Raw genomic sequence first — 56,059 nt, 5'->3', positions numbered from 1 at the left:
CAGCATTTCGCTGCAGCCATAAAGCCCGGTGGCGAAGGGCATCACACCGCCTTGGGCCTCGATCAACGGCTTCCAGGTTGAGATGCCGTCCAGCTCGGCCAGGCACGCGCGGTAGGTTTCGTTATCGGCCTGGCGCGCAAGCAAGGCGGCGGTCAGGGCGTCACCCATCGAACCGATGCCGATCTGCAATGTGCCGCCGTCGCGCACCAGCGTGCTCGCGTACAAGCCGATGAAATGATCCTGGATACCGACCGGCATGTTCGGTGTCGAGAACAGCGTGCTGCGCTCTTCGTGCTCGATCAGCAGGTCGAAGGTGTCGGCGCTGACCTCGGCATCGCCCTGCATGTAGGGCAGGTCCGAGTGGACGTGGCCCAGCATCAGAATCCGCTCGCCCAACCCACGGCGTTTTTCCACCAAGGGCAGCAGGTCGAGGGTGATGTCGGGGTTGCAGCTCAGGCTGAGCTGATCGGGCCGTTGCGGGTCACGGGCGATCAGTTGCGCGATCAGGTTCAGGCCGTTGGCATTGATGTCCCGCGCCGCGTGGCTGTAATTGCTGCTGACGTAATCCTGCTGCGCTTCGACGCTGCCGAGCAGGCTGCCGGGCTGCATGAAAAACTGCTGGACGTGAACATTGGGCGCAAGGTCGTCCCGGCGCAGGTCGGTGAGAAAATCCAGTTCAGGGTAATCGTCGAAGACGCGCTCCAGAAACGGCTCGAGAAAACGTCCCTGCAAACCGTCGCCGCCATCCGGTCGCCCGAGGCACAGCGCGGTGTAGATAGTCAGATGCCGATCGGGCAGCGATTTTATTCGGGCGTACAACGCATTGGCGAAGCGATTGGGCTTGCCCAACCCCAGCGGCATACCCATATGGATGTGTGCCGGCAATTCAGCCAACACGTGATCGACAGCTTGCTCGATCGAGCAGGAATGCGGCATCCGGCCTCTCCTGGTTTTGTTATTGGATAGCGGTTGGACCGAGCCTTCAGGGAATTTGCTGCATTGCGCCGTTTGCGCCCTCATAAAACGACTGCCAGTCGGCGACTCAATCCCGCTTCGTCTCGATCTCTACCAGCTTGTCCTCGATAAACCGCAGGTGTTGTTTTGCACCATTACGAGGACCGTACACCCACAGACTAACCTTCGCAAAACCGAGCCTGGGTACGCCGTTGCTTCGCAGGGCAGGCATTTGATCAACACTGCTGTCTGGCGCGCCGCACTTCTGGCGGACCACATCGGCGGTGTCACCCAGACTGATAAGCGCCGTGCCGCAGCGCATGGTCGCGTCAGCCGCATTGGCGAACAGCAAGCCGGCCAGCCCTAGGAAGATCAGTGTTCGGTTAATCATGGCGCTGATCAGAAATTCGCCGGCGTGGCAGCGCTGATGAGCCGCGCAGGAACGTCGTAGGGGTTGCGAAAGCGATGGGGTCGGGAGCTCTCGAAGTAGTAACTGTCGCCCTCTTCCAGCACGTAGGTATCAAGACCGACCACCAGTTCAAGACGGCCCTCAACCAGAATCCCGGTCTCCTCGCCCTCGTGCACGAGCATCTCGATGCCCGTGTCGGCACCCGGCGGGTAGACCTCGGAAAGGAACGCAATGGCGCGACTCGGATGGGATTTGCCGACCAGTTTCATGGTCACGGCACCGTCCGAGATATCGATCAGTTCGCTGGCTTTATAGACCACTTGGGTCGGGTTTTCGGGTTCGAGCTCTTCGGAAAAGAACTCCACCATGGACATCGGTATGCCGCCCAGCACCTTCCGTAGCGAACTGATCGAGGGGCTGACGCTGTTCTTCTCGATCATGGAGATGGTGCTGTTGGTCACGCCCGCTCGTTTGGCGAGTTCACGCTGGGACAGGCCTTTGAGTTTACGAATGGATTGCAGTCGTTCACCGACGTCCAATGCGGGAGTCCTCCTGATGATCAAGTTAGGTCAAGTGGTCGCCATCATGGCAACAGCGTTCAGTATTTACAACACTTGAGCCCAAGGCCGAATCAGCAAAGGGACTGGCGGCCATAACGTGCCGCGAAGGGGTGATTTGCAGGGGATCGGCGAGCGGCGATCAGGCCTCGGAATAGAGCCTTGGCACGCGCTTGAGATTGCAGAGAATCTGATAGGGAATCATGTCCGCGCTCGACGCAACATCACTGATCAGGATGTGCTTGCCCCACAGCTCGACGCGGCTGCCCACCCCTGTGCCCGGCACGTCGGTGAGGTCGACGCAGAGCATGTCCATCGACACACGCCCGAGCAACTGACTGCGATGACCGTCGACCATCACGGGGGTACCGGTGGGCGCCTGCCGCGGATAGCCGTCGGCATAGCCCATCGCGACCACACCGATGCGCATATTGCGCTCGGCGACGAATGTACCGCCGTAGCCCACTGGCTCACCGAAGGGCAGGTCACGCACGCAGATCACCCGGGACTCCAGGGTCATGACCGGCTGCAAACGATCGGCGACCGATTGCGACTGATCAAACGGCGTCGCGCCGTAGAGCATGATCCCCGGACGCACCCAGTCACTTGGCACGCTGGGCCAGCCCATGACGGCGGGGGAATTGCGCAGGCTGACTTCAGCGGCCAACCCGGCACGCGCCGATTGAAAAATCGCCACTTGCTCGTCGGTACGGACGCTGTCGAGTTCGTCGGCGCGAGCGAAGTGGGTCATCAGGACAATCTTGGCGGCCTTGCCGCTGTTCAGCAGCCGTTGGTGCGCCGCCTGAAAATCCGCGGGATGGATGCCAACGCGGTGCATGCCCGAATCCATCTTCAGCCATACATTCAGCGGCTTGCCGAGGGCGGTTTGTTCGATGGCATCGAGTTGCCAGAGGGAATGCACCACGCACCAGAAATCATGCTCGACGATCAGCGCCAGTTCGTCGGCCTCGAAAAAGCCTTCCAGCAGCAGAATCGGAGCCTTGATCCCGGCCTGACGCAGCTCCAGCGCTTCTTCAATGCACGCCACGGCAAAACCATCGGCCTCGGATTCCAGTGCCTGCGCAACCCGCACCGCGCCGTGCCCATAGGCATCCGCCTTGATGACAGCGAGCGCCTTGGCGCCAGCGGTGTCGCGCGCCAGCTGGTAGTTGTGGCGCAAGGCCTGAAGGTCGATAAGGGCGCGGGCTGGACGCATGGTGAGGCTTCTTGTGGGTCAATAGATGGATATAGGTGTATGAGCTACGGCAGCGCCGCAATCACCGACAGTTCAACCAGAATCTCCGGCTCGCACAGCTTGGCTTCAACCGTTGCACGCGCAGGGGCCAGGCCTTTCGGCAGCCAGGTGTCCCAGACGCTGTTCATGCCGGCAAAGTGCGCGTCGATGTCTTTCAGGTAGATCGTCACTGACAGAATCCGGGTCTTGTCGGTACCGGCCAGGTCCAGCAGTCGCTCAATGTTGTGAAGCGTTTCGCGGGTCTGTTGCTCGATCCCCGCCGCCATATCGTCGGCCACTTGCCCGGCAAGGTAAACGGTGCCGTTATGGACGACCAACTGGCTCATACGCTCATTGGTGAGCTGGCGCTGAATGGACATGTTTTGCGATCTCCCTGGAACTGCCATAACGAGAAATATCGAGGCCTTCAGCACTGATTTGTGGCGTCTTGCGAGCGATAAGGTCAGCCAGCAATCTGCCTGAACCGCAGGCCATCGTCCAACCCAATGTGCCGTGACCGGTGTTCAGGAACAGATTGCGGTACGGCGTTGCGCCGACGATCGGCGTGCCGTCCGGCGTGGTCGGGCGCAGACCGGTCCAGAAGCTGGCCTGCTGCAGGTCGCCGCCGTGAGGATAGAGGTCGTTGACGATCATCTCCAGCGTCTCGCGGCGACGGGGATTGAGCGACAGGTCGAAGCCAGCGATCTCGGCCATGCCGCCCACACGAATACGGTTGTCGAAGCGGGTAATCGCCACCTTGTATGTCTCGTCAAGGATGGTCGACGTCGGCGCCATCGCCGGGTTGGTGATCGGCACCGTCAGCGAGTAGCCCTTGAGCGGATAAACCGGCGCCTTGATGCCAAGGGGCTTGAGCAGTTGCGGCGAGTAGCTGCCGAGCGCCAGTACGTAGCGGTCAGCCGTTTCGAGTTTTCCGTTGATGCGCACGCCGTTGATGGTGTCGCCCGCGAAATCAATGGATTCGATGGACTGGCTGAAGCGGAACTCAACGCCCAGCTTCACACACATCTCAGCCAGACGCGTGGTGAACAGTTGGCAGTCGCCGGTCTGATCGTTCGGAAGGCGCAGTGCGCCGCTGAGGATGTTGCTGACGCTGGCCAACGCCGGCTCGACCCGGGCGATGCCTTCACGGTCGAGCACTTCATACGGCACGCCAGCCTGTTCGAGCACGGCGATGTCCTTGGCGGCGTTATCCAGTTGCTCCTGAGTGCGGAACAGCTGAGTCGTGCCCAGGCTGCGGCCTTCGTAGGCAATGCCGGTCTCGGCACGTAACTCATCGAGGCAGTCGCGGCTGTATTCGGAGAGGCGAACCATGCGCTCTTTGTTCACGGCGTAGCGGTTCTGGGTGCAGTTGCGCAGCATCTGCGCCATCCACAGGTACTGATCGATATCGGCTGTTGCCTTGATGGCCAGCGGCGCGTGGCGCTGCAGCAACCACTTGAGGGCCTTGAGCGGCACACCCGGCGCGGCCCATGGCGAAGCGTAGCCCGGCGAGACCTGCCCGGCGTTGGCGAAACTGGTTTCCATGGCAGCGGCCGGTTGACGGTCAACGACAGTCACCTCGAAGCCCGCACGCGCCAGGTAATACGCACTGGTGGTACCGATTACGCCACTTCCAAGGACCAGAACGCGCATGTTGATTCCCTCATCGCGGATATCCGCTGACGTTTTCAAGTTTAAGCAAGGATGTGCGCAGTATAAAAAGGCCCGAGCAGTGCTTTTGACTATATAAAGGCCTATATTCGGCGTTTCTTCTCGGCAACCGACGCTTTGGCAGAGGGCTTATCGATGCGCACCCAGCACCAGTCCAAACGCGAGCTGGACAAGATCGACCGCAACATCCTGCGCATCCTGCAAAACGACGGCCGGATCTCCTTCACTGAACTGGGCGAACGGGTCGGGCTGTCTACCACGCCATGCACAGAACGGGTTCGGCGCCTGGAGCGTGAAGGCATCATCATGGGCTACAACGCCCGCCTTAATCCGCAGAACCTCAAGGCCAGCTTGTTGGTGTTTGTCGAGATCAGCCTGGACTATAAGTCTGGCGACACCTTTGAGGAATTTCGCCGCGCGGTGCTCAAACTGCCCCATGTGCTGGAATGCCATCTGGTGTCAGGGGATTTCGACTATCTGGTGAAAGCGCGGATTTCCGAGATGGCGTCGTACCGCAAGCTGCTGGGCGACATACTCCTCAAGCTGCCCCATGTGCGGGAGTCCAAAAGCTACATCGTGATGGAAGAGGTGAAGGAGAGTTTGTGCCTGCCCATTCCGGAATAAGCATCCGTAACGGGCTCACCCCAGCTGGCTTCGGCTAAACCAGCACCTGCCGCGTCGAGGCGATGAACTCATGCACCTGCTCCTCGGCGCGAGGGTGAATCAACACATCAGGGCGGCGGCCATTGGGGCATGGCAGGGTCTTGGTGGTGCCGAACAGGCGACAAATCAGCGGACGCTCGTCGTAGACGGTGCAGCCATTGGGTCCCAGGTGTACGCAATTCAGCTCGTTGAGGGCCGCTTCCTGCTCGGCCGGCGTCTTGCGCGGTAAACGCGACATTTCTTCGGACGACGTGGTCACCGGCCCGCAGCAATCGTGGCATCCCGGGACGCATTCGAACGACGGAATCTGCCGCCGCAGATCGCGGATTTTCTCGCTGTTGCAGGCCATCGCGGCAGTTTCTCCTGTGAAAGGTACTGATTGTGCCCCAGCGCCTCTGCGACTGACACCCGGATGATCATCCACCGGCATTTTCTTGCCCGGGCACCCTGACCCCGCTACCCTCCGTAAAATTTTCCAAACAGTGCTCTCGGGATATTCAACATGAATGCTCGGCCTCCCCAGCCCGGATTGTCTGATCACGCGGCGTCTTACTACGCCGCCACTCGCCATACCCAGCCTGATGCCCCTGCCCTGCACGGCGAGGTCAAAACCGACGTCTGCATCATCGGCGGCGGGTTTTCCGGGCTGAACACGGCGATCGAGCTGGCTGAACGCGGCTTGAAGGTGGTGCTGCTGGAGGCGCACAAGATCGGTTGGGGCGCGAGCGGGCGCAACGGCGGGCAACTGATCCGCGGCGTCGGCCATGATGTGGATCAGTTCAGCAATGTCATCGGCGAGGACGGCGTTCGTCAGCTTAAGCTGATGGGCCTGGAAGCGGTGGAAATCGTCCGCGAGCGTGTCAACAAATACCAGATCGACTGCGATCTGACCTGGGGCTATTGCGACCTGGCGAACAAGCCCAGGGAATTCGAAGGTTTTGCCAAAGACGCCGAAGAGCTGCGCAGCCTGGGTTACCGACATCCGCTTGAATTGATTGAAGCGCGCAACCTCAGCAGCATCATCGGGTCTCCCAACTATGCCGGCGCCCTGCTGGACATGGGCTCGGGCCATCTGCACCCGCTGAATCTCGCCCTTGGAGAAGCCGCGATCGCCCAGTCATTGGGCGTACAGGTGTTCGAACACTCGGCAGCGACGCGGCTGGAATACGGGGCAGAGGTCAACATTCATACAGCCCACGGACGGGTGCGCGCCAGTACGCTGGTGCTGGGCTGTAACGCCTATCTCAATGGGCTCGACGGGGAGTTGAGTGGCAAGGTTTTGCCCGCTGGCAGTTATGTCATTGCCACAGAGCCACTGAGCGAAGCACTCGCCAGCCAGCTGATTCCGCGCAATACCGCGATGTGCGATCAGCGTGTGGCGGTCGACTATTTTCGGCTGTCGGCTGATCGGCGCCTGCTGTTCGGCGGCGCTTGCCACTACTCAGGCCGGGACCCGAGCGACATCGCCGCGTACATGCAGCCGAAGATGCTCAAGGTGTTCCCTCAGCTCAAAGACGTGAAGATCGATTTTCAGTGGGGCGGAATGATCGGCATCGGTGCCAACCGCTTGCCGCAGATCGGGAGGCTGCACACGCATCCAAACGTGTTCTACGCCCAGGCGTATGCGGGGCACGGGCTGAACGCAACGCATCTGGCGGGCAAGTTACTGGCGGAGGCCATTAGCGGCCAACACAGTGGCGGGTTCGAGCTCTTTGCCAAAGTCCCTCACATCACCTTCCCCGGCGGCAAACATTTGCGCTCGCCGTTACTGGCACTGGGGATGTTGTGGCACCGGTTCAAAGAGCTGGTCTAACCGAACTCGCCGCTGCGAGGCCGACTGCATCACAGGCCTCATTCGCGCCAGAACGGCTTGAGTCCTTCATCCCTCGCCTGCTCGCAGCTCAAGCCAATATCCTTCAGCTGCTCGTTAGTCAGTTTCAACAACGCGCGCCGGGTGGCCCGACGATGCTGAAACAGCCCAAACACTCCCAGCCCGTCCGGCGCGTTGATGCGCGAGCTTGCTTCATGGTCACGAACCAGCTCACCGCCATACAGCATTAACCGAACATCACTTATTCCGCTCATTTCCAGACACCTCATGGTGGGTTTCGAGTGAATTCATGATGTGTCTGTATGGAAAACCATTACAGATCCAAAGAATTATTATTCTTTGCATACAGATCGGTTTAATCCCGCGCTGAATGCTGTATTTTCCCCAGATCTGTATCGGTCTGCCGATCGCATCGCCTGCGGGAGTACGCCATGACCCTGTACGTCAACCTCGCCGAACTACTCGGCACGCGCATCGAAAACGGCTTTTATCGCCCAGGCGACCGGCTCCCCTCGGTGCGTGCGTTGAGTCTTGAGCATGGCGTCAGCCTGAGTACGGTGCAGCAGGCGTATCGATTGCTGGAAGACAACGGCCTCGCACTTCCGCGCCCCAAGTCCGGGTATTTCGTACCGGCCGGCCGCAAGACGCCCGCCCTGCCTGCGATTGGCCGCCCCGCGCAGCGCCCGGTGGAAATCTCTCAGTGGGATCAAGTGCTGGAACTGGCGCGGGCCGCACCCAGCCCTGACGTCGTTCAGCTGGGGCGCGGTATGCCCGACGTCACCAGCCCCACCTTGCGCCCACTGACCCAGGCGCTGGGCAGGATCAGCCGTCGTTTGGACATGCCCGGGCTGTATTACGACAACATCCACGGTCGGCGCTGCCTGCGGGAACAAGTCGCCCGGCTGTTGCTGGATTCCGGCACCAACATCGATCCGGATGATCTGGTAATCACCACCGGCGCTCAGGAGGCACTGGCCATCTGCATCCGGTCGGTGTGCCAGCCGGGCGACATCGTCGCAGTCGACTCGCCCAGCTTTCACGGCGCCATGCAGGCGCTCAAGGGGCTGGGCATGAAAGCCCTGGAAATCCCCACCGACCCGCTCACCGGCATCAGCCTCGACGCGCTGGAGCTGGCGCTGGAACAGTGGCCGATCAAAGCCATACAGCTGACCCCGAGCTGCAACAACCCGCTGGGCTACATCATGCCGGAGGACCGCAAACGTGCGCTGTTGACCCTGGCGCAACGCTTCGATGTGGCGATCATCGAAGACGATGTGTATGGCGATCTGGCCTACACCTACCCTCGCCCGCGCACGATCAAATCCTTCGACGAAGACGGCCGCGTTCTGCTCTGCAGCTCGTTTTCCAAGACGCTGGCGCCGGGTTTGCGCGTCGGTTGGGTCGCGCCGGGTCGATACCTTGATCGCGCGCTGCACATGAAATACATCAGCACCGGTTCCACTGCGACCCAGCCACAACTGGCGATTTCCGATTTTCTCAAGGCCGGGCACTACGAGCCGCACATGCGCCGGATGCGCGGCCAGTACCAGCGCAGTCGCGACCTGATGACAGGCTGGGTCACGCGCTACTTCCCGGAAGGCACCCGCGTGAGTCGCCCTCAAGGCGGCTTCATGCTGTGGATCGAGCTGCCGGAAGATTTCGACTCCTTGCGCCTGAACCGAGCGTTGCAGGGACAAGGCGTACAGATTGCCGTTGGCAGCATATTTTCGGCGTCCGGCAAATACAGAAATTGCCTGCGCATGAACTTTGCTGCCAAGCCGACCGTGCAAATCGAGGACGCGGTGCGCAAGGTCGGCGCTGCCACGGCGTTGCTCATGCAGCGCGCTGACCCTGCATAACGTTGTGCAGCTTTTAACCTTTTGGAGAAAGCGCGGTCATATCGCCATGACTGATTTTCGAATGACCGCGTTGATGAACTTACGGGCGGTGCCCCTCCTCCTGGCTCTCGCCCTCGGCCTCAGCGGTTGCGCACACACGCCCGCCCCCGACGGTCCGAGTCAGGCACTCCCGGCGGCGCAGTCTTCTTTCGGGCGCTCGATCATGGCCCAGGCGGCGCCTCACGAGGGCCGCTCGGGCTTCCGCCTGCTGCCCAACAGCACCGAAGCCTTCATGGCCCGCGCCGAGCTGATTCGAAACGCCAAGACCAGCCTGGACCTGCAGTACTACATCGTTCACGACGGCCTGAGCACTCGGGCGCTGGTTGACGAACTGCTCAAAGCCGCCGATCGCGGCGTCCGCGTGCGCATCCTGCTGGACGACACTACCAGCGACGGGCTGGATGAAGTCATCGCCACACTTGCCGCGCACCCGAACATTCAGATCCGCCTGTTCAATCCGCTCAATCTGGGCCGCAGCATGGGCGCCACCCGTAATCTGGGTCGGCTCTTCAATCTGTCCCAGCAGCATCGACGCATGCACAACAAGCTGTGGCTGGCCGACGGCGCCGTGGCCATCGTCGGCGGGCGCAATCTGGGCGACGAGTATTTCGACGCCGAACCCAATCTGAATTTCACCGACATCGACATGCTCAGCGTGGGCCCGGTCGCCGAACAGCTGGGTCACAGTTTCGATCAGTACTGGAACAGCACGCTCAGCAAGCCGATCGATGACTTCCTCTACTGGCCGCCCGACCGCAAGGATCTGGCCACCGCGCGCGTGCGTCTGGCCGAGTCGCTGGATCAGGCACACGTGGACAAAAAGGCCTTGTATGAACGGCTGATGGACTATCGGCCTCACCCACGCATGAAGACCTGGCTCAATGAGCTGATATGGGCGCACAACCAGGCCTTGTGGGACGCGCCGACCAAGGTGCTGTCACGCGGCGAGCCTGACCCGCACCTGCTGCTGGCGACCCAACTGAGCCCTGATCTCGGCAACGTGCATAAGGAACTGATGCTGATCTCGGCCTACTTCGTGCCCGGGCAGGAAGGCCTGGTTTACCTGACCGGGCTCTCTGACAAGGGCGTGTCGGTGAGCCTGTTGACGAACTCGCTGGAGGCCACCGACGTGCCGGCGGTGCATGGCGGCTATGCGCCGTACCGCCGAGCGCTGCTGGAGCATGGCGTGAAGCTGTTCGAACTGCGCCGCCAGCCTGGCGACCCGAGCAACGCCAAGGGCAGCGGTCCTGCATTTCTGCACACAAACCTGATCAAGGGCGGCTCGGAATCAAGCCTGCACAGCAAGGCGATGATCTTTGATCGGCAGAAAATGTTCGTGGGTTCGTTCAATTTCGACCCACGGTCGGTGCTGTGGAACACCGAAGTCGGCGTGCTGGTCGACAGCCCCGAGCTGACCGAATACCTGCGCGAGCTGGCGCTTCAGGGCATGGCGCCGGCCATCAGTTATCAGGTCAAGTTGGAGAACGACCGACTGGTGTGGGTAACCGAGGACAACGGCAAAATCCATACCCTGTCCAAAGAGCCTGGCGACTGGTGGCGCCGGATGAACGCCTGGTTCAGCACGGCGGTCGGCCTGGAAAAGATGCTTTAAGCCGCCACCGCATGCACGCCAAATGCCTTGGGACGCTGGGACAGGATGACCAACCCCAGCGCGCCCGCCGCCATCAATAACGGCAGCGCCTGACCGCTGACCCATTGGCTGCCAGCGCCAGCCGCCAAAGGGCCGAGCAGGCAACCGATCCCCCACAGCTGAGCGACATGGGCATTGGCGCGCACCAGAGCGTCGTCGCGGTAACGCTCGCCAATCAGAATCAGCGACAGGGTGAACAGTCCGCCCGCACTGGCGCCGAACAGCACCCACAGCGGCCAGATGGCGATTGTGTTGACCAGCAGCGGAATCGCCAGGCTCGACACCGTCAGCACCAGCGCACACCCGGAGAACAGCCGCCGACGGGACACCCTGTCGGCCAGCGCGCCAATCGGCAGCTGCAGAAGCGCATCACCCACCACCACGGTACTGACCATCGCCAAGGCGATTTCAGGCGTGAAACCCTGCTGCAGGCAATACACCGGCAGCAAGGTCAGAATCATCGCTTCAAACCCGGCGAATAACGCGATGGCCCATGCAATCGCCGGCAAACTCCGACAGAAACCGCCGAGATCGCGCAGCGTGACATGGCTGGATTCCGCGCTCGGCGCGCCTGTTCTGCCCAGCAACAGAAACGGCGATACCGCCAGCAACAGGGTCCCGACCCAGAACCCGTAATCTGCTCCCGTGCCAATGAAGCCCAGCAACACCGGCCCGCCCAGCTGACTCAGTGCGTAGGAACTGCCGTACAGCGCCACCAGCTTGCCGCGCAGCCTTTCGATGACCAACTGGTTGATCCAGCTTTCGCCGAGCACGAACACAATGGTGAGGATTGTCCCGAGCATCAGGCGCAGGACCAACCAGATCCAGTAGTCAGGCAGTAACGCCAGCAAACCCACTGAAACCGACCCGGCCCACAGGCACAGCCGCATCAGGTTGGCGGTGCCGAGTCTTGAAGCGAGTCGGCTGGCAAGGCTGGCACCCAGCAACACGCCGATCGCAGGCATCGCAGCCATGACGCCGATGGCAAACGCGCCGTAACCCCAGGCTTCCAGACGCAGCGATACCAGCGGCATGCTCACGCCCAGCGCCAGGCCGACGCTCAATACCGACGCCAGCACGGCGAAATAAGTACCCCAACGCATCACCACGCTCCTGTGGCTCAAAAGGACGAAACAAAACAGCCGGGCTTTGAGTAAAGCCCGGCTGCGTTGGTTTTTTACAGCGACTGAGGGTTGATCGCGCGCGACTCTCTACAGCTTGATCCAGGTCGCCTTCAGCTCGGTGTATTTGTCGAATGCATGCAGTGACTTGTCGCGGCCGTTACCAGACTGTTTGAAGCCACCGAACGGCGCGGTCATGTCGCCGCCATCGTACTGATTGACCCACACGCTGCCCGCGCGCAACGCCTTCGCGGTCAAGTGCGCCTTGGACAAGTCAGCCGTCCACACCGCTGCAGCCAGGCCATAAGGCGTGTCGTTGGCAATCTGAATCGCTTCTTCGGCGGTATCGAAGGTCAGCACAGAAAGCACCGGTCCAAAGATCTCTTCCTGAGCGATCTTCATCGCGTTGGTGACGCCGTCGAAAATCGTCGGCTCGACGTAGGTGCCGCCGGTTTCCTGAAGGATGCGCTTGCCACCGACGACCAACTTGGCGCCGTCTGTGTGGCCAGCTTCGATGTACGACAACACTGTATTCATCTGCTGGGTATCGACCAGCGCGCCAACAGTTGTCGACGGATCGAGGGGATTGCCCGGCTTCCAGGCTTTCAACGCGTCGATCACCATCGGCAGGAATTTCTCCTTGATCGAGCGCTCGACCAACAGACGTGAGCCGGCCGTGCAGACCTCGCCCTGGTTGAAAGCAATGGCGCTGGCCGCAGATTCGGCCGCAGCCTGCAGATCCGGCGCATCGGCGAAGACGATGTTCGGGCTTTTGCCGCCGGCTTCCAGCCAGACGCGCTTCATGTTCGATTCGCCCGAGTAGATCAGCAACTGCTTGGCGATCTTCGTCGAACCGGTGAATACAGCGGTGTCGACGTCCATGTGCAACGCCAGCGCTTTACCCACCGTGTGGCCGTAACCCGGCAGCACGTTCAGCACGCCGGCCGGAATACCGGCCTCAATGGCGAGTTGAGCGACGCAGATGGCGGTCAGCGGGGATTTTTCCGATGGCTTGAGGATCACCGAATTGCCGCTCGACAGCGCAGGGCCGAGCTTCCAGGACGCCATCAGCAGCGGGAAATTCCACGGCACAATAGCCGCCACTACGCCAATCGGCTCGCGAGTCACCAGGCCCAGTTGATCGTGCGGGGTCGGCGCCACTTCGTCGTACAGCTTGTCGATGGCCTCGCCGCTCCAGCTCAATGCCTGGGCGGAGCCGGGAATGTCGATGCCGTAGGAATCGCTGATGGGCTTGCCCATGTCGAGGGTTTCAAGCAGCGCGAGTTCTTCAACGTTTTCGTTGATCAGCTCCGCCAGACGAAGCATGGCTGCCTTGCGCTTGGCCGGCGCCAATCGCGACCAGACGCCGGAATTGAACGTAGCCCGGGCGTTTTCGACGGCGCGCTGGGCGTCGGCGGCGTCACAACTGGCGACATGGGCGAGGAGGCGGCCATCGACCGGACTGATGCAGTCGAACGTCGAGCCGGATGCGGCGTCTGTGTATTCACCGTTGATGAAAGCACGGCCTTCGATTTTCAAATCCTGGGCGCGTTGTTCCCAGTTAGCATGAGTCAGGGTGGTCATGAAACGTCCTCCTCTTATGAAATAGGCGCGTCTTCGCACTCGAATCGGGCTTCAGGACAGTGCCTGACGCGTCATCGGATCGGCCGAAGGCATTCGCCACCCTAAACCAGCATTGGGCGGATTTCCAATATATTGGACATAAGCGGGCGAAATCTGGCCGGATCGTGCATTTTATTCAACAGTCCCCGCACTCGCTTGCGCTTTCCATCCGGCCCTCGGCAAGCAACAATCACGCAGCGCCCACTTTCAGGAATCAGATATGAGCATCGAAAGCATTGTCGACTTCAGCGAAGCCACTACTGCAGCGGAGCGTTTCACGCCTGCGGCTGAAAAGATCCTCAAGGGCGAGCCGAACCAGACGGTTTACAACCATTACAACAGTCCGTGCGGGCAGCTGAATGCAGGCGTCTGGGAAGGGGAAGTCGGTCAGTGGAAAGTGAATTACACCGAGCACGAGTACTGTGAAATCGTGCAGGGCGTCTCGGTCCTTCGTGACGAAGCAGGCAAGTCGAAAACCCTGCGCGCGGGTGACCGTTTTGTGATTCCTGCCGGGTTCAAGGGTACGTGGGAAGTGCTGGAAGCATGCCGCAAGATCTATGTGGTGTTCGAACAGAAGGCCTGAGCGTCAGGTGACCGACTTTATTTCACCCACAAAAAAGCCCGCATCGCTGCGGGCTTTTTTGTAAGACGCAAAAATCAATTACTTGATTTTGGCTTCTTTGTAGATCACGTGCTTACGAACAACCGGATCGAATTTTTTAATTTCGATTTTGTCCGGAGTCGTGCGCTTGTTCTTGTCGGTGGTGTAGAAGTGGCCGGTGTTAGCGGTCGACACCAAACGGATCAATTCACGCATGATTTTCTCCCTTAAACCTTAGCGCCAGCACGGCGGATTTCGGCCAGAACAACCGTGATACCACGCTTGTCGATGATGCGCATGCCTTTGGCAGATACGCGCAGACGTACGAAGCGTTTCTCTTCTTCAACCCAGAAGCGGTGATGCTGCAGGTTTGGCAGGAAACGACGACGGGTTTTGTTGTTTGCGTGGGAAATGTTATTCCCGGTTACCGGACCCTTACCGGTAACTTGACATACTCTCGACATGCCTCAGCCCTCTAAAACCACATGCCCAACCCGGCATGGGTTGGCCGCTTAATCTCTCAGTCATTTGGCGCCAGGCGCCGCGTTTCTTCAGGGGTCTTACCGGCCACACCTGCGGTGAAGGCAGCGGGCCCCTAGAAAAGAGCGCTGCTTTATACCAGAAACCCCCCGGTGCAACAACACAAACCACGAATTGCCTGCCAGATAACCCGACCTTATACCCGGCAAGGCCAGCGGCGTTAGGCGCGGCGGGAAATATACCACTCGTCGCGCCGTGGCGATTGTTCTGCGCCAATCGATGGTCTAGGGTTACTGACTCTCCAGACTGCGCCGGCAGATGGGCTCTCTCTGAAAGGAAAATCGCCATGCGCCTAGCCGTTCTACCCCTATTGCTCGCGTCCCTGTCTGCGCCATTGCTGGCTCAGGCGGCGGCGACGCTGAGCGTCTGCACGGAAGCCAGCCCTGAAGGCTTTGACGTGGTGCAGTACAACTCGCTGACCACCACCAATGCTTCGGCCGACGTGCTGATGAATCGCCTGGTGGATTATGACGCCAAGGACGCCAAGCTGGTTCCGAGCCTGGCGCAGAACTGGAGCGTGTCGCCTGACGGGCTGACCTATGACTTCAAACTGCGCGCCGGCGTGAAATTCCATCACACCGACTACTTCACCCCGACGCGCGAGCTCAACGCTGACGACGTGGTGTTCAGCTTCAAGCGCATGCTCGATCCGGCCAATCCATGGAATAAGGTCGCCGCGCAGGGCTTCCCCCACGCGCAGTCGATGCAATGGCCATCGCTCATCAAGAAAGTCGAGGCGACCGATGCCACCACAGTGCGCATCACCCTGGACCACCCGGATGCGACCTTTCTGGCGACGCTCAGCATGGGTTTCGCTTCTATCTATTCTGCCGAGTACACCGCGCAGCTATTGAAGGCCGGCACCCCGGAGAAGCTCAACAGTCAGCCGATCGGCACAGGGCCCTTTGTCTTCAAGCGCTTCCAGAAAGACTCGGTAGTACGTTACGAGGCCAATCCGGATTATTTCGCCGGCAAGCCGGCCGTTGATGCGCTGATCTACGCGATTACGCCGGACGCCAACGTTCGCCTGCAACGTATTCGCCGCAATGAGTGCCAGGTTGCCCTGTCGCCGAAGCCGATGGATGTTGCTGAAGCCGGCAAGGATTCGAACCTGAAGGTCGAAAAGACAGACGCCTTCATGACCGCTTTCCTGGCGATCAACAGTCAGCATCCCCCGCTCGATAAGCCGGAAGTGCGTCAGGCAATTAACCTGGCATTCGACAAAGACACGTACCTGAAAGCGGTATTCGAGGGCTCGGCGCGCCCGGCCAACGGTCCGTATCCGCCTAATACCTGGGGCTACGCCAGTGACCTGCCTGGCTACAAGCACGACGTGGCGAAAGCCAGGGATCTGCTGGCCAAGGCCGGTCTGAAAGACGGCTTCAAGACGACGATCTGGACTCGGCCGTCGGGTAGCTTGCTCAACCCCAACCCGAACGCAGGTGCGCAGTTGCTGCAGAACGACTTGGCCGCGGTAGGGATCAAGGCGGAAATCAAAGTTATCGAATGGGGCGAGCTGATTCGCCGCGCCAAGACCGGCGAGCACGACCTGCTCTTCATGGGCTGGTCGGGGGATAACGGCGATCCGGATAACTTCTTGACGCCGCAGTTCTCCTGCGCCGCGGTCAAATCCGGCACCAACTTCGCGCGCTACTGCGATGAAGGCCTGGACAAGTTGATCAGCCAGGGCAAGGCGGTGACCGATCAGGCACAGCGCAGCAAGTTGTATCACCAAGCTCAAGAGCAGATCCAGAAGCAGGCATTGTGGCTGCCGCTTGCGCATCCAACGGCTTATGCGCTGCTGCGCAAGAACGTCGAGGGCTACAGCGTGAGCCCGTTTGGTCGTCAGGATTTCTCCAAGGTGACCGTGAAGTAATTCGCGAGAAACTATTGAAGGTTGTATTGGAGGGGACTGATTTATTTACAGCGCTTCACCGTAAATTAATCTGTCCCCGCTTTAAGCATCAACGACATGCCGCCTTAGCCTTTGATCTTGATACGCAGATTCCTCACCCCGCTGAACTCGACTTCGGCGTGGGCACACTCCGCTCTCGGGGACAGATTCATTTACGGTGAAGCTTTGTAAATAAATCAGTCCCCTTTCAGTACTAGTCCCCTTTCAGTACTTCGTAGGACCGGCTTCAGCCGGGAAGAGGCCGGTTTGCACACCGCTAGTTTGCGGTGTGACTGCCGATGCCTTCCCGGCTAAAGCCGGTCCTACATTCGTTCGGCGGCCAGCCCCAGAATCTCGGTGATTAGCCAGTCCTGAAGCCACTACATCAACCCATACTCAACCATCGACAGCGGATCGCCGTCGCCGATGATCAAATGATCCAGCACCACCACGTCCACCAGCGCCAGCGCCTGTTTCAGGTGCCGCGTCAGATCGATATCGGCTTCGCTGGCGTCTTTTACGCCGGAGGGGTGATTGTGACAAAGGATCAATCCCGCCGAGTTGTGGGCCAATGCCCGCTTGACCACCTGCCGCGCGTGAACATGCGCCGTGTTGATCGAGCCGTGAAACAACACTTCGAAGGTCTGAACCCGGTTCTTGCTGTCCAGAAACAGGCAACCAAAGACTTCATGGGGCTCGTGCCTTAACAGCGCCTTGAGGTAACGACGCACCTGCGTCGGGTTTTCCAGCACAGAATCGCGCTTCAAATCCTCGCCCATGTTGCGCCGGGCCATTTCCATGACCGCCTGCAATTGCGCGAACTTGGCGGGTCCCAGACCCAGCTCGCTGCTGAACGCCGTCAGGTTGGCTTCGAGCAATGCACGCAGGCTGCCGAACTGATTCAAAAGGTGCCGGGCCAGGTCCACGGCACTTCTGCCCGAGACGCCCGTGCGCAAGAAAATCGCCAGCAATTCAGCGTCCGACAGACTCGACGCCCCCCGTTCCAGCAGCTTCTCCCGCGGACGCTCTGCCGCCGGCCAATCGCGAATACTCATAGCAGCTCCCTGTCTGTGGCGCCGCTGTTCCCGTGCGGTCGCTGTGCTATCTTAGCCGCTCTTTTTTGCGCGACAGTCAGGCCTGGGGAGGCTAATGATTGCCGCGTGTTAACCGACCTTAAGGCAGGCCTATGCAGCGGCTGTATCGAAAACGCATCGTTCTCGGCGTCGGCGGTGGCATCGCGGCCTACAAGAGCGCCGAACTGGTCCGCCGTTTGCGCGACCACGGTGCAGAAGTCCGTGTCGTCATGACCAAAGGCGGCGCCGAGTTTATTACCCCGCTGACCATGCAGGCCTTGTCCGGCCATCCGGTTCACCTTGATTTGCTCGACCCCGCAGCCGAAGCCGCCATGGGCCATATCGAGCTGGCCAAGTGGGCCGACATGATCCTCATCGCACCGGGCACCGCCGACCTCATGGCCCGCCTGGCCCAAGGCATTGCCAACGATCTGCTGACCACCGTGGTGCTGGCGACCGATGCCATCGTTGCCGTCGCACCCGCGATGAATCAGGCGATGTGGCGCGACCCCTCCGTGCAGGCCAATCTGCAACTGCTCGAACAGCGCGGTCTGCGCATGTTCGGTCCGGCCAGCGGCAGCCAGGCCTGTGGAGACGTCGGCTACGGGCGCATGCTCGAACCCAATGACCTGGCGCAATCGGCCGCCGATTGCTTTCAGCGCCTGACGCTGACCGGCAAGCACGTGTTGATCACCGCCGGCCCGACTCAGGAAAACATCGATCCGGTTCGCTACATCACCAACCACAGCTCCGGAAAAATGGGCTTCGCCCTGGCCGAAGCCGCTGCCGAAGCGGGCGCGCGGGTCACCCTGATCACTGGCCCGGTGAACCTGCAAACACCTGACCGAGTGTCGCGTGTCGACGTCGTCAGCGCCCGCGACATGCTCGCCGCCTGCGAAGACGCCATGCCTTGCGATCTCTTCATCGCCTCCGCAGCCGTCGCGGACTACCGGCCGGAAGTCGTCGCCACGCAGAAATTAAAGAAAGATCCCACCACCGGTGATGGTCTTCTGCTGCAGATGGTCCGCAACCCGGACATTCTCGCCACCCTCGCCCAGCGCCCGGATCGCCCGTTCAGCGTCGGCTTCGCGGCCGAAACCGAACACCTGCTCGATTACGCCGCACGCAAGCTCAAGGACAAGAACCTTGATCTGATCGTCGCCAATGACGTCGCCAATCCCAGCATTGGCTTCAACAGCGAAGAAAACGCCTGCAGCGTGATCGACCGAGCGTTGCAAGCGACGCTCTTCGCCCAGACCAGCAAAGCCAAGATCGCGCGGCAGCTGGTGACTTTTATCGCCGATCGCATGAACCAGGTTTAATCACGAATGCACGCTCTACAAGCCAAGATCCTCGACCCTCGCATTGGCAGCGAATTTCCGCTTCCCGCGTACGCCACTTCAGGCTCGGCCGGCCTGGACCTGCGCGCCATGCTGAAAGAAGACACGCTGCTCGAACCCGGCCAAACCCTCCTGATTCCTACCGGGCTGTCGATATACATCGCAGACCCTGGCCTGGCTGCACTGATCCTGCCGCGCTCGGGCCTGGGGCATAAACACGGCATCGTGCTGGGCAACCTGGTGGGCCTGATCGACTCCGATTATCAAGGCGAGCTGATGGTTTCCTGCTGGAACCGCGGCCAGACCGCTTTCAATATCTCCATCGGCGAGCGTCTGGCTCAGCTTGTACTGGTGCCGGTGGTGCAGGCGCAGTTTGAAATCGTCGAAGAGTTCGATGAAAGTCAGCGCGGCGCTGGCGGCTTCGGTCACTCCGGCAGCCACTGATCCCGCAAAAAACAACCACTTTGGCTAACGCATCGCTTGTGGCCTGACGTGCTTTAAGCGGTGCGAACACAACAAGAACGCGTCAGGACGACCCAGAAGGGAGAGTTAGTTTGAAAGGCATCAAACGCACAGCCAAAGTGACCCCCGCTCCGGAAACAACCGACGCGCTCAGTAAAGACGCCAATCTGAGTTTGGCGAGTCCCGGCCTCATTCCTGCACTCATCGGCCTGATCGCGGCAATGGTGCTGGTGTGGCTTGCCATTCAAAGCCAGCCGCAGCAACAGGAGCAGCTGGTTCAGGCTTGGGGCAGCGCGCAAGCCGGGGCCGTCAACAAGGCACTGCGTCAGATCAACGCTGACACCCAGGCCGCTGCAATGGACCCCACGCTGAACCAGGCCTTGTCGAGCAGCAATCCGTCGCTCATCGAAAGCGCGCAAAACCAACTGCGGTACCGCGACGGCGTGGTGGGCGCACGGCTCAACCCTATGGGGTTCAACAGCGTAGACACCCAAAGCGCTCTGCCGATCAGCTTCGCCACGCTGGACATGCTGACCAAGGCCGGCAAGGGTGAAATGCCGGCGCCCGAAGCGCGCAAGGTTAGCGACACATGGCTGATCTACAGCGCCGCGCCCCTGCGCATGGCGCCAAACGCGCCGATCACCGGCACGCTGCTGCTGGCGTTCAATCCGCAGCGCCTGATCGCCGCACTCCCCGAGACCCCCACCGATGTGGGTCAGGTGGTACTCGTTCAACAGTTCGGTACCGCCACTGCGCAGACTTTTCTCACCCGTGGCGAAGACGATGGCAGCCGTGCACAGGAATTCTCCACCGGCTACCCCAACTGGAAACTGACCTTTGCCGCCGGCTCCGCGCTGCAAGGCTCCACGCCCTGGCTGATGCTGCTGCTCGCCTTGCTGGTTGCCGCCGGTGCGATGCTGCTAGCGCTCTATCTGAACGAGAGTGCGCTCAAGCGCCGGGTCGCGGCTGACGCGCGGCAGCTTGAGCAACTGCTGCAAGAGCTCTCTGGGGGCAAGGCCGTCAAGGCCTTCAGCATGAGTCTGCCCGCGTTGAACGGGCTCGCCCAGAGCCTCGCGCGATTCTCGCTGCGCAATAGTCCGACGGGCGCGGCGTCGGATCAAGCATCGAAATCCGGCGCCCCCCTGCAGGGTCCTGCACCGGGCCTGCCTGTGGTGTCGGAGGAAGACCAGTTGACCGACCCGCTGTTCCAGGACACCGATATTCTTGACCTCGACTTGATCGATGACCCCCAGGATCTCACGCAGCCGGAGCCCTCCCGCGCCATGAGCAGCAGCGTCTCCAGCGCCCCGCCATTTCCCGAAACGATATTTCGCGCCTATGACATCCGCGGCATTGTTGGCGATACGCTGAACGCCGAAACCGCCTACTGGATCGGCCGAGCCGTCGGCGCAGAAAGCCTGGCGCAGGGCGAGCCGCATGTTTCGGTGGGCCGCGACGGGCGACTTTCAGGCCCTGAGCTGGTCGCGAACCTGATCAAGGGCCTGCACGACAGCGGCTGCCACGTCAGCGACATCGGCCTGGTGCCCACGCCGGCGCTGTACTACGCCACCCACGTGCTGGCGGGCAAAACAGGCGTCATGCTAACGGGCAGTCACAACCCGAAGGATTACAACGGCTTCAAGATCGTCATTGCCGGCGACACCCTGGCAGACGAGCAGATTCAGGCATTGCACGAACGCATCAAGGCCAATGACCTGCCGTCCGCCAAAGGCAGCATCATCAAGGTCAATATCCTCGACCGTTATGCCAGCCAGATCATTGGCGATGTCGTGCTCGCGCGGCGCATGAAAGTGGTGGTGGACTGCGGCAACGGCGTCGGCGGCGTCATCGCCCCGCAATTGATCGAAGCGCTGAATTGCGAAGTCATCCCGCTGCACTGCGAGGTCGACGGCAATTTCCCCAATCATCACCCTGATCCTGGCAAGCCGGAGAACCTTCAGGACCTGATCGCCAAGGTACGGGAAACCGGTGCCGATCTGGGCCTGGCGTTCGACGGTGATGCCGATCGTGTCGGTGTCGTGACCAACACCGGCACCATCATCTATCCTGACCGTCTGCTGATGCTGTTTGCCCGCGATGTGGTCAAGCGCAACCCCGGGGCCGACGTGATTTTCGACGTCAAATGCACACGCCGCCTGATACCGTTGATCCACGAATACGGCGGCCGCCCGGTTATGTGGAAGACTGGGCATTCGTTGATCAAGAAGAAGATGAAAGAAAACGGCGCGCTGCTGGCAGGCGAGATGAGCGGTCACATCTTCTTCAAGGAGCGTTGGTTCGGCTTCGACGACGGTATCTACAGCGCGGCGCGTCTGCTGGAGATCCTCAGTCAGGAAAAACTCAGCGCCGAGGAGCTTTTCCAGACCTTTCCAAACGATCTTTCAACGCCCGAGATCAACATCAAAGTCACCGAGACCCGCAAGTTCAGCATCATGGAAGCGCTGGAGCGCGACGCCCAGTGGGGCAATGCCAACCTCACCAGCATCGATGGTGTGCGGGTTGATTATCCGAAAGGCTGGGGCCTGGTTCGCGCGTCCAACACCACCCCGGTGCTGGTATTGCGCTTCGAGGCCGAAACCGAGCTCGAGCTGCAACGGATCAAGGACGTCTTCCACACCCAGTTGAAACACGTAGCACCGGATCTAGAACTTCCTTTTTGACCCTATTTTGAGTGGAGCCCAAATGACCCTCGAACGTGATGCCGCAGCCAATGCCGCCAAGGTCCTCTCCGAAGCGTTGCCCTACATCCGACGCTTTGTCGGCAAGACGCTTGTTATCAAATACGGCGGCAACGCCATGGAGAGTGACGAGCTGAAAACCGGCTTCGCCCGCGACATCGTGCTGATGAAGGCGGTGGGCATCAACCCGGTCGTGGTTCACGGCGGCGGCCCTCAGATCGGCGACCTGCTCAAGCGTCTGTCTATCGAAAGCCACTTCGTCGACGGCATGCGCGTGACCGATGCAGAAACCATGGACGTGGTGGAAATGGTGCTCGGCGGCCAGGTCAACAAGGACATCGTCAACCTGATCAACCGCCACGGCGGCAGCGCGATCGGCCTGACCGGTAAAGACGCGCAGCTGATTCGCGCGAAAAAAATGAACGTCACGCGCCAGACCCCGGACATGCTCAAGCCGGAAATCATTGACATCGGCCATGTGGGTGAAGTCGTCGGCATCAACACCGACCTGCTGAACATGCTGGTGAAAGGCGATTTCATTCCGGTGATTGCGCCGATTGGCGTGGGCGCGGATGGCGAGTCGTACAACATCAACGCCGATCTGGTGGCAGGCAAGGTCGCTGAAGCCTTGAAGGCTGAAAAGCTGATGCTGCTGACCAACATTGCCGGCTTGATGGACAAGGAAGGCAAAGTGCTGACCGGCCTGACCACCGAGCAGGTGAATAGCTTGATTGCCGACGGCACCATCTACGGCGGGATGCTGCCGAAGATCCGCTGCGCACTGGAGGCGGTTCAGGGCGGGGTCAACACTTCGCACATCATCGACGGCCGTGTGCCGAATGCCGTGCTGCTGGAGATCTTCACCGATACCGGCGTCGGCACGCTGATCAGCAATCGCAAGCGTCACTGATTGCGGCTGCAAAAAGCCCCACGCGGCTCACTGCCAGGTGGGGCTTTTTTACAGCCGCGTTTTAGCGGCGTCCAAGAGCGGTGATCACCGACCTAGCAACTTCTGCAGCCGCGCTCGATCTTGCGCAAACTCGGCCTCGGCCTGGGTTCGCGCCGTCTGATAGCGCAGGATGTCGACTTTCAGGTTCTGCTGCTGATCACGCAGATCATCCATCTGATCCAGCAGCGTCTTCGGCACCGGGTGCCCTGCCCGCTCTTGATCAGCTGCCTGTGTCTGCAGCGTGCCTTGCTGGGTAACGAGATTCTGGATATTGCCTTGCGCCACAACGATCAGGCCATCGAGTTCGGCGAGTCGACGACTCTTCGCCCGGTCGACGTCCTCAACGCTGCTGTACAGCCGCAGCAGATGCGCATCGGCATCGGATTGCAGCTTGGCGGCCTGGGCATCACGCAACTCATCGGCGGACGGTGCAGGCGGTATGGTCTGCACCACGCGGCCGCGCTGATTGAGCACTTCATAACCCTTGCCGACGTACTCCGGCGGCACGCCTTGACGATCGAGCACGGTTACGCCGCGGCTGTCGACGTAGCGATACAGCACGATGCCCGGCGCGTCGTCCGCATGAACGCTCGCGATGCAACCCAAACCCAGAGACAGACAAAAACCCAACGTGCCCAGCTTGAGCATAACCGCATCCTTTTGGAGGCTCAGATTCCGTATTGAGCCCGGTACGCTTCGACGGCAGGCAAATGCTGCTTGAGCTGCGGATCGTCGGCCAGAAACTCCAGCACTTGATTCAACGACACGATGCTCACCACCGGAATGCCGAAATCACGCTCGACTTCCTGAATGGCAGACAGTTCGCCATTGCCGCGCTCCTGGCGGTTCAACGCGATCAGCACGCCGGCAGCGTTCGCGCTCTGGGCCTGAATGATCTGCATGACTTCGCGAATGGCGGTGCCTGCGGTGATCACGTCGTCGATGATCAGCACATTGCCGGTCAACGGCGCACCTACCAGGCTGCCGCCTTCGCCATGGGCCTTGGCCTCTTTGCGGTTGAAGCACCAAGGGAGATCGAGGCTGTGATGCTCGGCAAGGGCCACGGCCGTCGCCGCTGCAAGGGGAATACCCTTATAGGCCGGGCCGAACAGAACATCGAAGGAGATACCGCTTTCAACGACAGCGGCGGCGTAGAACTTGCCCAGCTGAGCAAGAGCGGAACCGCTGTTGAAAAGACCGGCATTGAAGAAGTAAGGACTGGTGCGTCCAGACTTCAAGGTGAACTCACCGAAGCGCAAAACTCCGCGATCGATGGCAAAACGAATGAAATCGCGTTGATACGCCTGCATGAAAAAAGCCCCGAATACCACGGATTTAGCTAATTAGGTAGAGCTCGGGTATCATACACGCACGTGATTTTTGGGGCCATTTATGCGGATCATCAGTGTGAACGTTAATGGTATTCAGGCTGCAGTCGAGCGTGGTTTGCTCAGTTGGCTGCAAGCCCAGAATGCCGACGTCATCTGCCTTCAGGACACCCGCGCCTCCGCCTTTGAACTGGACGACCCAGCCTTCCAACTGGACGGCTACTTCCTATATGCCTGCGAAGCCGAAGTGCCAGCCCAGGGTGGCGTGGCGCTTTACTCGCGGCTGCAACCGAAGGCGGTCATCAACGGTCTTGGTTTCGAGACGGCTGACCGTTACGGGCGTTACCTGCAGGCAGATTTCGACAAAGTCAGTATCGCGACCTTGCTGCTCCCTTCCGGGATGAACGGCGATGAAGACTTGAATCAGAAATTCAAGCTCATGGACGATTTCGGCAAGTACCTCGACAAGCAGCGGCGCAAACGTCGCGAGTACATTTACTGTGGCTCGCTGTACGTGGCGCAACAGAAGCTGGACATCAAAAACTGGCGCGACAGCCAGCAATCTCCAGGCTTCCTGGCACCAGAGCGTGCGTGGATGGACGAGATCGTTGGCAACATGGGTTATGTCGATGCCCTGCGCGAAGTCAGCCGCGAAGGCGATCAGTACAGCTGGTGGCCCGATAACGAACAGGCCGAGATGCTCAATCTGGGCTGGCGCTTCGATTATCAGTTGCTGACCCCGGGCCTGCGCCGTTTCGTACGCAGTGCACGCCTTCCACGCCAGCCGCGCTTCTCGCAACATGCGCCACTGATCGTGGACTACGACTGGACGCTCACTATCTAACGTTCAGTTGCTCAAAAAAAAGCCGACGTGAAGTCGGCTTTTGTTTGTCCGCAGATCAGGCAAGCGCCCGATCCTTGATCCCGCTTACTTGATTAACCGCCAGGTGAACGGATAGCGGTAGGCGACGCCGTCATTGACCTTCACGCCCGCGATGATCGTCAGCACCAGCGCGCCGACGCCCACCAGCATCAACAGCGGAAAGCCGATGATCACCACCATCAGCAAAAAACAGATCATCGCGGCAATGGCGACGGTGATCTGAAAATTGAGGGCTTCCTTGCCTTGAGCATCGATGTACGGATCAACTTCTTTCTTGAGCTGCCAGACGATCAGCGGCCCCAGCAGATTGCCGAACGGAAAGATCAGGCCGAAAAACGCCGCGAAGTGGCACAGCATTGCCCACTGACGGACTTCTTTACTCGGCGTTGGCAACGGCGACTGACTCTCGATCATCATGCTTTCCCTGTTTTGATGTAGTGCTCTGACGCAATGGAAACCGATCAGTCGGCCAGTGCCGACTGCTGCAGTTCGAAAATTTCGTTCATGCCTTTTTGAGCCAGTGCCAGCATCGCGTTCAGGTCTTCAGGCTGAAACGGCGCCCCCTCGGCTGTGCCTTGCACTTCGATGAAACCGCCCGCGCTGGTCATGACCACGTTGAGGTCAGTCTCGGCCGCGGAGTCTTCAAGGTAATCCAGGTCCAGCACCGGCTCGCCCTGATACATGCCCACTGACACTGCCGCGATCATCTGTTTCAGCGGATCGCCGCCCTTGAGGCCGCCACGCTTTTTGATGGACTTCAGCGCGTCGATCAGCGCGACCATGGAGCCGGTGATCGACGCAGTGCGCGTCCCGCCGTCCGCCTGGATGACATCGCAGTCGACGTACAAGGTGATTTCACCCAGCTTGGACATGTCCAGTGCCGCGCGCAGCGAGCGACCGATCAGGCGCTGGATCTCGAGGGTACGGCCGCCTTGCTTGCCACGACTGGCTTCGCGCTGGTTACGCTCGCCGGTGGCGCGAGGCAGCATGCCGTATTCAGCTGTCAACCAGCCCTGGCCCTGCCCCTTGAGAAAGCGCGGAACGCCGTTTTCAACGCTGACGGTGCAGATCACCTTGGTATCACCGAACTCGACCAGCACAGAACCCTCGGCGTGCTTGGTGTAGTTGCGGGTGATGCGGATCGGGCGAAGCTGATCGGCAGCGCGACCACTTGGACGTTTCATCTGGGATACCTGTACTGGGAGACGGAAAACGGTCTGCATTATAGAGGTGCAGGCACGGCTTGGGACATCTAATGACGTATTGCTCACGACGGGCGCTGCAGGTTTGCGCTGCCAGGCAGCACGATTACAACGCCGCGCATCGCTTGCGACAATGCCACATTTGGGCGCACACCCTGCACTGAGCTACAATCCTGCGCCTTTATAGCCAGTCGTTTCCCGACGATACTCTGCCGGGGATTCATCCCGGACCGGCTGTCCGCAAACGCCTGAATTTATAGAGGTACTTCCCATGGTGCACAGCATGACGGCTTTTGCCCGCGCTGAACGAGCCGGCCCACAAGGCACGCTGAGCTGGGAAATGCGCTCGGTCAATCACCGTTACCTCGAACCTCACCTGCGCCTGCCGGAATCATTTCGTGACCTCGAAGGCGCTGTGCGCGAGGCGCTGCGCCAGGGCCTTTCCCGAGGCAAGGTCGAATGCACCCTGCGCTTCACCGAAGAGACCGCAGGCAAACCGCTGCAGGTTGACCGCGAACGCGCCGGGCAACTGGTCGCGGCAGCGGAGATCGTCGCCAGCCTGATCAGTCAGCCCGCCGCGCTGAATCCGCTCGAAGTGCTGGCCTGGCCCGGTGTTCTGGTGGCCGATGCTGCCGACCCTCAAGCGCTGAACAACGACGCCCTGGCCCTGTTTAACGAGGCGCTCGATGAGCTCAAGGCTGGTCGCGCCCGCGAAGGCGCCGATCTGGCCAGGCTTCTCGACGAACGGCTCACCGCGATCAAGACTGAAGTCGCGACCTTGCGTACGCTCGTGCCGCAAATGCTCGCCGCCCAGCGCCAAAAGGTGCTCGATCGCTTTGCCGACATGAAGGCCGAGCTCGATCCGCAGCGCCTGGAACAGGAAATGGTCCTGCTGGCGCAAAAAAGTGACGTCGCCGAAGAACTCGACCGCCTGAGCACGCACGTCACTGAAGTGCGCCGCGTACTCAAGGCCGGCGGGCAAGCCGGGCGCCGGCTGGATTTCCTGATGCAGGAGCTCAACCGCGAAGCCAACACACTGGGCTCCAAAGCCTTTGACCCTCGAAGCACGCAAGCCGCCGTCAACCTCAAAGTGTTGATCGAGCAGATGCGCGAACAAGTGCAGAACATTGAGTAAGGCCACCTCCGACATGACCCACAGCACCGGCACCCTGTACATCATTTCCGCCCCATCGGGCGCGGGCAAGACCAGTCTGGTCAACGCCCTGATCAACGCTCAGCCGCAGATCCGCGTGTCGGTGTCCCACACCACCCGGGCCATGCGTCCGGGCGAAGTGGACGGCGTGAACTACCACTTCGTCGATCGCGCCGAATTCGTGCGCATGATCGAGCACGGCGATTTTCTCGAACAGGCTGAAGTCTTCGGCAATATGTACGGGACCTCGCAGAGCCGTTTGCAGCAGACGCTGGACGAAGGTCATGACCTGATTCTGGAGATCGACTGGCAAGGCGCCGAGCAGGTTCGCAAACTGATGCCCCGCGCGCGCTCGATCTTCATTCTGCCGCCAACGCAGCAAGCGCTGCGCCAGCGCCTGACCAATCGGGGTCAGGACAGCGACGAGATTATCGAAGGCCGCATGCGCGAAGCCGTCAGCGAGATGAGTCACTACGCCGAATACGATTACATTGTGATCAACGACGATTTCGCCACGGCGCTCGAAGACCTGAAAGCGATCTTCCGCGCCAACTTGCTGAGCCAGGAACACCAACAGCAGCGCCACACCGAGCTGTTGGCTCAACTGCTGGCCTGACCGGTTCTTAGGCAGCAAAACCGATCCATTCAAAATCAGCGCTTCCCTAAACGCTGGTGATTTTTTAGACTGTCGAGTCCGCTCGCCCATTCGGGCACCGCGCATATCGCATTTGCTACGAGGAATACCCATGGCCCGCGTGACCGTTGAAGACTGCCTGGAACATGTAGATAACCGTTTTGAGCTGGTCATGCTCGCCACCAAGCGCTCGCGTCAACTGGCGACCGGTGGCAAAGAGCCAAAGCTGGCATGGGAAAACGACAAGCCTACTGTAGTGGCCCTGCGTGAAATCGCTGCAGGCCTGATGGATTACGCTGTTATCGCAGAAGCCGAAATCGTTGAAGATGAACCACTGTTCGCCGCATTCGAGGACGAGTCCAGCGAGGCCGTCTAAGTCTATGCCTGGTCGACGTAGCAAGGCGCAGGGTCACAGCCTTCGGCAAGGAGATTTATCTTGCCGAGCATAGACGCCCTCGCCGATCGCCTCTCGACCTACCTCGGCGCAGACCAGGTCAATCTGGTCCGCCGGGCGTACTTCTACGCCGAACAAGCCCACGACGGCCAACGCCGTCGCAGCGGCGAAGCCTACGTCACGCATCCGCTGGCGGTGGCCAATATTCTTGCCGACATGCACATGGACCATCAGAGCCTGATGGCCGCCATGCTGCATGACGTGATCGAAGACACCGGCATCGCCAAAGAAGCGCTTTGTGCACAGTTTGGCGAAACGGTGGCCGAACTGGTCGACGGGGTCAGCAAACTGACCCAGATGAACTTCGAGACCAAAGCCGAAGCTCAGGCCGAGAACTTCCAGAAAATGGCGATGGCCATGGCGCGGGACATTCGCGTCATTCTGGTCAAGCTTGCCGACCGCCTGCATAACATGCGCACGCTGGAAGTCCTCTCCGGAGAGAAGCGCCGTCGCATCGCCAAAGAAACCCTCGAAATCTACGCCCCTATCGCCAATCGCCTTGGCATGCACAGCGTGCGTATCGAATTCGAGGACCTGGGCTTCAAGGCGATGTACCCGATGCGCTCCTCGCGCATCGGCCAGGCGGTCAAGCGCGCGCGCGGCAACCGCAAGGAGCTGGTCAACAAGATCGAAGAGTCGTTGAGCCACTGCCTTGCCGTTGACGGTATTGAAGGCGAAGTCAGCGGCCGTCAGAAGCACCTGTATGGCATCTATAAGAAGATGCGCGGCAAGCGTCGCGCCTTCAACGAGATCATGGACGTCTACGCGTTCAGGATCATCGTCGACAAGGTCGACACCTGCTATCGCGTGCTCGGCGCTGTGCACAATTTGTACAAACCGCTGCCGGGCCGCTTCAAGGATTACATCGCGATTCCGAAAGCCAACGGCTATCAATCGCTGCACACCACCCTGTTCGGTATGCATGGCGTGCCCATCGAGATCCAGATTCGTACCCGCGAAATGGAAGAGATGGCCAACAACGGTATCGCCGCGCACTGGCTGTACAAGTCGTCTGGCGATGAACAGCCGAAGAGCACCCATGCGCGGGCCCGTCAGTGGGTCAAGGGCGTGCTGGAAATGCAGCAGCGTGCGGGCAATTCGCTGGAATTCATCGAGAGCGTAAAGATCGACCTGTTCCCGGACGAGGTCTACGTGTTCACGCCGAAGGGCCGGATCATGGAGCTGCCGAAAGGCTCCACGGCGGTCGATTTTGCTTATGCCGTGCACACTGACGTCGGCAACAGCTGCATTGCCTGTCGGATCAATCGTCGGCTGGCCCCGCTTTCCGAACCGCTGCAAAGCGGCTCGACCGTCGAGATCGTCAGTGCTCCCGGGGCGCGTCCGAATCCGGCCTGGCTCAACTTCGTCGTGACCGGCAAGGCCCGTACGCACATCCGCCATGCGCTCAAACTGCAGCGCCGGTCGGAATCGATCAATCTCGGCGAGCGCCTGCTGAACAAAGTGCTCAACGGCTTCGACAGCACGCTGGAAAAGATTCCGGCCGAGCGCGTGCGCCTGATTCTTGCCGAGTATCGGGTCGAGGTCATCGAAGACCTGCTTGAGGACATTGGCCTGGGCAACCGCATGGCTTATGTGGTCGCTCGCCGATTGCTGGCCAGTGAGGGCGACCAACTGCCGAACGCAGAAGGTCCTCTGGCTATTCGTGGCACCGAAGGCCTCGTCCTCAGCTACGCCAAGTGCTGCACGCCGATTCCAGGCGACCCGATTGTCGGGCATTTGTCTGCGGGCAAAGGCATGGTCGTGCACTTGGACAACTGCCGGAACATCACGGAAGTCCGCCACAACCCCGAGAAGTGCATTCAGCTGTCTTGGGCCAAAGACGTCACCGGCGAATTCAATGTCGAGCTGCGCGTCGAACTGGAACACCAGCGCGGCCTGATCGCCCTGCTCGCCAGCAGCGTGAATGCTGCGGACGGCAATATCGAAAAAATCAGTATGGATGAACGCGATGGTCGCATCAGCGTGGTCCAACTGGTGGTCAGCGTTCACGACCGAGTGCACCTGGCCCGCGTGATCAAGAAACTGCGCGCCCTGGCCGGCGTGATCCGCATCACCCGCATGCGCGCGTAGTCAAACCGCAAACAGGAGTTTTTCATGAGCAAGACCGTCATCTCCAGCGACAAAGCCCCTGCCGCCATCGGCACCTATTCCCAGGCAATCAAGGCGGGCAACACCGTCTACATGTCGGGACAGATTCCGCTGGACCCCAAGACCATGGAGCTGGTCGAAGGCTTTGAAGCTCAGACCGTTCAGGTCTTCGAAAACCTGAAGGCTGTGGCCGAAGCTGCAGGCGGTTCGTTCAAGGACATCGTCAAACTGAATATCTTCCTCACCGACCTGAGCCACTTCGCCAAGGTCAACGAGATCATGGGCAAGTATTTTGAGCAGCCGTACCCGGCGCGCGCCGCCATTGGCGTTGCGGCGCTGCCGCGTGGCGCGCAGGTCGAAATGGACGCCATTCTGGTCATCGAGTAAATCCCGGTGCGGAGCGCAAGCCCGTTCCGCCTCCTCAGAAAAGGAAGGACTCCACCCATGCGTGTTGCGTTTGCCCTCCCGCTGCTGGTCGCACTGCTCAGCGGCTGCGCCAGCCACTCCGACAAAAGCCCGGACGGTACCTGGATCAATCAGGCCGCCATCGACGCCGCAGCCCAAGGCGGCAACCTTCGGCAGGCCCTGCTGGCTCACGGCCCGAATCTGGAATGGAACATCAACACCAAGGCCGGACAGGCCACTGCTTCCAACGGCTTCGAGCTGAGTGAAGGCAAGATCGCCAGCAATGCCGACGGCAAGTTGCGTGTCGACTTTTACGGCAATGCGTCCGATGAGTTGACCATCAAGGGTGATGACCTGGTGCAGCGCGCCAGCGACACGGGCCCCGAGCAACATTTCCGCACGCCCAAGGAAGCACCGCCGGCCGGCGCCCAACCCGGCACCAGTTTCGAGCGTGCTCTTTACACCGCCTACCTCGGCGGCAAGTGGACCATCGTCAATGGCGAAGGCCAGGGCAGCACGGTTGAGTTCCTGCCAGACGGCAGCGTCAGCGGCCTGCCGGGCAATGATCGCTATGCACTGTGCCTCGCCGGCGACTGCGCAGCCATGAGCGGTGAGTACGACAGCATGTGGCTGGAGAAGAACGAGCGCGGCAATCCGTGGATCTTCGTGCGCAACGGCAAACAGCTGGAGTTGTTCCAGGCGGTAAATAACGCCCAGGCAACTGAAATGCCGGATCTTCGCCCGGGTGAGCAGCGCTGGGTGCTCGAGAAGAACTGACTATCGCGTACGGATGGTAGGACCGGCTTCAGCCGGGAAGAGGCCAGTACCTACGACCTCAATTTCCCGGTTGTTAAGCCTGACGCCTTCCCGGCTAAGGCCGGTCCTACGAATCGACGCCAACGCGAACTAGTTCGGCTGATCTACCAGCATCGCCTCATACCCTTCCTTATAAGTCGCATAACGCGGCGTCCAGCCCAGCGACTTGGCGCGGGCGTTGCTGCAGCGCTTGCTCCCGGTGCGGCGCACGCTGTTTTCATCCGACCACTCCGTGACACCCAGACGCTGACGCATCCAGTCGACCACTTCGGCCAGCGGCGCGGGTGCATCGTCGACGCCGATATAGCAGTCTTTCAGTGCCACCTCGTCCGATGCTGCTCGCAGCAAAAACGCCAACAGCCCGGCGGCGTCATCGGCATGAATGCGGTTGCCATACAGCGGCGGGTTGGTTGCAACGGTGTAGCCCTGACGTACCCGGTTCATCAGGTCACTGCGGCCCGGACCGTAAATTCCGGTCAACCTGACAATGGTCGCTGGCACCCCACTGTCCAAGGCCACTTGCTCTGCCTCGCGCATGACCTGGCCCGAGTAACCGGTGGCTTCAACGGGTGACGTTTCATCGACCCACTCGCCTTGCTGTTGACCATAAACGCTGCTGCTGGAGACGAAAAATATCCGCTTGGGCCTCTGGCCGCTGCGCTCGCTCCAGCCCAGTACGTGCCGGAGGCCTTCAACATAAGCCGCGCGGTAACCCGCTTCATCCCGGTCAGTCGGTGTGGCGCAGTAGACCAGGTAATCGAGCCGGCCTTCCGGCCAGTGCGCGGGAATGCGGGCATCGAACAGGTCGCCGCTGACGCCGAGCACGCCTGCAGGCAGTTTCTCAACGGAGCGGCGAAGGCCGTACACCGTCCAGTCATCAGGCAACAGCTGGGACGCCAATCGGCTCCCGATGTCGCCACATCCAGCAATCAAAACGGATGGCGCTGACATGTCCAATCTCCACATCACTTATTGAATTTCAGCCCGTAAAACGGGCTACAAAACCGACCATTGGGAAGCATTCTCAGGAAAAAAGAGACGCTCTTACTTTTGTTAACAAGAATTACTTGCAATAATAACGGCCCTTTGTTCTCCTCCGCTCGCCTAGCGCCAGCGTGACGCTCTCAGAACGAACAGCTATTTCATATCAGGTCGGGCCAGCATGACATCTATTCAAATCCCCGCTTCGTCAATTGCCACTCGAGGTCTGCCACGTGCTGGACGCGCCATTGCCGCGCTGCTGTTCAGCCTGATGTTGACGCCTGTAGCGCTCGCTGACGCCAACGCTCCTGCACAAAAACCCGCCGTACAAGCCGAGGCGCCAGCCGCTACACCGGTTGACCCCGCTACAGCGCCAGGCGTTCAAGAACTGACCCCGGCTTCTGCTCCGGCTGAGTCGCTCGACGCCGCGGCGGAAGATAACAGCCTGGGCATGTCCCACGATCTCTCGCCATGGGGCATGTACAAGAACGCGGACATCATCGTCAAAGCCGTGATGATCGGTCTGGCCATTGCATCAGTCATCACCTGGACCATCTGGATCGCCAAGGGCTTCGAACTGCTCGGCGCCAAACGTCGTCTGCGAAGCGAAATCGCTGCGCTGAAACGCGCGCGCAATCTGGACGAAGCCAGCGCAGGGGCCAAAAAAGAAGGCACCCTTTCCCACTTGCTGGTGCATGACGCACTCGAAGAGATGCGTCTGTCGGTCAACACCCGCGAGCGCGAAGGCATCAAGGAGCGCGTTGCTTTCCGCCTTGAACGCCTGGTCGCCGCCTGCGGCCGCAACATGAGCATGGGCACCGGTGTATTGGCGACCATCGGTTCGACTGCGCCGTTCGTGGGCCTGTTCGGTACCGTCTGGGGGATCATGAACAGCTTTATCGGCATCGCCAAAACCCAGACCACCAACCTGGCCGTTGTAGCGCCGGGCATCGCCGAGGCCTTGCTGGCCACCGCGCTGGGCCTGGTTGCCGCGATTCCTGCCGTGGTCATCTACAACGTCTTCGCCCGCTCCATTGCCGGTTACAAGGCGCAAGTGTCCGACGCTTCGGCGCAGGTTCTGTTGCTGGTTAGCCGCGATCTGGATCACCAGCCTGCGGCCGAGCGCAACCAACCGCCGCACATGGTAAAGATGGGGTAAACCATGGGCCTGCATTTGAAGGAAGGCGATGACGATCTCGCCGAGAACCACGAAATCAACGTGACGCCGTTCATCGACGTCATGCTGGTCCTGCTGATCATCTTCATGGTTGCCGCACCGCTGGCAACCGTGGACATCAAGGTCGACCTGCCCGCCTCTACCGCCAAACCGGCGCCTCGGCCCGAAAAACCGATTTTCCTGAGCTTGAAAGCTGATCAGAGCCTGTACCTGGGCGATGAAAAAGTGGCCCGCGAGCAGATCGGTCAGGTGCTGGATGCCAGGACCAAGGGCAAGAAAGACACCACGATCTTCTTCCAGGCTGACAAAGGCGTCGACTATGGCGACCTGATGGACGTCATGAATGCCCTGCGCGGCGCCGGCTACCTGAAGGTGGGCCTGGTGGGTCTCGAGACGGTCGGCAAGAAATGATCAATACGCGCCAAAAGCTGACGCGCTATAGCGGTAGTCTGTTGTTGGTGCTGGCGGTCCATGCCGTGGCGATTGTCGTCGCATTGCGCTGGCCCTCCTCGCAGGCCATTGAGCTGCCCCCGGCGGCGATGATGGTCGAGCTGGCGCCCGTTCCAGAGCCTGCACCGCCGCCACCGCCAAAAGTCGTGCAACCGCCGCAGCCGCCCGCGCCTGAAGAACAGCTGCCAATTCCGCCAGTCGCCGAGGCGCCCAAGGCCGAAATCGCTGTGCCCAAGCCGGTCAAGCCCAAACCCAAACCACAGCCGCCAAAACCTGTGAAGAAGGTCGAGCCGCCGAAGGAAGAAAAGCCAGCCGACGACAAGCCGCTGGACGCACCGCCGTCCAACGCCAAACCGGAGAAGTCGGCGTCGCCGCAACCCGCTCCGCCCACGCCACCGAGCAATGCATTACCGACGTGGCAGGGTGAATTGCTGAGTCACCTGAGCAAGTTCAAGCGTTATCCGGAAGACGCCCGACGCCGGGGTATGCAGGGCACCAGCAAGCTGCGCTTTGTGGTCGATGGCGAAGGCCGCGTGCTGTCCTATGAACTGGCCGGCGGTTCAGGAAGCGCTTCACTGGATCGAGCGACTCTGGAGATGATCCGCCGCGCGCAGCCATTGCCCAAGCCGCCGCCGGAATTGCTGAAGAACGGGTCGCTGGAAGTGGTCGCTCCCTTCGTTTATTCCCTGGATAAACGCTGAAACCAGAATTTTGTCAGCCGCGACGGGTTGATAACGTGCGTCTATCGATTGCACCCGCTATGCTGGGGCCGCAACTTCATGGACGCACGTTATGACCCTCACAGAATTGCGCTACATCGTTACCCTCGCCCAAGAGCAGCACTTCGGCCATGCCGCTGAACGCTGTCACGTCAGCCAGCCGACCTTGTCAGTGGGCGTAAAAAAGCTGGAAGATGAACTCGGCGTGCTGATTTTCGAGCGCAGCAAGAGTGCCGTACGTCTGACCCCGGTTGGCGAGGGCATCGTGGCCCAGGCGCAGAAGGTTCTCGAACAGGCTCAGGGCATTCGCGAACTGGCCCAGACCGGCAAGAATCAACTGACCGCGCCGCTTAAAGTCGGCGCGATCTACACCGTTGGCCCTTACCTGTTTCCTCACCTGATTCCCCAACTGCACCGGGTCGCCCCGCAGATGCCGTTGTACATCGAGGAAAACTTTACCCACGTGCTGCGCGACAAGCTGCGCAATGGCGAGCTCGACGCGATCATCATCGCCCTGCCGTTCAACGAGGCCGATGTCCTGACGCTGTCGCTGTACGACGAGCCGTTTTACGTGCTGATGCCGGCCGATCATCCCTGGACCCAGAAAAAGACCATCGATGCCTCGGCGCTGAACGACAAGAGCCTGCTGCTGCTCGGCGAAGGTCACTGCTTCCGCGATCAGGTGCTCGAAGCCTGCCCGACGCTGGTCAAGGGCGGCGACGCTGCCAAGCACACCACCGTGGAGTCCAGCTCGCTGGAAACCATTCGGCACATGGTCGCGTCGGGGCTGGGTATTTCCATCCTGCCGATGTCCGCCGTCGACAGCCATCACTACGCGCCCGGCGTGATCGAGGTCCGTCCGCTGTCGCCGCCGGTGCCATTCCGCACCGTGGCAATCGCGTGGCGTGCCAGCTTCCCGCGTCCGAAAGCCATCGAAATCCTCGCTGACTCGATCCGTCTGTGTTCCGTCGCTCGTCCTAAAGCTCAGGCTGAAGCGAGTTAAGGGACGGTATGACGGAGCTGTCTCATGTCTCGGTCACGGCGCTAAAAGGCGTCGGTGAGGCAATGGCTGAAAAGCTGGCGAAAGTCGGTCTTGAGAACATTCAGGACGTGCTGTTTCACCTGCCGTTGCGTTACCAGGACCGGACTCGTGTTGTGCCCATCGGCGAATTGCGTCCGGGCCAGGACGCCGTGATCGAAGGTGTGGTCAGCGGCGCTGACGTGGTCATGGGCAAGCGCCGCAGCTTGCTGGTCAGGATGGGCGACGGCACCGGCGTGTTGAGCCTGCGCTTTTACCACTTCAGCAACGCGCAAAAGGACGGCCTCAAGCGCGGTACCCACGTGCGCTGTTACGGCGAAGCCCGGCCCGGTGCCTCAGGCCTTGAGATCTACCACCCGGAATACCGCGCGATCACCGGCGACGAGCCGGTGGCCGTCGAGCAGACACTGACGCCGATCTACCCCACGACCGAAGGCCTCACCCAGCAGCGCCTGCGGCAGTTGTGCCATCAGAGCCTGTCAATGCTTGGCCCGAAGAGCCTGCCTGACTGGCTGCCGGATGAGCTGGCGCGCGACTATCAACTCGCGCCCCTGGCTGACGCCATTCATTACCTGCACAACCCGCCTGCCGATGCTGACGTCGAAGAGCTCGCGCTGGGCCATCACTGGGCGCAGCACCGACTGGCATTCGAAGAGCTGCTGACACACCAGCTTTCCCAGCAACGCCTGCGTGAAAGCCTGCGCTCGCAACGCGCGCCTGCACTGCCACCGGCGAAACGCCTGCCGAAGAAATTCCTCGCGAACCTCGGATTCCCGCCCACAGGTGCGCAGCAGCGCGTCGGCAACGAGATCGCGTACGACCTCAGTCAGCACGAGCCGATGCTGCGTTTGATTCAGGGCGACGTAGGCGCAGGCAAGACGGTCGTGGCAGCACTCGCGGCCTTGCAGGCCCTCGAAGCGGGCTATCAGGTCGCACTGATGGCGCCCACCGAGATCCTCGCCGAACAGCACTTCATCAATTTCACCCGCTGGCTGGAGCCACTCGGCATCGAGACGGCCTGGCTTGCAGGTAAGCTCAAGGGCAAGGCGCGGGCGGCGTCACTGGCGCAGATCGCCGGCGGTACGCCCATGGTCGTCGGCACGCACGCGTTGTTCCAGGACGAGGTGCAGTTCAAGAACCTCGCGCTGGTCATCATCGACGAGCAACACCGTTTCGGCGTTCAGCAACGCCTGGCCCTGCGCAAGAAGGGCGTCGGCGGCTCGATGTGTCCGCATCAGTTGATCATGACCGCCACCCCCATCCCGCGCACTCTGGCGATGAGCGCCTACGCCGACCTCGACACGTCGATTCTCGACGAACTGCCCCCCGGGCGTACGCCGGTGAATACCGTTCTGGTGGTCGACAGCCGGCGCATCGAAGTGGTCGAGCGCGTACGCAATGCATGCGCCGAAGGCCGGCAGGCGTATTGGGTGTGCACGCTGATCGAGGAGTCCGAGGAGCTGACGTGTCAGGCCGCTGAAACGACGTTCGAGGAACTGACCAGCGCGCTGGGCGAGCTCAAGGTCGGCTTGATTCACGGGCGCATGAAGCCCGCCGAAAAAGCCGCCGTCATGGGCGAGTTCAAGCAGGGCAACCTGAATCTGCTGATTGCCACGACAGTGATCGAGGTCGGCGTGGACGTCCCCAATGCCAGCCTCATGATCATCGAAAACCCGGAACGCCTGGGCCTGGCGCAGCTTCATCAATTACGCGGTCGGGTCGGCCGGGGCAGCGCGGCCAGCCATTGCGTGCTGCTGTATCACCCCCCGCTTTCGCAGATCGGTCGCCAGCGGCTGGGCATCATGCGTGAAACCAACGACGGCTTCGTGATTGCAGAAAAGGATCTGGAGCTGCGTGGGCCGGGCGAGATGCTCGGAACGCGCCAGACAGGACTGCTGCAATTCAAGGTTGCTGACCTGATGCGCGATGCAGATTTGCTGCCAGCGGTCAGGGACGCGGCGCAGGCGCTGCTTGAGCGCTGGCCTCAACATGTCAGTCCCCTGCTGGAGCGCTGGCTGCGCCATGGCCAGCAATACGGCCAAGTGTGAAGCAGTCAACGCAATAACAGGGTGTCTCACCTCTATAACAACTAAGCTGGTTATACTTCAGCGATTGTAGGAATCTGGATACAGGCCATGACAGAAGTTGCCCACATCGACGCAACCCCACACTGCCCTTCTATCATTCGGCAGTTGCTGGGCAAAGCTGCCATCAACTTCCGTGAAGTGACTGATGACGAGTCTCTTCCGCTTGATCAAAAAGTGCAGGCCATTCTGGTCGACGACTCCGTTGGCGCGCTGTTCATCCTGTTTCCACAAAACCAATTGCTCGACCTCAATCGTGTTACCGAGTTGACCGGCCGCAAGTTGAAAGCGGTTCCGAAAGAGTCGCTCGAACTCATGCTGCAAAAACATAAACTGGGCACGTTGCCCGGCCTGCCTTCGCTGACCAGCTCGCCTTGCCTGTATGAAGAGCGGATTCTGTCCGGCAATACCGTGCTGATCGATTCTGGTGAACCAGGCCTCTTGCTGGAGATCAGCAGCGAGGAATTTAAGACGCTGTTGACCAAGGCCAGCGCTGCCCGCTTTGGCGAGCCGGTGACCTCCGTCACGCCCAACCTCACGCGTCCCGATGACGACCGCGAGGAAATCACCAAAGCCGTTCAGAATTTCACTGCCCGGCGCATCCAGCAGCGTCTGGAGTCCACGGTGGAAATCCCGCCCTTGGCCGACACGGCGCAGAAGATCATCAAGCTGCGTGTCGATCCCGACGCGACCATCGACGACATCACCGGCGTGGTGGAAACCGATCCGGCATTGGCGGCACAAGTCGTGAGCTGGGCGGCGTCCCCGTATTACGGTTCAGCCGGCAAGATCCGCTCGGTGGAAGATGCCATTGTTCGCGTGTTGGGTTTTGATCTGGTGATCAATCTGGCGCTCGGTCTGGCGCTGGGCAAGACCCTGGCGCTGCCCAAGGATCATCCGCAGCAGGCAACCCCTTACTGGCAGCAGTCGATCTACACAGCCGCGATCATCGAAGGCCTGACCCGCGCCATGCCACGTGCCGAGCGCCCGGAAAGTGGCCTGACGTACCTCGCCGGTTTGCTGCACAACTTCGGCTATCTGCTGCTGGCGCACGTGTTTCCTCCGCATTTTTCGCTGATCTGCCGCCAGATCGAAGTCAACCCGCACCTGCATCACAGCTATGTCGAGCAGCACCTGCTGGGCATCAGCCGCGAGCAGATCGGCTCCTGGCTTATGCGCAACTGGGACATGCCGGAGGAACTGGTCATCGCCCTGCGCTTCCAGCACGACCCGCACTACGCAGGCGAGCATTACAAGTATGCAAACCTGGTGTGCCTGGCGGTGAGGCTGCTGCGCAAGGAAGGCATTGGCTCAGGCCCGCTGGAAAGTATTCCGGACGAGCTGCTCGAACGCCTGAAGCTGTCCCGCGAGAAAGCTCAGGACGTGGTGAAGAAAGTACTGGAGGCCGAAGTGCTGTTGCGCGAACTGGCCTCGCAGTTCAGTTAATCCGGAAGTGTCCGGGGAGGACTACTTCTTCTTCCTCGGCTTCAGATACTTCGTCAGCCCCTGAAACCACATCACCAGGCCAGCGTTGCCGGTCACCACGATGTCCTTGTCCTGAATGCCCTGCATGAAAGCGAGTTGCTTATTCTGCGCCTGCATTGTGGCGAAGCCGTAGTCGGCATCCTTGAAAGAAATCACGAAAGCAGGCGCCGCGAAGGTGCCGGCGCGGCTCTTCACGCGTTGATCGCGCACGATGAAATGCCTGGCGATCTTGCCGTCAGCCGTCTGCAACTGGAACGCCAGATCCTTCCCCGCAAGTTGCTGTTGAAACGCGGGATTATTGCGACTGGCGCGGGCCATCAACAGGCCCAATATCCAGAGTAGAAAACGAAACTTCATGCGTGGGCCTCATGGGGTCAGCGGCAGTTTGGGTGACCAGGCGCAGTGTAGCGAGCTTGATTGACCGGTGAACAAGCAGAACCGGTCAGTCGCAAAGTGGCGGACTGGACGAAGCGCACAGGTCCAGCACGGTTGATTCATCGGGCATAAAAAAATGGACATGCCGACTGATCGGCATGCCCATTTCCGCGCTGCTCGCCCCCCGCAGAGCGCTCAGCGAATTACTTTTTCTTTGCTGCGGGTGCCTTGGCCGCTGCGGCCTTGGCTGGCTTGGCATCTTTGGCGGCTGCTGCCGGCTTGGCTGGTTTCGCTGGCTTTGCCGCGTCCGGATTAACGCTGTCTTTGAGAAACTTGCCCGGCTTGAACGCCACCGTGTTGCTGGCCTTGATCTTGACGGGCTCACCGGTCTGAGGGTTCTTACCGGTGCGGGCGCCACGATGGCGCTGCAAGAAAGTGCCGAAGCCAACCAGTGTGACACTGTCCTTCTTGTGCAGCGCGTTGGTGATTTCGTCGAGCACGGCGTTGAGGACGCGATTGGCTTGTTCTTTGGTGAGATCTGCTTTCTCGGCGATAGCCGCTGCGAGTTCTGGTTTACGCATATGAAGCCTCTTTTACGGTTTTTGTTTTTATGTCCCGTGCAGCCCTTGCGGACAGCGAGCAGGTGCCGCAACAGCTCTACGTTGCGGCAGACCGGAATGAGAATGGCACGCCACCGGGGCCCGCGCCAGTACGTGAGCCACGATTGTTTCAACTAAAAGATGGCTTATCCGACAGAACGACTGTTAATCATGCCAGCAGCGGGGGCAAAGCCTTGTTCAGGGCGAGCTTGTCCATCACCGCAGCGCCTGTCAGCGCGTAACCCAGCAGGTTGCCGTCGCTGTCGCAGCACAACGCCTTGATATCGGCGCCCTCACCTTCCACGGTCCAGACACCTTCCGAGCCCTTGGGCGGCGGGGACACTACCAGCGGGCAAACCGGCGTTTTCACCGTCACCGGCATTGGGCCATATTTGACGGCTGTGGGTGTACCAGCGAGGGTCTGCGCCAAGGCTCGGGCGCAGTTCATCAGCGGCATGACGTAAAGCAGGTTCAGCCCATCCACTTCAGCGCAGTCGCCCAGCGCGTAGATGTTTGCATGGGACGTCTGCAAATGCCGGTCGACCACAATGCCACGCCCGACTTCCAGGCCCGCCGCTGCGGCGAGATCAGTGCGAGGACGCAGGCCTATGGCCGACACCACCAGATCGCAATGCAGCACCTCGCCGTCGGACAGGTGCGCTTCGAGGCCGGTGTCGGCACGATCAAGCCGAGTCATCAAAGGCCCGAGGTGAAAACGCGCACCCAGGCTTTCCAGCCCGGCCTGTAATGCGGCGGCGGCCGCAGGAGGCAGCAATGTCGGCATCACCTGCTCGCATGGCGCAACGAGGTCGATTTCGTGGCCGCCCAAAATCAGATCGTTGGCGAACTCACAGCCAATCAGGCCTGCGCCGAGGATCAACACCCGCTTCTTGCCGGCGGCTGCGGCGCGGAAACGCGCGTAATCCTCAAGATCGTTGATCGGGAATACGGCGTCGCAAGCATCACCCGCCACCGGCACGCGGACGGTTTCCGCCCCCCAGGCCAGAATCAGATCGCGGTAGGCCACCGCTTCCTCGCCGATCCACACACGCTTATGACCCGGATCAATGCCGCTGACGCGGGTGTGCGTGCGTACCTCGGCCCTGAGCTGCTCAGCCATGGCGCCCGGCTCGGCCATGCTCAGTCCGTCGGCTTCCTTGTTTTTGCCAAAGCCGGTGGAAAGCATGGGTTTGGAGTACGAACGGCCGTCATCGGCGGTGATCAGCAACAGCGGCGTCTCGCCATCCAGCTTGCGAAATTCGCGAGCGAGGTTGTAGCCGGCCAGCCCGGTACCGATGATCACGACAGGTGCGTTCATTCACTTCTCCAGCGGGGTCTTGGAAGTCGGCGGATCAGCCGATTTCGATCATTTCAAAATCCATTTTGCCGACGCCGCAGTCAGGGCACAGCCAGTCTTCCGGCACATCCTGCCAGAGCGTGCCCGGCGCGATGCCGTCATCCGGCCAACCGTCGGCTTCGTTGTAAATCAGGCCACAGACTACGCATTGCCACTTTTTCATCGCTCGGTTCTCTTGGTTTCAGGCTAGACGTCCCAGACGCTCCGCTGTCGTCGCGAAGTTTATCGAATGGGTCAGGCCTTTTACTGATCACAGCGCCATGACGCAAGTTTCATTGATGTACAACGCGTGTACTTTCCAGTGGGAGCTGGCTTTAGCCGGGAAGGCGTCAGTGGCCGCACCGCGAAATTGAGGGTGCTCACACCGGCCTCTTCCCGGCTGAAGCCGGTCCCACGGATACTCCGCATATCGCCAGTAGGACTGGCTTTAGCCGGGAAAGCGTCAGTGGCCGCATCGCAACATTGACGGCGCTCACACCGGCCCCTTCCCGGCTAAAAGCCGGTCCTACGAATACTCCACATATCGCCAGTAGGACTGGCTTTAGCCGGGAAGGCGTCAGTGGGCGCACCGCGAAATTGATGGCGTTCAAACCGGCCCCTTCCCGGCTGAAGCCGGTCCCACGAATACTCCGCGCATCGCCAGGTGGACTGGCTTTAGCCGGGAAGGCGTCGGGGGCGTCGGCGCAAACGGGTGGGTGCTCCGGTCGTCGGTCAAAAATCGCAATCATGCTAAGCTCGCCGCCTCAATTGCCGCCTGTGTTTGTCTCCCGTGATCCAGCAAACCCCTGCATTTCCAGCGCCCGAGTGGCTTTTGCGCGATCAGTTGATCGGAGCACCCTCGCCTGCCGTTCTTGAGTGGCTTTTCCACGAAGATTCCTTGACCCGACGCCTGACCCGGCTCTCTGACGACCACTTTTGCGTCGAACCGCAGTTCGAAGGCTGGCAGCCCCTGCGTGACGATGAATGCGCCGCGCTGCAATTGCCTGAGGGCAGCGAAGGCTGGGTGCGTGAGGTCTACCTGCTGGGCCGCAATGAAAGATGGGTGTTTGCCCGCAGTGTCGCCGCTCGCCGCGCGCTGGAGCAGGATGGCCTGCACATGGACGAACTCGGCACCCGGTCACTGGGCGAGTTACTGTTCAGCGATGAAGCCTTCGCCCGCGGCCCGCTGCAGGTCTGCCGCTATCCTGCGCAATGGCTGCCCGAGACTGACGCACAGCAGGGCTTGTGGGGACGCCGCTCCTGTTTCAGCCGAGGGAACTTGAGCATTCTGGTAGCGGAAGTGTTTCTGCCCACTGCATGGCGTGCCATCGAACCCAACGCTCCACTGCATGCTCAAGAGGGCCGCTGATGTACCTGTCGTTGCTCAAATCCCTGAACCGTCTGCACCCGCGCGCCTGGGACTTCATCCAGCTCACGCGCATCGACAAGCCCATCGGCATTTATCTGTTGCTATGGCCCACTTTGTGGGCCGTCTGGATTGCCGGCAAAGGCTCGCCGTCCCTGAGCACGCTGCTGATTTTCGTCGTCGGCGTGTTCCTGATGCGCGCGGCGGGCTGCGTGATCAACGACTTCGCCGACCGCAAGGTGGACGGCCACGTCAAACGCACCGAGCAGCGGCCTTTGGTCAGCGGCAGGGTGACGTCAAAAGAAGCGCTGATCCTGTTCGCGGTACTGGTGGGAGCGAGCTTTGTGCTGGTCTTGTTCACCAACACGACGACGATCTGGCTGTCGTTCGGCGGGCTTGCTCTTGCAGCCACTTATCCCTTCATGAAGCGCTACACCTATTACCCGCAGGTGGTACTGGGTGCCGCGTTCTCGTGGGGCATGCCGATGGCGTTCACCGCCGAGACCGGCGAGCTGCCCGCTGCCGCCTGGCTGCTGTACATCGCCAATCTGCTGTGGACGGTGGGATACGACACGTATTACGCGATGACGGATCGCGAGGACGACTTGAAGATCGGCGTGAAATCCACCGCCGTGCTGTTCGGCGATGCGGATCGGGTGATCATCCTCACGCTGCAATGCCTGGCGTTGTTTTGCCTGATGCTGGCGGGTGCGCGCTTCGAGCTGGGCCTGTATTTCTTCATCGGCCTGCTGGTAGCGGCGGGATGCTTCGCCTGGGAGTTCTGGTCGACGCGGGACAAAGACCCGCAAGCCTGTTTTAAGGCCTTTCTGCACAACCATTGGGCAGGGCTGGCGATTTTTGTCGGTATCGTGGCGGACTACGCGCTGCGCTGACCAATTCGGACACACGCAGCGCTTTAAGCGATCAGATTATGGCTTGGCGATGTGCCAGACGTCGCCCTTGCCGTCGCCGGTTTTGTCGCCAGCGGCCTTATCGCTTTTGAAGAAGTACAGCGGCTTGCCCTTGTAAACCCACTGCGAAGCACCGTCATCGCGCTTGATAATGGTCCAGTCGCCCTCAGGCTTGTCGCTGGCCATGGCAGTCAGCGGCGGCCAGTTGGTTGCGCACTGATCGTTGCAAACGGACTTGCCTGCCGAGGTGTCTTTATCAAAGGTGTAAAGGGTCATGCCTTTGTGGTCGGTGAGCATGCCGTCACTGGTCATCGCGGGCGCGGCAGCGAATGCCATCCCGGAAGATGCCAACGCTGCTGCCGCCAAAAGGCGCATCAGAGCAGAAGAAATTTTAGCCATGGATGAATCCTCTTCTTGTTTGTCGTTGTATGGACATTTCTTGTAGGACAAGTCCCCAGCTTAGCCCTAGACCGGCGAATACGCCTAGCGCGAACTAACCTGTCACACGACTGCAATAATTCCGTTATCTAATGCGCCCCAAGACAGTTAAATGACATGAGGTTCGAGGCATGGCTGGCAGGAGCATTCTGATCGTCGACGACGAAGCACCCATACGCGAAATGATTGCCGTCGCGCTGGAAATGGCTGGCTATGACTGCATTGAGGCTGAGAATTCGCAACAGGCCCATGCCGTGATTGTCGACCGCAAGCCGGACCTCATCCTGCTGGACTGGATGCTGCCCGGTACATCCGGCATTGAGCTGGCCCGTCGTTTGAAGCGTGACGAGCTGACCGGTGACATCCCGATCATCATGCTCACGGCCAAAGGCGAAGAGGACAACAAGATCCAGGGTCTTGAAGTCGGCGCCGATGATTACATCACCAAACCCTTTTCTCCCCGCGAACTGGTCGCCCGGCTCAAGGCCGTGCTGCGGCGAGCTGCCCCGAACGATGGCGAATCGCCGATCGAAGTGGGCGGTCTGCTGCTGGACCCGATCAGCCACCGCGTGACCATCGACGGCACACCTGCCGAGATGGGCCCGACCGAATACCGCCTGCTGCAATTCTTCATGACCCACCAGGAACGCGCCTACACCCGCGGGCAGTTGCTCGATCAGGTCTGGGGCGGAAACGTCTACGTGGAAGAGCGCACCGTGGATGTCCACATCCGGCGTCTGCGCAAAGCCCTCGGCGAGGCTTACGAAAATCTGGTACAAACCGTCCGCGGTACTGGCTACCGCTTCTCCACCAAAAGCTGAAAACGCTTTTGGCAGCGATTCAGACCGCTGAAGACAAGGACGCGTTAATTGAATCACAACTGGCATGGCACCCTGATCCGGCACTTGCTGATGTTGGTCACAGCCTCGCTGTTGGCCGGTTTGATCAGCGGGCATTACGGCGGGTGTCTGGCAATCGGTCTGGGGCTTTATCTGGCCTGGACCCTCAAACAGCTGCTGCGCCTGCATGACTGGCTTCGCCATCACAAACCCGACGAGCCGCCACCCGATGGCTATGGCTTGTGGGGGGAAGTCTTCGACAGCATTTACCATCTGCAACGACGCGACCAGCGCGTGCGTGGCCGCCTGCAAGCGGTTATCGACCGTGTTCAGGAATCCACTGCCGCGCTGAAAGATGCTGTGATCATGCTCGACAGCGACGGCAACCTGGAATGGTGGAACCGCGCGGCAGAAACCTTGCTGGGCCTGAAGACGCCCCAGGACAGCGGGCAACCCGTAACCAATCTGGTCCGCCATCCGCGCTTCAAGGAGTACTTCGCCCACGCCAACTACGCCGAACCGCTGGAGATTCCTTCGCCGGTCAATGACCGCCTGCGCATTCAGATGCTGATCACCCGCTACGGCAACAACGAGCATCTGATGCTGGTGCGCGACGTGACGCGCATGCACCAGCTGGAGCAGATGCGCAAAGACTTCGTCGCCAATGTGTCCCACGAGCTGCGCACACCATTGACGGTGATCTGCGGCTATCTGGAGACGCTGCTGGATAACGTCGAGGACGTGAACCCGCGCTGGGTCCGTGCGTTGCAGCAAATGCATCAGCAAGGCGGACGCATGCAGACGTTGCTCAACGACCTCCTGCTGCTGGCCAAGCTGGAAGCCACCGATTACCCGTCCGACAACCAGCCTGTGGCCGTGTCGTCGCTGCTGCAAAGCATCACCAATGATGCTCAGGCCCTGTCAGGAGACAAGAACCAGCAGATTACCCTGGAGCTGGAAAGCGACGTCAGCCTCAAGGGCAGCGAGGCGGAGTTGCGCAGCGCGTTCTCCAACCTGATCTTCAATGCGGTCAAATACACGCCGGCGGAAGGCAAGATCCGCGTCCGCTGGTGGAGTGACGGGCGTGGCGCCCACCTGAGCGTGCAGGACTCCGGCATCGGTATCGACAGCAAACACATTCCGCGCCTGACCGAGCGCTTCTACCGCGTCGACTCCAGCCGCGCGTCAAACACCGGCGGCACAGGCCTGGGCCTGGCGATCGTCAAGCACGTGCTGCTGCGCCACCGCGCAGCACTGGAAATCAACAGCGTCCCCGGCAAGGGCAGTGTGTTTATCTGCAACTTTGCCCCGGCGCAGATGACCAAAGCCTAGGCAAGCCTGTAGATAGCCGCTAAATTGCGTCCCTTGTGCCCTCCAATTGTGAGGGCTTGTTTCATTCCACACCTCAAAACGGAACCTGCAAAACCCCATCATGGACCCTTCCCCTGGTATCAGCCTGGCTTCACTCTTCGCCGATTTCGGCATGATTCTTTTCGCAATGGTGTTGGTTCTGCTCAACGGATTCTTCGTTGCGGCCGAGTTCGCCATGGTCAAACTGCGCTCGACACGTGTCGAGTCCATCGCCGACAACAACGGCTGGCGCGGACGCATTCTGCGCACCGTTCACAGTCAGCTCGATGCTTACCTGTCGGCTTGCCAGCTGGGTATTACGCTGGCGTCGCTGGGTCTGGGCTGGGTCGGTGAGCCGGCGTTCGCGCACTTGCTGGCCCCTTTGCTCGAGACGGTAGGCGTGGAGTCGCCTGAAGTCGTCAAAGGCGTGTCGTTCTTCAGCGCCTTTTTCATGATTTCGTACCTGCACATCGTGGTGGGTGAACTGGCGCCGAAATCCTGGGCCATTCGCAAGCCCGAGCTGTTGTCGCTGTGGACCGCGGTGCCGCTGTACCTTTTCTACTGGGCGATGTACCCGGCCATTTACCTGCTCAACGCCAGTGCCAACGGCATTCTGCGCATCGCTGGCCAAGGCGAGCCCGGCCCTCATCACGAGCATCATTACAGCCGTGAAGAGCTCAAGCTGATCCTGCACTCAAGCCGCGGTCAGGACCCCAGCGACCAGGGCATGCGCGTGCTGGCCTCCGCTGTGGAAATGGGCGAGCTGGAAGTGGTGGACTGGGCCAACTCCCGCGAAGACATGGTCTCGCTGGAGTTCAACGCCCCGCTCAAGGAAATCCTCGCGATGTTCCGCCGGCACAAGTTCAGCCGGTACCCGGTGTACGACTCAGACCGCAACGAGTTCGTGGGTCTGTTGCACATCAAGGACCTGCTGCTGGAGCTGGCGGCACTGGATCACCTTCCCGAGTCCTTCAACCTCGCCGAGCTCACGCGGCCGCTGGAGCGCGTCTCCAAGCACATGCCGTTGTCGCGTCTGCTGGAGCAGTTCCGTCAGGGCGGCGCGCACTTTGCGCTGGTTGAAGAAGCCGACGGCAAGATCATCGGCTATCTGACGATGGAAGACGTGCTGGAAGTGCTGGTGGGCGATATCCAGGACGAACACCGTAAGGCCGAGCGCGGGATCCTGGCTTATCAGCCGGGCAAGCTGCTGGTACGCGGGGACACGCCGCTGTTCAAGGTCGAGCGCCTGCTGGGCATCGATCTGGACCACGTGGAAGCCGAAACCTTGGCAGGCCTGATCTACGACAGCCTCAAGCGCGTGCCTGAGGAAGAGGAAGTCATGGAAGTCGAAGGCCTGCGCATCATCATCAAAAAGATGAAAGGGCCGAAGATCGTGCTGGCAAAGGTGCTCAAGCTGGATTGAACTGCCCGTCAGAGCAGATGATCAATTCCCGCCAATCGCGAAGTTGGGCAGGCTCTGGACCGGTTGCGAGAATTCGTACGGGATCGACTCCAGCGCCAGCCCGACATTGCGCTGCACCACGAAGTGCAAATGCGGGCCGGTGCTGTTGCCGGTGTTGCCGGAGCGCCCGAGCGGCGCGCCCACTGCCACATGCTGACCCTCCTTGACGCTCACAGATCCTTGCTGCAGATGCAGATAAACGCCCATCGTGCCGTCGTCGTGCAGGATGCGCACGAAGTTGCCCGACGGATTGGCGCCTCGGCCGGATTGCGTGTTCTCGGTCTTGATCACGGTACCGCCCCGCGCGGCGATGATCTGCGTGCCTTCGGGCATGGCAATGTCGATGGCGTAGCGGCTCTTGGCCCCTATGTGGCTGTAGGATCCGTTGGCACCCTGACTGATGCGAAACGGCCCGCCCACCCACGGCAATGGATAGCGATAGGCAAATCCATTCGCTGAAACACCGCGCTGCGGGTCGCCCACGATGGATCGCAGGCTTGGCTTGTAAGTCATGGCCTTGCTGGCGACTTGCGGGCTGAGGGCGATGAGGCGTTCGTTGCTGCGTGCCGCGATGGTGCGGCGAATGACTTGGTCGGACACCCCCACCACGTTCTTCACCCCGGCCAGACGCAGCTCGACTTCCACGGGTGCGTAAAGGTCGTTTCGCACGTACAGGCTGTCGCTGCCATTGGCTTTCTTGACGCTCAGGCGCACCTGGCTGTCGATGCGCTCGACCATGCGCTCGCGAAGCTTCATCACTTGCGCGCCACGCACGGGCTGGTCGGTAAACGACACCACGCCATTGGCATCGGTGAACCGATAGATCGTGACTGCCCCGGCGGTCTGCGTGGCCAGCAGTAAGGCACAGACAACCAGCACGCGCTCTAACATCGGGATAGACCTGGTGAGTGGACGATTGGCGCCCAGCCTAACAGCGATCCCGACGCAATTGGACTCATCCGAATCAATCGGTAATAGATGAAGCGTCAAGGAAATCGCGTCAGCATGGGGCGCGATCGGAATTGCAAATTCTATGCTAGGTAGCGTGGCAGCGAGCTTGCTAGCGAAGATGGACTCCCGGCCGCTGCACATTTAGCGGATTTACCGGTCTCTTCGCGAGCAAGGTGGAGCACCACCCCGGTTGCTCCCACATAGTGAGCACTCGCCGGAAAATCAGCACCCCTAACGTGGCAGCGGATCAGGCACCCGGCACGAAATGCTTCTGCGCAGTGCCACGGGCAATCAGGCGCGAGAGGTAATCGAGCTTCTGGGTGTCCTTGTCGACGAAGCGGAAAGTGACCTGCAGCCAGTCGCTGTCGGGCTTCTGCTCGAAGGCGGCAATCGCGTGCAGATAGCCGTTGAGACGCGCGACCTCGGCGTTTTCACCCTGTTCCAGATCGAGCACGGCGCTCTCCAGGATCTGCGGCAGCACCTCGCCACGGCGGACCAGCAGCGACGCTTCCTTGAGCGTCAGCGCCTTGATCACGCAGGGCTGGTTCCCGCTCGGAAGACGCAACTGACCCTGACCACGACCCGTCGGTGCAGCGGCTGGAGCAGCCTTGGCCATTGGCTGGACCGCAGGCTGAGCCGCTTGCGATGCCGCCGAAGCAGCGGGTGCCGTGTTGACGACCTCAGGGCGATTACCGGTCAAAGCGCTGAGCGAGTCATTGGCAAACGCCGCATTGGCGCGGGCCGGACCACTGGACATCAAGGCATCGAGCTTGCCGACCTTGTGCAGCGCTTTTTTGACCTTGGTCAGCAGTTGCTCGTTGGTGAACGGCTTGCCGATGAAGTCCGATACGCCGGCCTGGATCGCCTGGATGACGTTTTCCTTGTCACCACGGCTGGTGACCATGATGAACGGCATGGTCTTCAGGTTTTCCTGCTGGCGGCACCAGGTCAACAATTCCAGCCCGGACATTTCGGGCATTTCCCAATCGCACAACACCAGATCGAACACTTCACGGCTCAACAGCACTTGCGCCTTGCGGCCATTGACGGCGTCTTCCAGCGCGACGCCTGGAAACGCGTTGCGCAGTCCTTTCTTGACCAGATCACGGATGAACGGTGCGTCATCCACCACCAATACACTGACTTTACTCATCGACGCTCCTGATGGCGTGTTCACCGCAAAGGCGAGCATTCGCTGGCGGGCGGCCAGCTGCCAAACTGTTTGACGACACCGGGACTTTTATTCGCGGGTGACTTGAAAAAATACGGGCAGACCGGAGAAACAAAAACGCCCGGCGGTCGCCAGGCGTTTTTTCTCAGGCAATCTTATTTATCGTCAGGCGCGTCCAGAACATTAATCCTTTCGGCGGTCAGACCTTTGACTTCTTCCTGCATGCGCTTGAGGCCCAGGTGGCGAACGTCGGTACCGCGCACGAGGTAGATGACCAGTTCGGAGATATTCCGCGCGTGGTCACCGATGCGCTCCAGCGAACGCAGCACCCAGATCACATTGAGCACGCGGGAGATCGAACGCGGATCTTCCATCATGTAGGTGACCAGCTCACGCAGCGCCGTCTTGTACTCGCGGTCGATATTTTTGTCGTACTGCGCAACGGACAACGCCAGATCGGCATCGAAACGAGCGAACGAGTCCAGTGCATCGCGCACCATCTTGCTCACCTGATCGCTGATATGGCGCACTTCGACGTAACCGCGCGGCGACTCACCCTCCTCGCACAGCTGAATCGCACGGCGGGCGATCTTGGTGGACTCATCGCCGATACGCTCAAGGTCGATGACCGACTTGGAGATGCTGATGATCAGACGCAGGTCGGAGGCAGCAGGCTGACGACGGGCCAGAATGCGCAGGCACTCTTCATCGATGTTGCGCTCCATCTGGTTGATGCGGTCGTCCACCTCGCGCACTCGCTGGGCCAGGCCCGAGTCGGCTTCAATCAACGCGGTAACGGCGTCGTTGACCTGCTTCTCGACCAGACCACCCATTTCCAGCAGGTGGCTGCGAACTTCTTCCAGTTCAGCGTTGAACTGCTGGGAGATGTGATGTGTATGGCTGTCTTTGATCATGAGTGTCCGTCCGATTGATTGCGCGGTGGTTCAAGGCTGACGAAACACGTGCTAGCCGTAACGACCGGTTATGTAGTCTTCAGTCTGCTTTTTGGTCGGATTGGTGAACAACGTATCGGTGTCCCCGTACTCGACCACCTTGCCCATGTGCAGAAACGCGGTGTAATCCGACACGCGCGCGGCCTGCTGCATGTTGTGGGTAACGATCACAATGGTGTATTTGGATTTCAGTTCGTAGATCAGCTCTTCGACTTTCAGGGTCGAAATCGGGTCGAGCGCGGAGCACGGCTCATCGAGCAGCAGCACTTCAGGTTCGACGGCGATGGTGCGGGCGATCACCAGACGTTGCTGCTGACCACCGGAAAGTCCGAGCGCCGACTCATGCAGGCGGTCCTTGACCTCGTCCCACAGTGCGGCGCCGCGCAACGCCCATTCGACGGCTTCGTCGAGCACGCGCTTCTTGTTCACGCCTTGAATACGTAGCCCGTAAACCACGTTTTCATAAACGGTCTTGGGGAACGGATTGGGCTTCTGGAAGACCATGCCGACCCGGCGACGCAACTCGGCGACGTCCTCGCCTTTAGTGTAGATGTCGTGGCCATAGAGCTTGATCTCGCCCTGAACGCGACAGCCATCCACCAGATCGTTCATGCGGTTGAAGGTGCGCAGCAACGTGGACTTGCCGCAGCCGGACGGCCCGATGAACGAGGTGACGCGTTGTTTCGGGATGTTCATCCGGATGTCGAACAGCGCCTGCTTCTCGCCATAGAAGAGATCCAGCCCCGGCACTTCCAGCGCAACGGCTTCGTTCGCCAGATCCAGCACCTGGCGCTTGCGACCCAGGGCCGACATATTGATGCCGTGGGCGTGGGATTCGTGTTGCATGGTCTCTCTCCGTTCGTAGCTGCAAGCCTTTAGCCGCAAGCTGCAAATTTGGTGCTGATACGGTATGCGGCTTTTCAGCTCGCCGCTTGAAGCTTGAAGCTTGAAGCTTGAAGCTTGTCGCTGACTCAGTCTTCAAACGCCTTGTACTTGTCGCGCAGGCGGTTGCGAATCGTTACCGCCGAGAGGTTCAGCAGCGCAATCACCAGCACCAGCAGCAGGGCCGTGGCGTACACCAACGGGCGCGCGGCCTCGACGTTGGGGCTTTGAAAACCGACGTCGTAAATATGGAAACCCAGGTGCATGATCTTCTGATCAAGGTGCAGGTACGGGTAATTGCCGTCCAGCGGCAACGACGGCGCCATCTTGACCACACCCACCAGCATCAGCGGCGCCACTTCACCGGCCGCTCGCGCCACGGCCAGAATCAGGCCGGTCATCATGGCCGGGCTGGCCATCGGCAGAACGATCTTCCACAAGGTTTCGGCCTTGGTCGCGCCCAGGGCCAGCGAGCCCTCGCGCAGCGTCAGCGGGATGCGCGCCAGGCCTTCTTCGGTGGCGACGATCACCACCGGCACGGCGAGCAGCGCCAGAGTCAACGACGCCCAGAGCAGGCCGGGCGTGCCGAACGTCGGCGCCGGCAGGGCTTCGGGGAAGAACAGTTGATCCAGAGAACCGCCCAGCACGTAAACGAAAAAGCCCAGCCCGAACACGCCGTAGACGATCGCCGGAACGCCCGCGAGGTTGTTCACGGCGATGCGGATCAAGCGTGTCATCACGCCCTGACGTGCGTACTCACGCAGATACACGGCCGCGAGCACGCCAAACGGCGTCACGATGACGGCCATGATCAGCGTCATCATCACGGTGCCGAAGATCGCCGGGAAAATCCCGCCCTCCGTGTTGGCCTCGCGCGGGTCGTCGCTGAGGAACTCCCAAAGCTTCTGGAAGTAGGACCCCAGCTTGGTCATCGTGCCCATGGCGTTGGGTTGATACGCGTGAACCACCTTGCCGATGCTGATCTCGATTTCTTTGCCGTTGGCGTCACGGGCCGTCAGGCTGTCACGATTGTATTCGGCGTGTAACGCGCCAAGCCGCGACTCGACGTCTTTGTAGCGGGCGTCGTATTCGGCACGCTCGGTGGCCATGTCTGCCTGGGCCGCTGCATCAAGTTCGCCGTTCAGCTCAAGCTTGCGCGCTCGCAGACGCAGCCGCTCGATCCCGTGGTTGATCGCGCCGATCTCGCCCTTTTCCAGGTCATCCAGTTGATCGGAAATCCCCTGCACGCGCTCGATACGCGCCTGTAGTTGCGGCCATGCGGCTTCGCCTTGTGCGACGACTTTGCCGTCTTCCTTGACGTTGACCAGATAGCCGTAAAAGTTGCCCCACTCGCGGCGCTCCAGGGTCATCAATTCTGCTGGCTTGCGCGGGTCCTTGAGCCACTCGCCAATGACCCAGTTAAAATCGCTGGGGCTGATGTCCCGGTTGCCGACCTTGAACAGATCGCGGGTCATGAACTCCGGCCCCCGATCAGGGACTGGCAACCCGGCGGCCTTGAGCCTTGCGCGTGGCACTTGTTCAGACTGAACCAGCTCGCCCACCAACACGTGGCTTTCCTGCCCGGGAACGTCGTATTGGGCGGAAATCACATCGGCGGGCCAGAAGTGTCCCAGCCCGCGCACGGCGATCACCGCCAGCAGGCCGACGGTCATGATCACCGCGATAGACACCGCGCCCGCGCTCAGCCAGACGCCGGGGGCGCCACTGTTGAACCATCGCTTTAGGGAGGTCTGCTTCATCGGTTTCAACCTGCCCTAAAGAGACGAATACTGCTTGCGCAGGCGCTGACGAATCAGCTCCGCCAAGGTATTCATGACAAATGTGAACATCAGCAGCACCAGGGCGGCGAGGAACAGCACGCGATAATGACTGCCGCCCACTTCCGACTCGGGCATCTCCACCGCTACGTTGGCCGCGAGCGTGCGCATGCCTTCGAACAGGTTCATGTCCATGATCGGCGTGTTGCCGGTGGCCATGAGCACGATCATGGTTTCGCCGACGGCGCGCCCCATGCCGATCATCAGCGCAGAAAAAATCCCCGGGCTGGCCGTGAGGATCACCACCCGAACCAGCGTCTGCCACGGCGTGGCGCCGAGGGCCAGTGAGCCGAGCGTCAGACCGCGCGGTACGCTGAACACGGCGTCCTCGGCGATCGAGTAAATGTTGGGGATGACCGCAAAGCCCATGGCGATCCCGACCACCAGTGCGTTGCGCTGATCGTAGGTGATGCCCAGGTCGTTAGTGATCCACGAGCGCATGTCGCCGCCGAACCACCAGTTTTCCAAGTGCGGGCTCATGCTCAGTGAGACCCAGCCAATCAGCAGAATGACCGGAATCAGAATCGCGCTTTCCCAACCGTCGGGCACCCGCAGACGAATCGAGTCAGACAAGCGCGTCCAGCCGAACCCTGCCAACAAGATGCCGATGGGGGTAAAGATCAGCAGGCTAAAGATGCCCGGCAGATGCCCTTCCAGATACGGTGCCAGAAACAGCCCGGCGAAGAACCCGAGAATCACCGTCGGCATCGCTTCCATCAGCTCGATGATCGGCTTGACCTTGCGGCGCATGCGCGGCGCCATGAAGTAAGCGGTGTAAATCGCCGCAGCGACGGCAATCGGTGCGGCCAGCAGCATGGCGTAGAACGCGGCTTTGAGGGTGCCGTAGGTGAGCGGCGCAAGACTCAGCTTGGGCTCGAAATCGCTGTTGGATGCGGTGGATTGCCAAACGTATTTGGGTTCGTCGTAATTCTCGTACCAGACCTTGTCCCACAGGGCGCTCCAGGAAATCTCCGGGTGCGGGTTTTTCAGGCTCAAGGGCAGCAGCTTGCCGCTGTCCTCAACGACGATGCGATCCGCCCGCGGCGACAAGCCCATCACGGCCGGGCCGCTGGCAATCGGGTCGATCAGCAGCGTGCGGTGAGCGGTGCTGTGGAACACACCGAGCTTGCCGGAGGTGTCCATGGCGATGAAGCCCTTGCGGCGTTGCTCGGCGGTGATCAGGGAGATCGGTGCGCCACTCATTTTGAAATCCCGAATGTGCTGCAGACGCATCTCGCCATCGACGTCCCGCGCCATGAACCACTGCGCGATATTGCCTCGGGAACTGCCGATCACCAGAGAGACGCCACCGACCAGTTGCGTGCTCGCGGTAGTTTCGGCATCGGCGTCTTCAAGCAGTTTGTAGCGGCCGTTCAACGTGCGATCCCGCAGGTCGAACACATCCACCAGCGCGCGACCATTGATCACGTAAAGCCACTGCTGGCGAGGGTCGACGTAGATGGCTTTAACGGCCGCCGACAGCTGCGGCAGCTCGATTC

56 protein-coding genes and 1 pseudogene (2 of these 57 cut by a window edge) are annotated in these 56,059 nt (G+C 60.5%); 28 read left to right on the top strand and 29 right to left on the bottom strand.

Translation table 11 applies throughout. From position 1 onward, the window contains the following. The 6 genes from IFT99_RS04950 to dadA form a co-directional block, all read right to left on the bottom strand. On the bottom strand, window positions 1-936 hold the beginning of the coding sequence (locus IFT99_RS04950; RefSeq protein WP_192130667.1) for an acetyl-CoA hydrolase/transferase family protein. Its footprint begins 987 nt before the window's first position; 936 of the gene's 1,923 nt are visible here — the first part of the coding sequence; its start codon is at window positions 934-936; its stop codon lies beyond the left edge, outside the window. Between the two features lie 106 nt (window positions 937-1,042). After that, entirely contained in the window at window positions 1,043-1,345 is a 303-nt protein-coding gene (locus IFT99_RS04945; protein ID WP_065988250.1) for a DUF2845 domain-containing protein, read from the bottom strand. A gap of 8 nt (window positions 1,346-1,353) precedes the next feature. Further along, window positions 1,354-1,902, bottom strand: coding sequence for a cupin domain-containing protein (locus IFT99_RS04940; RefSeq protein ID WP_065988249.1), 549 nt, complete (start codon window positions 1,900-1,902; stop codon window positions 1,354-1,356). Window positions 1,903-2,062: 160 nt separating this feature from the next. After that, complete coding sequence (alr, locus tag IFT99_RS04935; RefSeq protein ID WP_192130666.1) at window positions 2,063-3,136, bottom strand: alanine racemase; 1,074 nt, start codon at window positions 3,134-3,136, stop codon at window positions 2,063-2,065. 44 nt (window positions 3,137-3,180) lie between these two features. Continuing rightward, the gene (locus tag IFT99_RS04930; protein WP_065988247.1) at window positions 3,181-3,534 is read right to left on the bottom strand and encodes a RidA family protein; all 354 of its coding nucleotides are present in this window, start codon (window positions 3,532-3,534) and stop codon (window positions 3,181-3,183) included. Further along, entirely contained in the window at window positions 3,506-4,807 is a 1,302-nt protein-coding gene (gene dadA / locus IFT99_RS04925; protein WP_192130665.1) for a D-amino acid dehydrogenase, read from the bottom strand. Before dadA ends, IFT99_RS04930 begins: the two co-directional genes overlap by 29 nt. A gap of 153 nt (window positions 4,808-4,960) precedes the next feature. Here dadA and dadR point away from each other — a divergent pair, with 153 nt between their 5' ends. Continuing rightward, the gene (gene dadR, locus IFT99_RS04920; RefSeq protein ID WP_065988245.1) at window positions 4,961-5,449 is read left to right on the top strand and encodes a transcriptional regulator DadR; all 489 of its coding nucleotides are present in this window, start codon (window positions 4,961-4,963) and stop codon (window positions 5,447-5,449) included. A gap of 34 nt (window positions 5,450-5,483) precedes the next feature. On the opposite strand, the gene IFT99_RS04915 is transcribed toward dadR, so the two are convergent. Next, complete coding sequence (locus tag IFT99_RS04915) at window positions 5,484-5,837, bottom strand: YkgJ family cysteine cluster protein (protein ID WP_192130664.1); 354 nt, start codon at window positions 5,835-5,837, stop codon at window positions 5,484-5,486. A 153-nt stretch (window positions 5,838-5,990) separates the two neighbouring features. On the opposite strand from IFT99_RS04915, the gene IFT99_RS04910 reads away from it, so the two are divergent. Next, window positions 5,991-7,301 carry an NAD(P)/FAD-dependent oxidoreductase gene (locus tag IFT99_RS04910; protein ID WP_192130663.1) on the top strand — a complete coding sequence of 437 codons (1,311 nt, stop codon included), beginning with the start codon at window positions 5,991-5,993 and terminating at the stop codon, window positions 7,299-7,301. Window positions 7,302-7,339: 38 nt separating this feature from the next. Here the strand turns inward: IFT99_RS04910 and IFT99_RS04905 are convergent, their stop codons facing one another. Continuing rightward, a complete protein-coding gene (locus IFT99_RS04905) occupies window positions 7,340-7,573 on the bottom strand; it encodes a DUF1127 domain-containing protein (protein ID WP_192130662.1) in 234 nt (77 codons plus the stop codon). 177 nt (window positions 7,574-7,750) lie between these two features. On the opposite strand from IFT99_RS04905, the gene IFT99_RS04900 reads away from it, so the two are divergent. Both IFT99_RS04900 and IFT99_RS04895 read left to right on the top strand, forming a co-directional pair. Then, a complete protein-coding gene (locus tag IFT99_RS04900) occupies window positions 7,751-9,178 on the top strand; it encodes an aminotransferase-like domain-containing protein (RefSeq protein WP_192130661.1) in 1,428 nt (475 codons plus the stop codon). Between the two features lie 70 nt (window positions 9,179-9,248). Then, window positions 9,249-10,829: a phospholipase D family protein gene (locus IFT99_RS04895; protein ID WP_244656910.1), complete on the top strand. Its 1,581-nt coding sequence runs from the start codon at window positions 9,249-9,251 to the stop codon at window positions 10,827-10,829. Here the strand turns inward: IFT99_RS04895 and IFT99_RS04890 are convergent. Next, the gene (locus IFT99_RS04890) at window positions 10,826-11,971 is read right to left on the bottom strand and encodes an MFS transporter (protein WP_192130660.1); all 1,146 of its coding nucleotides are present in this window, start codon (window positions 11,969-11,971) and stop codon (window positions 10,826-10,828) included. The two genes, IFT99_RS04895 and IFT99_RS04890, sit on opposite strands and share 4 nt — an antisense overlap. 108 nt (window positions 11,972-12,079) lie before the next feature. Next, window positions 12,080-13,573: an aldehyde dehydrogenase gene (locus tag IFT99_RS04885; RefSeq protein WP_192130659.1), complete on the bottom strand. Its 1,494-nt coding sequence runs from the start codon at window positions 13,571-13,573 to the stop codon at window positions 12,080-12,082. A gap of 259 nt (window positions 13,574-13,832) precedes the next feature. On the opposite strand from IFT99_RS04885, the gene IFT99_RS04880 reads away from it, so the two are divergent. Beyond that, window positions 13,833-14,195 (top strand): cupin domain-containing protein, encoded by a 363-nt coding sequence (locus IFT99_RS04880; protein ID WP_065988238.1) that lies wholly within the window; start codon window positions 13,833-13,835, stop codon window positions 14,193-14,195. A 78-nt stretch (window positions 14,196-14,273) separates the two neighbouring features. On the opposite strand, the gene rpmG is transcribed toward IFT99_RS04880, so the two are convergent. Then, window positions 14,274-14,429 (bottom strand): 50S ribosomal protein L33, encoded by a 156-nt coding sequence (gene rpmG / locus IFT99_RS04875; RefSeq protein ID WP_010225867.1) that lies wholly within the window; start codon window positions 14,427-14,429, stop codon window positions 14,274-14,276. An 11-nt stretch (window positions 14,430-14,440) separates the two neighbouring features. Further along, window positions 14,441-14,677, bottom strand: coding sequence for a 50S ribosomal protein L28 (gene rpmB / locus IFT99_RS04870; RefSeq protein ID WP_037016669.1), 237 nt, complete (start codon window positions 14,675-14,677; stop codon window positions 14,441-14,443). 362 nt (window positions 14,678-15,039) lie between these two features. Here rpmB and IFT99_RS04865 point away from each other — a divergent pair, with 362 nt between their 5' ends. Further along, window positions 15,040-16,629: an ABC transporter substrate-binding protein gene (locus tag IFT99_RS04865; RefSeq protein WP_192130658.1), complete on the top strand. Its 1,590-nt coding sequence runs from the start codon at window positions 15,040-15,042 to the stop codon at window positions 16,627-16,629. 398 nt (window positions 16,630-17,027) lie between these two features. Here the strand turns inward: IFT99_RS04865 and radC are convergent, their stop codons facing one another. Then, complete coding sequence (gene radC, locus IFT99_RS04860) at window positions 17,028-17,702, bottom strand: RadC family protein (protein WP_065988236.1); 675 nt, start codon at window positions 17,700-17,702, stop codon at window positions 17,028-17,030. A gap of 131 nt (window positions 17,703-17,833) precedes the next feature. Between radC and coaBC the strand changes: the two genes are divergently transcribed. The 4 genes from coaBC to argB all read left to right on the top strand — a co-directional run bounded on the left by coaBC (window position 17,834) and on the right by argB (window position 23,131). Continuing rightward, complete coding sequence (coaBC, locus tag IFT99_RS04855) at window positions 17,834-19,042, top strand: bifunctional phosphopantothenoylcysteine decarboxylase/phosphopantothenate--cysteine ligase CoaBC (protein WP_065988235.1); 1,209 nt, start codon at window positions 17,834-17,836, stop codon at window positions 19,040-19,042. 6 nt (window positions 19,043-19,048) lie between these two features. Next, entirely contained in the window at window positions 19,049-19,504 is a 456-nt protein-coding gene (gene dut, locus IFT99_RS04850) for a dUTP diphosphatase (protein WP_192130657.1), read from the top strand. A gap of 1,301 nt (window positions 19,505-20,805) precedes the next feature. Next, window positions 20,806-22,203 (top strand): phosphomannomutase/phosphoglucomutase, encoded by a 1,398-nt coding sequence (locus tag IFT99_RS26230; protein ID WP_244656909.1) that lies wholly within the window; start codon window positions 20,806-20,808, stop codon window positions 22,201-22,203. A 22-nt stretch (window positions 22,204-22,225) separates the two neighbouring features. Then, entirely contained in the window at window positions 22,226-23,131 is a 906-nt protein-coding gene (gene argB, locus IFT99_RS04840) for an acetylglutamate kinase (RefSeq protein ID WP_065988232.1), read from the top strand. Between the two features lie 84 nt (window positions 23,132-23,215). Here argB and IFT99_RS04835 read toward each other — a convergent pair whose 3' ends face one another. Both IFT99_RS04835 and pyrE read right to left on the bottom strand, forming a co-directional pair. Next, the gene (locus IFT99_RS04835) at window positions 23,216-23,818 is read right to left on the bottom strand and encodes a DUF4124 domain-containing protein (RefSeq protein WP_244656895.1); all 603 of its coding nucleotides are present in this window, start codon (window positions 23,816-23,818) and stop codon (window positions 23,216-23,218) included. A gap of 20 nt (window positions 23,819-23,838) precedes the next feature. Beyond that, a complete protein-coding gene (pyrE, locus tag IFT99_RS04830; protein WP_192130656.1) occupies window positions 23,839-24,480 on the bottom strand; it encodes an orotate phosphoribosyltransferase in 642 nt (213 codons plus the stop codon). A gap of 82 nt (window positions 24,481-24,562) precedes the next feature. Between pyrE and IFT99_RS04825 the strand changes: the two genes are divergently transcribed. Continuing rightward, window positions 24,563-25,342, top strand: a complete 780-nt coding sequence (locus IFT99_RS04825) for an exodeoxyribonuclease III (RefSeq protein ID WP_065988229.1) — start codon at window positions 24,563-24,565, stop codon at window positions 25,340-25,342. 84 nt (window positions 25,343-25,426) lie between these two features. Here IFT99_RS04825 and IFT99_RS04820 read toward each other — a convergent pair whose 3' ends face one another. Together IFT99_RS04820 and rph are read right to left on the bottom strand one after the other, a co-directional pair. Further along, window positions 25,427-25,795 carry a DUF4870 domain-containing protein gene (locus IFT99_RS04820; RefSeq protein WP_065988228.1) on the bottom strand — a complete coding sequence of 123 codons (369 nt, stop codon included), beginning with the start codon at window positions 25,793-25,795 and terminating at the stop codon, window positions 25,427-25,429. A 47-nt stretch (window positions 25,796-25,842) separates the two neighbouring features. Next, window positions 25,843-26,565 carry a ribonuclease PH gene (gene rph / locus IFT99_RS04815; RefSeq protein WP_065988227.1) on the bottom strand — a complete coding sequence of 241 codons (723 nt, stop codon included), beginning with the start codon at window positions 26,563-26,565 and terminating at the stop codon, window positions 25,843-25,845. A gap of 289 nt (window positions 26,566-26,854) precedes the next feature. Here rph and IFT99_RS04810 point away from each other — a divergent pair, with 289 nt between their 5' ends. The 6 genes from IFT99_RS04810 (at window position 26,855) to IFT99_RS04785 (ending at window position 32,115) form a co-directional block, all read left to right on the top strand. Continuing rightward, window positions 26,855-27,718 (top strand): YicC/YloC family endoribonuclease, encoded by an 864-nt coding sequence (locus IFT99_RS04810; RefSeq protein WP_192130655.1) that lies wholly within the window; start codon window positions 26,855-26,857, stop codon window positions 27,716-27,718. A gap of 13 nt (window positions 27,719-27,731) precedes the next feature. Next, entirely contained in the window at window positions 27,732-28,352 is a 621-nt protein-coding gene (gene gmk, locus IFT99_RS04805) for a guanylate kinase (protein WP_065988225.1), read from the top strand. Window positions 28,353-28,482: 130 nt separating this feature from the next. Next, window positions 28,483-28,746: a DNA-directed RNA polymerase subunit omega gene (gene rpoZ, locus IFT99_RS04800; RefSeq protein WP_025257879.1), complete on the top strand. Its 264-nt coding sequence runs from the start codon at window positions 28,483-28,485 to the stop codon at window positions 28,744-28,746. Window positions 28,747-28,806: 60 nt separating this feature from the next. After that, window positions 28,807-30,915 carry a bifunctional GTP diphosphokinase/guanosine-3',5'-bis pyrophosphate 3'-pyrophosphohydrolase gene (spoT, locus tag IFT99_RS04795; RefSeq protein WP_065988224.1) on the top strand — a complete coding sequence of 703 codons (2,109 nt, stop codon included), beginning with the start codon at window positions 28,807-28,809 and terminating at the stop codon, window positions 30,913-30,915. 24 nt (window positions 30,916-30,939) lie between these two features. After that, the gene (locus tag IFT99_RS04790) at window positions 30,940-31,320 is read left to right on the top strand and encodes a RidA family protein (protein ID WP_065988223.1); all 381 of its coding nucleotides are present in this window, start codon (window positions 30,940-30,942) and stop codon (window positions 31,318-31,320) included. 57 nt (window positions 31,321-31,377) lie between these two features. Further along, window positions 31,378-32,115 (top strand): hypothetical protein, encoded by a 738-nt coding sequence (locus IFT99_RS04785; protein WP_192130654.1) that lies wholly within the window; start codon window positions 31,378-31,380, stop codon window positions 32,113-32,115. Window positions 32,116-32,244: 129 nt separating this feature from the next. Here IFT99_RS04785 and IFT99_RS04780 read toward each other — a convergent pair whose 3' ends face one another. After that, the gene (locus IFT99_RS04780) at window positions 32,245-33,105 is read right to left on the bottom strand and encodes an SDR family oxidoreductase (RefSeq protein ID WP_192130653.1); all 861 of its coding nucleotides are present in this window, start codon (window positions 33,103-33,105) and stop codon (window positions 32,245-32,247) included. Window positions 33,106-33,316: 211 nt separating this feature from the next. Between IFT99_RS04780 and exbB the strand changes: the two genes are divergently transcribed. The 6 genes from exbB to IFT99_RS04750 all read left to right on the top strand — a co-directional run bounded on the left by exbB (window position 33,317) and on the right by IFT99_RS04750 (window position 40,050). Further along, window positions 33,317-34,294, top strand: a complete 978-nt coding sequence (gene exbB, locus IFT99_RS04775) for a tonB-system energizer ExbB (protein WP_192130652.1) — start codon at window positions 33,317-33,319, stop codon at window positions 34,292-34,294. Between the two features lie 3 nt (window positions 34,295-34,297). Further along, window positions 34,298-34,723: a TonB system transport protein ExbD gene (gene exbD / locus IFT99_RS04770; protein ID WP_192130651.1), complete on the top strand. Its 426-nt coding sequence runs from the start codon at window positions 34,298-34,300 to the stop codon at window positions 34,721-34,723. Then, window positions 34,720-35,463 (top strand): energy transducer TonB, encoded by a 744-nt coding sequence (locus IFT99_RS04765; RefSeq protein WP_065988217.1) that lies wholly within the window; start codon window positions 34,720-34,722, stop codon window positions 35,461-35,463. The genes exbD and IFT99_RS04765 overlap by 4 nt, the downstream gene beginning before the upstream one ends. A gap of 91 nt (window positions 35,464-35,554) precedes the next feature. Further along, window positions 35,555-36,484, top strand: a complete 930-nt coding sequence (locus IFT99_RS04760; RefSeq protein ID WP_065988216.1) for a hydrogen peroxide-inducible genes activator — start codon at window positions 35,555-35,557, stop codon at window positions 36,482-36,484. Between the two features lie 8 nt (window positions 36,485-36,492). Beyond that, on the top strand, window positions 36,493-38,568 hold the full coding sequence (recG, locus tag IFT99_RS04755) for an ATP-dependent DNA helicase RecG (protein WP_192130650.1): 2,076 nt from the start codon (window positions 36,493-36,495) through the stop codon (window positions 38,566-38,568). 87 nt (window positions 38,569-38,655) lie between these two features. Then, window positions 38,656-40,050: an aminoacyl-tRNA deacylase and HDOD domain-containing protein gene (locus IFT99_RS04750; RefSeq protein ID WP_065988214.1), complete on the top strand. Its 1,395-nt coding sequence runs from the start codon at window positions 38,656-38,658 to the stop codon at window positions 40,048-40,050. A gap of 21 nt (window positions 40,051-40,071) precedes the next feature. On the opposite strand, the gene IFT99_RS04745 is transcribed toward IFT99_RS04750, so the two are convergent. The 4 genes and pseudogenes from IFT99_RS04745 to IFT99_RS04730 all read right to left on the bottom strand — a co-directional run bounded on the left by IFT99_RS04745 (window position 40,072) and on the right by IFT99_RS04730 (window position 42,583). Next, complete coding sequence (locus IFT99_RS04745; protein ID WP_192130649.1) at window positions 40,072-40,446, bottom strand: SCP2 sterol-binding domain-containing protein; 375 nt, start codon at window positions 40,444-40,446, stop codon at window positions 40,072-40,074. A 329-nt stretch (window positions 40,447-40,775) separates the two neighbouring features. Beyond that, window positions 40,776-41,045 (bottom strand): annotated as a pseudogene (locus IFT99_RS04740) (HU family DNA-binding protein); the annotation flags it as partial. Window positions 41,046-41,232: 187 nt separating this feature from the next. After that, window positions 41,233-42,381, bottom strand: a complete 1,149-nt coding sequence (locus tag IFT99_RS04735; protein ID WP_065988212.1) for an NAD(P)/FAD-dependent oxidoreductase — start codon at window positions 42,379-42,381, stop codon at window positions 41,233-41,235. 34 nt (window positions 42,382-42,415) lie between these two features. Beyond that, complete coding sequence (locus IFT99_RS04730) at window positions 42,416-42,583, bottom strand: rubredoxin (protein ID WP_032856748.1); 168 nt, start codon at window positions 42,581-42,583, stop codon at window positions 42,416-42,418. A gap of 606 nt (window positions 42,584-43,189) precedes the next feature. On the opposite strand from IFT99_RS04730, the gene IFT99_RS04725 reads away from it, so the two are divergent. Together IFT99_RS04725 and ubiA are read left to right on the top strand one after the other, a co-directional pair. Continuing rightward, the gene (locus IFT99_RS04725; RefSeq protein WP_192130648.1) at window positions 43,190-43,768 is read left to right on the top strand and encodes a chorismate lyase; all 579 of its coding nucleotides are present in this window, start codon (window positions 43,190-43,192) and stop codon (window positions 43,766-43,768) included. Beyond that, entirely contained in the window at window positions 43,768-44,658 is an 891-nt protein-coding gene (gene ubiA / locus IFT99_RS04720; protein ID WP_192130647.1) for a 4-hydroxybenzoate octaprenyltransferase, read from the top strand. Before IFT99_RS04725 ends, ubiA begins: the two co-directional genes overlap by 1 nt. A gap of 36 nt (window positions 44,659-44,694) precedes the next feature. Here the strand turns inward: ubiA and IFT99_RS04715 are convergent, their stop codons facing one another. Next, complete coding sequence (locus IFT99_RS04715) at window positions 44,695-45,075, bottom strand: COG4315 family predicted lipoprotein (protein WP_065988207.1); 381 nt, start codon at window positions 45,073-45,075, stop codon at window positions 44,695-44,697. A gap of 170 nt (window positions 45,076-45,245) precedes the next feature. On the opposite strand from IFT99_RS04715, the gene phoB reads away from it, so the two are divergent. The 3 genes from phoB (at window position 45,246) to IFT99_RS04700 (ending at window position 48,726) form a co-directional block, all read left to right on the top strand. Further along, window positions 45,246-45,935 (top strand): phosphate regulon transcriptional regulator PhoB, encoded by a 690-nt coding sequence (gene phoB / locus IFT99_RS04710; RefSeq protein ID WP_065988205.1) that lies wholly within the window; start codon window positions 45,246-45,248, stop codon window positions 45,933-45,935. 90 nt (window positions 45,936-46,025) lie between these two features. Next, the gene (gene phoR, locus IFT99_RS04705) at window positions 46,026-47,285 is read left to right on the top strand and encodes a phosphate regulon sensor histidine kinase PhoR (RefSeq protein ID WP_244160331.1); all 1,260 of its coding nucleotides are present in this window, start codon (window positions 46,026-46,028) and stop codon (window positions 47,283-47,285) included. Window positions 47,286-47,385: 100 nt separating this feature from the next. After that, on the top strand, window positions 47,386-48,726 hold the full coding sequence (locus tag IFT99_RS04700) for a hemolysin family protein (protein ID WP_065988202.1): 1,341 nt from the start codon (window positions 47,386-47,388) through the stop codon (window positions 48,724-48,726). Between the two features lie 21 nt (window positions 48,727-48,747). Here IFT99_RS04700 and IFT99_RS04695 read toward each other — a convergent pair whose 3' ends face one another. The 6 genes from IFT99_RS04695 to IFT99_RS04670 form a co-directional block, all read right to left on the bottom strand. After that, window positions 48,748-49,656: a peptidoglycan DD-metalloendopeptidase family protein gene (locus IFT99_RS04695; protein ID WP_192130646.1), complete on the bottom strand. Its 909-nt coding sequence runs from the start codon at window positions 49,654-49,656 to the stop codon at window positions 48,748-48,750. A 307-nt stretch (window positions 49,657-49,963) separates the two neighbouring features. Then, window positions 49,964-50,869 carry a response regulator gene (locus IFT99_RS04690; protein ID WP_065988197.1) on the bottom strand — a complete coding sequence of 302 codons (906 nt, stop codon included), beginning with the start codon at window positions 50,867-50,869 and terminating at the stop codon, window positions 49,964-49,966. 173 nt (window positions 50,870-51,042) lie between these two features. Beyond that, window positions 51,043-51,801, bottom strand: coding sequence for a phosphate signaling complex protein PhoU (gene phoU / locus IFT99_RS04685; RefSeq protein ID WP_037016764.1), 759 nt, complete (start codon window positions 51,799-51,801; stop codon window positions 51,043-51,045). A 51-nt stretch (window positions 51,802-51,852) separates the two neighbouring features. Continuing rightward, a complete protein-coding gene (gene pstB / locus IFT99_RS04680; RefSeq protein WP_192130645.1) occupies window positions 51,853-52,686 on the bottom strand; it encodes a phosphate ABC transporter ATP-binding protein PstB in 834 nt (277 codons plus the stop codon). Between the two features lie 125 nt (window positions 52,687-52,811). Next, window positions 52,812-54,482 (bottom strand): phosphate ABC transporter permease PstA, encoded by a 1,671-nt coding sequence (pstA, locus tag IFT99_RS04675; protein WP_192130644.1) that lies wholly within the window; start codon window positions 54,480-54,482, stop codon window positions 52,812-52,814. 15 nt (window positions 54,483-54,497) lie between these two features. Then, window positions 54,498-56,059, bottom strand: the 3' portion of a protein-coding gene (locus IFT99_RS04670; protein WP_192130643.1) for an ABC transporter permease subunit. Its footprint extends 724 nt past the window's final position; 1,562 of the gene's 2,286 nt are visible here — the last part of the coding sequence; the start codon falls outside the window, past its right edge — the gene reads right to left on this strand; the stop codon is at window positions 54,498-54,500.

The organism is Pseudomonas sp. CFBP 8772 (genome assembly GCF_014841665.1).
GTDB lineage: Bacteria > Pseudomonadota > Gammaproteobacteria > Pseudomonadales > Pseudomonadaceae > Aquipseudomonas > Aquipseudomonas graminis_B.
The sequence above is the reverse complement of the archived record's forward strand: the minus strand, read 5'-3'. Positions and strand labels throughout refer to the sequence as shown.

Coding starts and splice junctions, on each gene's coding strand:
- IFT99_RS04945 (WP_065988250.1), bottom strand. CDS start 1,345: ATGATTAACCGAACACTGATCTTCCTAGGGCTGGCCGGCTTGCTGTTC.
- alr (WP_192130666.1), bottom strand. CDS start 3,136: ATGCGTCCAGCCCGCGCCCTTATCGACCTTCAGGCCTTGCGCCACAAC.
- IFT99_RS04930 (WP_065988247.1), bottom strand. CDS start 3,534: ATGTCCATTCAGCGCCAGCTCACCAATGAGCGTATGAGCCAGTTGGTC.
- dadA (WP_192130665.1), bottom strand. CDS start 4,807: ATGCGCGTTCTGGTCCTTGGAAGTGGCGTAATCGGTACCACCAGTGCG.
- dadR (WP_065988245.1), top strand. CDS start 4,961: ATGCGCACCCAGCACCAGTCCAAACGCGAGCTGGACAAGATCGACCGC.
- IFT99_RS04915 (WP_192130664.1), bottom strand. CDS start 5,837: ATGGCCTGCAACAGCGAGAAAATCCGCGATCTGCGGCGGCAGATTCCG.
- IFT99_RS04910 (WP_192130663.1), top strand. CDS start 5,991: ATGAATGCTCGGCCTCCCCAGCCCGGATTGTCTGATCACGCGGCGTCT.
- IFT99_RS04905 (WP_192130662.1), bottom strand. CDS start 7,573: ATGAGCGGAATAAGTGATGTTCGGTTAATGCTGTATGGCGGTGAGCTG.
- IFT99_RS04900 (WP_192130661.1), top strand. CDS start 7,751: ATGACCCTGTACGTCAACCTCGCCGAACTACTCGGCACGCGCATCGAA.
- IFT99_RS04890 (WP_192130660.1), bottom strand. CDS start 11,971: ATGCGTTGGGGTACTTATTTCGCCGTGCTGGCGTCGGTATTGAGCGTC.
- IFT99_RS04885 (WP_192130659.1), bottom strand. CDS start 13,573: ATGACCACCCTGACTCATGCTAACTGGGAACAACGCGCCCAGGATTTG.
- IFT99_RS04880 (WP_065988238.1), top strand. CDS start 13,833: ATGAGCATCGAAAGCATTGTCGACTTCAGCGAAGCCACTACTGCAGCG.
- rpmG (WP_010225867.1), bottom strand. CDS start 14,429: ATGCGTGAATTGATCCGTTTGGTGTCGACCGCTAACACCGGCCACTTC.
- rpmB (WP_037016669.1), bottom strand. CDS start 14,677: ATGTCGAGAGTATGTCAAGTTACCGGTAAGGGTCCGGTAACCGGGAAT.
- IFT99_RS04865 (WP_192130658.1), top strand. CDS start 15,040: ATGCGCCTAGCCGTTCTACCCCTATTGCTCGCGTCCCTGTCTGCGCCA.
- radC (WP_065988236.1), bottom strand. CDS start 17,702: ATGAGTATTCGCGATTGGCCGGCGGCAGAGCGTCCGCGGGAGAAGCTG.
- coaBC (WP_065988235.1), top strand. CDS start 17,834: ATGCAGCGGCTGTATCGAAAACGCATCGTTCTCGGCGTCGGCGGTGGC.
- dut (WP_192130657.1), top strand. CDS start 19,049: ATGCACGCTCTACAAGCCAAGATCCTCGACCCTCGCATTGGCAGCGAA.
- IFT99_RS26230 (WP_244656909.1), top strand. CDS start 20,806: ATGAGCAGCAGCGTCTCCAGCGCCCCGCCATTTCCCGAAACGATATTT.
- argB (WP_065988232.1), top strand. CDS start 22,226: ATGACCCTCGAACGTGATGCCGCAGCCAATGCCGCCAAGGTCCTCTCC.
- IFT99_RS04835 (WP_244656895.1), bottom strand. CDS start 23,818: ATGCTCAAGCTGGGCACGTTGGGTTTTTGTCTGTCTCTGGGTTTGGGT.
- pyrE (WP_192130656.1), bottom strand. CDS start 24,480: ATGCAGGCGTATCAACGCGATTTCATTCGTTTTGCCATCGATCGCGGA.
- IFT99_RS04825 (WP_065988229.1), top strand. CDS start 24,563: ATGCGGATCATCAGTGTGAACGTTAATGGTATTCAGGCTGCAGTCGAG.
- IFT99_RS04820 (WP_065988228.1), bottom strand. CDS start 25,795: ATGATCGAGAGTCAGTCGCCGTTGCCAACGCCGAGTAAAGAAGTCCGT.
- rph (WP_065988227.1), bottom strand. CDS start 26,565: ATGAAACGTCCAAGTGGTCGCGCTGCCGATCAGCTTCGCCCGATCCGC.
- IFT99_RS04810 (WP_192130655.1), top strand. CDS start 26,855: ATGGTGCACAGCATGACGGCTTTTGCCCGCGCTGAACGAGCCGGCCCA.
- gmk (WP_065988225.1), top strand. CDS start 27,732: ATGACCCACAGCACCGGCACCCTGTACATCATTTCCGCCCCATCGGGC.
- rpoZ (WP_025257879.1), top strand. CDS start 28,483: ATGGCCCGCGTGACCGTTGAAGACTGCCTGGAACATGTAGATAACCGT.
- IFT99_RS04790 (WP_065988223.1), top strand. CDS start 30,940: ATGAGCAAGACCGTCATCTCCAGCGACAAAGCCCCTGCCGCCATCGGC.
- IFT99_RS04785 (WP_192130654.1), top strand. CDS start 31,378: ATGCGTGTTGCGTTTGCCCTCCCGCTGCTGGTCGCACTGCTCAGCGGC.
- IFT99_RS04780 (WP_192130653.1), bottom strand. CDS start 33,105: ATGTCAGCGCCATCCGTTTTGATTGCTGGATGTGGCGACATCGGGAGC.
- exbB (WP_192130652.1), top strand. CDS start 33,317: ATGACATCTATTCAAATCCCCGCTTCGTCAATTGCCACTCGAGGTCTG.
- exbD (WP_192130651.1), top strand. CDS start 34,298: ATGGGCCTGCATTTGAAGGAAGGCGATGACGATCTCGCCGAGAACCAC.
- IFT99_RS04765 (WP_065988217.1), top strand. CDS start 34,720: ATGATCAATACGCGCCAAAAGCTGACGCGCTATAGCGGTAGTCTGTTG.
- IFT99_RS04760 (WP_065988216.1), top strand. CDS start 35,555: ATGACCCTCACAGAATTGCGCTACATCGTTACCCTCGCCCAAGAGCAG.
- recG (WP_192130650.1), top strand. CDS start 36,493: ATGACGGAGCTGTCTCATGTCTCGGTCACGGCGCTAAAAGGCGTCGGT.
- IFT99_RS04750 (WP_065988214.1), top strand. CDS start 38,656: ATGACAGAAGTTGCCCACATCGACGCAACCCCACACTGCCCTTCTATC.
- IFT99_RS04745 (WP_192130649.1), bottom strand. CDS start 40,446: ATGAAGTTTCGTTTTCTACTCTGGATATTGGGCCTGTTGATGGCCCGC.
- IFT99_RS04735 (WP_065988212.1), bottom strand. CDS start 42,381: ATGAACGCACCTGTCGTGATCATCGGTACCGGGCTGGCCGGCTACAAC.
- IFT99_RS04730 (WP_032856748.1), bottom strand. CDS start 42,583: ATGAAAAAGTGGCAATGCGTAGTCTGTGGCCTGATTTACAACGAAGCC.
- ubiA (WP_192130647.1), top strand. CDS start 43,768: ATGTACCTGTCGTTGCTCAAATCCCTGAACCGTCTGCACCCGCGCGCC.
- IFT99_RS04715 (WP_065988207.1), bottom strand. CDS start 45,075: ATGGCTAAAATTTCTTCTGCTCTGATGCGCCTTTTGGCGGCAGCAGCG.
- phoB (WP_065988205.1), top strand. CDS start 45,246: ATGGCTGGCAGGAGCATTCTGATCGTCGACGACGAAGCACCCATACGC.
- phoR (WP_244160331.1), top strand. CDS start 46,026: ATGTTGGTCACAGCCTCGCTGTTGGCCGGTTTGATCAGCGGGCATTAC.
- IFT99_RS04700 (WP_065988202.1), top strand. CDS start 47,386: ATGGACCCTTCCCCTGGTATCAGCCTGGCTTCACTCTTCGCCGATTTC.
- IFT99_RS04695 (WP_192130646.1), bottom strand. CDS start 49,656: ATGTTAGAGCGCGTGCTGGTTGTCTGTGCCTTACTGCTGGCCACGCAG.
- IFT99_RS04690 (WP_065988197.1), bottom strand. CDS start 50,869: ATGAGTAAAGTCAGTGTATTGGTGGTGGATGACGCACCGTTCATCCGT.
- phoU (WP_037016764.1), bottom strand. CDS start 51,801: ATGATCAAAGACAGCCATACACATCACATCTCCCAGCAGTTCAACGCT.
- pstB (WP_192130645.1), bottom strand. CDS start 52,686: ATGCAACACGAATCCCACGCCCACGGCATCAATATGTCGGCCCTGGGT.
- pstA (WP_192130644.1), bottom strand. CDS start 54,482: ATGAAGCAGACCTCCCTAAAGCGATGGTTCAACAGTGGCGCCCCCGGC.